Annotated in this window: 44 protein-coding genes (2 of these 44 running past the window's edge); 19 read left to right on the plus strand and 25 right to left on the minus strand. The window is 68.3% G+C overall.

Annotated elements, in window-relative coordinates:
• The 6 genes from L6Q21_RS13815 to L6Q21_RS13840 form a co-directional block, all read right to left on the minus strand.
• Positions 1 to 1,954 carry the 5' portion of a TonB-dependent siderophore receptor gene (locus tag L6Q21_RS13815; RefSeq protein ID WP_237831356.1) on the minus strand. Its footprint begins 155 nt before the window's first position, so the window shows 1,954 of its 2,109 coding nt (coding positions 1-1,954); the start codon lies at positions 1,952 to 1,954; its stop codon lies off the left edge, out of view.
• Between the two features lie 192 nt (positions 1,955 to 2,146).
• The gene (locus L6Q21_RS13820) at positions 2,147 to 3,478 is read right to left on the minus strand and encodes a sensor histidine kinase (RefSeq protein ID WP_237831357.1); all 1,332 of its coding nucleotides are present in this window, start codon (positions 3,476 to 3,478) and stop codon (positions 2,147 to 2,149) included.
• A 37-nt stretch (positions 3,479 to 3,515) separates the two neighbouring features.
• Entirely contained in the window at positions 3,516 to 4,199 is a 684-nt protein-coding gene (locus L6Q21_RS13825) for a response regulator transcription factor (protein ID WP_237831358.1), read from the minus strand.
• Positions 4,196 to 4,834 carry a hypothetical protein gene (locus L6Q21_RS13830; RefSeq protein WP_237831359.1) on the minus strand — a complete coding sequence of 213 codons (639 nt, stop codon included), beginning with the start codon at positions 4,832 to 4,834 and terminating at the stop codon, positions 4,196 to 4,198. The genes L6Q21_RS13825 and L6Q21_RS13830 overlap by 4 nt, the downstream gene beginning before the upstream one ends.
• Positions 4,767 to 7,034: a TonB-dependent receptor family protein gene (locus tag L6Q21_RS13835; RefSeq protein ID WP_237831360.1), complete on the minus strand. Its 2,268-nt coding sequence runs from the start codon at positions 7,032 to 7,034 to the stop codon at positions 4,767 to 4,769. Before L6Q21_RS13835 ends, L6Q21_RS13830 begins: the two co-directional genes overlap by 68 nt.
• A 304-nt stretch (positions 7,035 to 7,338) precedes the next feature.
• Complete coding sequence (locus L6Q21_RS13840; protein ID WP_237831361.1) at positions 7,339 to 7,809, minus strand: Lrp/AsnC family transcriptional regulator; 471 nt, start codon at positions 7,807 to 7,809, stop codon at positions 7,339 to 7,341.
• Between the two features lie 127 nt (positions 7,810 to 7,936).
• Here L6Q21_RS13840 and phhA point away from each other — a divergent pair, with 127 nt between their 5' ends.
• The 6 genes from phhA (at position 7,937) to L6Q21_RS13870 (ending at position 14,044) form a co-directional block, all read left to right on the plus strand.
• Positions 7,937 to 8,764 (plus strand): phenylalanine 4-monooxygenase, encoded by an 828-nt coding sequence (gene phhA, locus L6Q21_RS13845; RefSeq protein ID WP_237831473.1) that lies wholly within the window; start codon positions 7,937 to 7,939, stop codon positions 8,762 to 8,764.
• A 1-nt stretch (position 8,765) separates the two neighbouring features.
• Complete coding sequence (locus L6Q21_RS13850; RefSeq protein WP_237831362.1) at positions 8,766 to 9,959, plus strand: amino acid aminotransferase; 1,194 nt, start codon at positions 8,766 to 8,768, stop codon at positions 9,957 to 9,959.
• A 4-nt stretch (positions 9,960 to 9,963) separates the two neighbouring features.
• Entirely contained in the window at positions 9,964 to 11,004 is a 1,041-nt protein-coding gene (gene hppD / locus L6Q21_RS13855) for a 4-hydroxyphenylpyruvate dioxygenase (protein ID WP_237831363.1), read from the plus strand.
• A gap of 63 nt (positions 11,005 to 11,067) precedes the next feature.
• The gene (gene hmgA, locus L6Q21_RS13860; RefSeq protein ID WP_237831364.1) at positions 11,068 to 12,387 is read left to right on the plus strand and encodes a homogentisate 1,2-dioxygenase; all 1,320 of its coding nucleotides are present in this window, start codon (positions 11,068 to 11,070) and stop codon (positions 12,385 to 12,387) included.
• Positions 12,384 to 13,685, plus strand: coding sequence for a fumarylacetoacetase (gene fahA / locus L6Q21_RS13865; protein ID WP_237831365.1), 1,302 nt, complete (start codon positions 12,384 to 12,386; stop codon positions 13,683 to 13,685). Before hmgA ends, fahA begins: the two co-directional genes overlap by 4 nt.
• Complete coding sequence (locus L6Q21_RS13870) at positions 13,682 to 14,044, plus strand: Rieske (2Fe-2S) protein (RefSeq protein WP_237831366.1); 363 nt, start codon at positions 13,682 to 13,684, stop codon at positions 14,042 to 14,044. Before fahA ends, L6Q21_RS13870 begins: the two co-directional genes overlap by 4 nt.
• A gap of 61 nt (positions 14,045 to 14,105) precedes the next feature.
• On the opposite strand, the gene L6Q21_RS13875 is transcribed toward L6Q21_RS13870, so the two are convergent.
• Positions 14,106 to 14,585: an Lrp/AsnC family transcriptional regulator gene (locus L6Q21_RS13875; protein ID WP_237831367.1), complete on the minus strand. Its 480-nt coding sequence runs from the start codon at positions 14,583 to 14,585 to the stop codon at positions 14,106 to 14,108.
• A gap of 216 nt (positions 14,586 to 14,801) precedes the next feature.
• Between L6Q21_RS13875 and L6Q21_RS13880 the strand changes: the two genes are divergently transcribed.
• The 8 genes from L6Q21_RS13880 (at position 14,802) to L6Q21_RS13915 (ending at position 27,765) form a co-directional block, all read left to right on the plus strand.
• Positions 14,802 to 15,785, plus strand: coding sequence for an ornithine cyclodeaminase family protein (locus tag L6Q21_RS13880; RefSeq protein WP_237831368.1), 984 nt, complete (start codon positions 14,802 to 14,804; stop codon positions 15,783 to 15,785).
• 20 nt (positions 15,786 to 15,805) lie between these two features.
• Complete coding sequence (locus tag L6Q21_RS13885; RefSeq protein ID WP_237831369.1) at positions 15,806 to 17,863, plus strand: amidohydrolase family protein; 2,058 nt, start codon at positions 15,806 to 15,808, stop codon at positions 17,861 to 17,863.
• A complete protein-coding gene (locus L6Q21_RS13890) occupies positions 17,853 to 19,325 on the plus strand; it encodes a S10 family peptidase (RefSeq protein ID WP_237831370.1) in 1,473 nt (490 codons plus the stop codon). The genes L6Q21_RS13885 and L6Q21_RS13890 overlap by 11 nt, the downstream gene beginning before the upstream one ends.
• Positions 19,322 to 20,650, plus strand: coding sequence for an APC family permease (locus tag L6Q21_RS13895; protein WP_237831371.1), 1,329 nt, complete (start codon positions 19,322 to 19,324; stop codon positions 20,648 to 20,650). The genes L6Q21_RS13890 and L6Q21_RS13895 overlap by 4 nt, the downstream gene beginning before the upstream one ends.
• Before the next feature lie 115 nt (positions 20,651 to 20,765).
• Positions 20,766 to 21,953: a pyridoxal phosphate-dependent aminotransferase gene (locus L6Q21_RS13900; RefSeq protein WP_237831372.1), complete on the plus strand. Its 1,188-nt coding sequence runs from the start codon at positions 20,766 to 20,768 to the stop codon at positions 21,951 to 21,953.
• Positions 21,954 to 22,182: 229 nt separating this feature from the next.
• Complete coding sequence (locus L6Q21_RS13905; RefSeq protein WP_237831373.1) at positions 22,183 to 24,435, plus strand: TonB-dependent receptor; 2,253 nt, start codon at positions 22,183 to 22,185, stop codon at positions 24,433 to 24,435.
• 64 nt (positions 24,436 to 24,499) lie between these two features.
• A complete protein-coding gene (locus L6Q21_RS13910; RefSeq protein WP_237831374.1) occupies positions 24,500 to 26,242 on the plus strand; it encodes a peptidase M61 in 1,743 nt (580 codons plus the stop codon).
• 29 nt (positions 26,243 to 26,271) lie between these two features.
• Positions 26,272 to 27,765 carry a S10 family peptidase gene (locus L6Q21_RS13915; RefSeq protein ID WP_237831375.1) on the plus strand — a complete coding sequence of 498 codons (1,494 nt, stop codon included), beginning with the start codon at positions 26,272 to 26,274 and terminating at the stop codon, positions 27,763 to 27,765.
• Between the two features lie 29 nt (positions 27,766 to 27,794).
• On the opposite strand, the gene L6Q21_RS13920 is transcribed toward L6Q21_RS13915, so the two are convergent.
• The 8 genes from L6Q21_RS13920 to L6Q21_RS13955 form a co-directional block, all read right to left on the minus strand.
• The gene (locus L6Q21_RS13920; RefSeq protein WP_237831376.1) at positions 27,795 to 28,277 is read right to left on the minus strand and encodes a hypothetical protein; all 483 of its coding nucleotides are present in this window, start codon (positions 28,275 to 28,277) and stop codon (positions 27,795 to 27,797) included.
• 256 nt (positions 28,278 to 28,533) lie between these two features.
• Complete coding sequence (locus L6Q21_RS13925) at positions 28,534 to 29,265, minus strand: class I SAM-dependent methyltransferase (protein WP_237831377.1); 732 nt, start codon at positions 29,263 to 29,265, stop codon at positions 28,534 to 28,536.
• A 73-nt stretch (positions 29,266 to 29,338) separates the two neighbouring features.
• Positions 29,339 to 30,019 carry an energy transducer TonB gene (locus tag L6Q21_RS13930; RefSeq protein ID WP_237831378.1) on the minus strand — a complete coding sequence of 227 codons (681 nt, stop codon included), beginning with the start codon at positions 30,017 to 30,019 and terminating at the stop codon, positions 29,339 to 29,341.
• On the minus strand, positions 30,016 to 30,438 hold the full coding sequence (exbD, locus tag L6Q21_RS13935) for a TonB system transport protein ExbD (RefSeq protein ID WP_237831379.1): 423 nt from the start codon (positions 30,436 to 30,438) through the stop codon (positions 30,016 to 30,018). Before exbD ends, L6Q21_RS13930 begins: the two co-directional genes overlap by 4 nt.
• A gap of 3 nt (positions 30,439 to 30,441) precedes the next feature.
• Positions 30,442 to 31,125 (minus strand): tonB-system energizer ExbB, encoded by a 684-nt coding sequence (gene exbB / locus L6Q21_RS13940; RefSeq protein ID WP_237831380.1) that lies wholly within the window; start codon positions 31,123 to 31,125, stop codon positions 30,442 to 30,444.
• The gene (locus tag L6Q21_RS13945) at positions 31,122 to 33,671 is read right to left on the minus strand and encodes a TonB-dependent siderophore receptor (RefSeq protein WP_237831381.1); all 2,550 of its coding nucleotides are present in this window, start codon (positions 33,669 to 33,671) and stop codon (positions 31,122 to 31,124) included. Before L6Q21_RS13945 ends, exbB begins: the two co-directional genes overlap by 4 nt.
• 169 nt (positions 33,672 to 33,840) lie before the next feature.
• Positions 33,841 to 34,830 carry a FecR family protein gene (locus L6Q21_RS13950; RefSeq protein WP_237831382.1) on the minus strand — a complete coding sequence of 330 codons (990 nt, stop codon included), beginning with the start codon at positions 34,828 to 34,830 and terminating at the stop codon, positions 33,841 to 33,843.
• Positions 34,831 to 34,957: 127 nt separating this feature from the next.
• A complete protein-coding gene (locus tag L6Q21_RS13955) occupies positions 34,958 to 35,503 on the minus strand; it encodes a sigma-70 family RNA polymerase sigma factor (RefSeq protein ID WP_237831383.1) in 546 nt (181 codons plus the stop codon).
• Between the two features lie 205 nt (positions 35,504 to 35,708).
• Here L6Q21_RS13955 and L6Q21_RS13960 point away from each other — a divergent pair, with 205 nt between their 5' ends.
• From L6Q21_RS13960 to L6Q21_RS13970, 3 genes are read left to right on the plus strand one after another with little or no spacing between them, the layout of a single operon-like run.
• Positions 35,709 to 37,979 (plus strand): TonB-dependent receptor, encoded by a 2,271-nt coding sequence (locus tag L6Q21_RS13960; RefSeq protein WP_237831384.1) that lies wholly within the window; start codon positions 35,709 to 35,711, stop codon positions 37,977 to 37,979.
• A 23-nt stretch (positions 37,980 to 38,002) separates the two neighbouring features.
• Positions 38,003 to 39,178: a Ca2+-dependent phosphoinositide-specific phospholipase C gene (locus tag L6Q21_RS13965; protein WP_237831385.1), complete on the plus strand. Its 1,176-nt coding sequence runs from the start codon at positions 38,003 to 38,005 to the stop codon at positions 39,176 to 39,178.
• Positions 39,179 to 39,233: 55 nt separating this feature from the next.
• Positions 39,234 to 40,496, plus strand: coding sequence for an MFS transporter (locus tag L6Q21_RS13970; protein ID WP_237831386.1), 1,263 nt, complete (start codon positions 39,234 to 39,236; stop codon positions 40,494 to 40,496).
• Here L6Q21_RS13970 and L6Q21_RS13975 read toward each other — a convergent pair.
• The 3 genes from L6Q21_RS13975 to epsC all read right to left on the minus strand — a co-directional run bounded on the left by L6Q21_RS13975 (position 40,482) and on the right by epsC (position 43,481).
• Positions 40,482 to 41,669, minus strand: a complete 1,188-nt coding sequence (locus tag L6Q21_RS13975; RefSeq protein WP_237831387.1) for a TetR family transcriptional regulator — start codon at positions 41,667 to 41,669, stop codon at positions 40,482 to 40,484. The genes L6Q21_RS13970 and L6Q21_RS13975 overlap by 15 nt on opposite strands.
• Before the next feature lie 124 nt (positions 41,670 to 41,793).
• Positions 41,794 to 42,498, minus strand: a complete 705-nt coding sequence (locus tag L6Q21_RS13980) for a gamma-glutamyl-gamma-aminobutyrate hydrolase family protein (RefSeq protein WP_237831388.1) — start codon at positions 42,496 to 42,498, stop codon at positions 41,794 to 41,796.
• Positions 42,495 to 43,481 carry a serine O-acetyltransferase EpsC gene (gene epsC, locus L6Q21_RS13985; RefSeq protein ID WP_237831389.1) on the minus strand — a complete coding sequence of 329 codons (987 nt, stop codon included), beginning with the start codon at positions 43,479 to 43,481 and terminating at the stop codon, positions 42,495 to 42,497. The genes L6Q21_RS13980 and epsC overlap by 4 nt, the downstream gene beginning before the upstream one ends.
• Before the next feature lie 487 nt (positions 43,482 to 43,968).
• Between epsC and L6Q21_RS13990 the strand changes: the two genes are divergently transcribed.
• Positions 43,969 to 44,631 carry a peroxiredoxin gene (locus tag L6Q21_RS13990; protein ID WP_237831390.1) on the plus strand — a complete coding sequence of 221 codons (663 nt, stop codon included), beginning with the start codon at positions 43,969 to 43,971 and terminating at the stop codon, positions 44,629 to 44,631.
• Positions 44,632 to 44,705: 74 nt separating this feature from the next.
• Here L6Q21_RS13990 and L6Q21_RS13995 read toward each other — a convergent pair whose 3' ends face one another.
• From L6Q21_RS13995 to L6Q21_RS14025, 7 genes are all read right to left on the minus strand, one after another.
• Entirely contained in the window at positions 44,706 to 47,351 is a 2,646-nt protein-coding gene (locus L6Q21_RS13995) for a TonB-dependent receptor plug domain-containing protein (protein WP_237831391.1), read from the minus strand.
• 176 nt (positions 47,352 to 47,527) lie between these two features.
• Positions 47,528 to 49,099, minus strand: a complete 1,572-nt coding sequence (locus tag L6Q21_RS14000; RefSeq protein WP_237831392.1) for a thioredoxin family protein — start codon at positions 49,097 to 49,099, stop codon at positions 47,528 to 47,530.
• Positions 49,100 to 49,158: 59 nt separating this feature from the next.
• Positions 49,159 to 51,381, minus strand: a complete 2,223-nt coding sequence (locus L6Q21_RS14005; RefSeq protein WP_237831393.1) for a TonB-dependent siderophore receptor — start codon at positions 51,379 to 51,381, stop codon at positions 49,159 to 49,161.
• 136 nt (positions 51,382 to 51,517) lie between these two features.
• Positions 51,518 to 52,726, minus strand: a complete 1,209-nt coding sequence (locus tag L6Q21_RS14010) for an OsmC family protein (RefSeq protein ID WP_237831394.1) — start codon at positions 52,724 to 52,726, stop codon at positions 51,518 to 51,520.
• Between the two features lie 304 nt (positions 52,727 to 53,030).
• A complete protein-coding gene (gene nagA, locus L6Q21_RS14015) occupies positions 53,031 to 54,158 on the minus strand; it encodes an N-acetylglucosamine-6-phosphate deacetylase (protein WP_237831395.1) in 1,128 nt (375 codons plus the stop codon).
• Entirely contained in the window at positions 54,158 to 55,192 is a 1,035-nt protein-coding gene (locus L6Q21_RS14020) for an SIS domain-containing protein (RefSeq protein WP_237831396.1), read from the minus strand. Before L6Q21_RS14020 ends, nagA begins: the two co-directional genes overlap by 1 nt.
• Entirely contained in the window at positions 55,189 to 55,944 is a 756-nt protein-coding gene (locus L6Q21_RS14025) for a GntR family transcriptional regulator (protein WP_237831397.1), read from the minus strand. Before L6Q21_RS14025 ends, L6Q21_RS14020 begins: the two co-directional genes overlap by 4 nt.
• Positions 55,945 to 56,184: 240 nt before the next feature.
• On the opposite strand from L6Q21_RS14025, the gene L6Q21_RS14030 reads away from it, so the two are divergent.
• Positions 56,185 to 57,671, plus strand: the 5' portion of a protein-coding gene (locus tag L6Q21_RS14030) for a TonB-dependent receptor (protein WP_237831398.1). The gene runs 1,186 nt beyond the window's last position; the window shows 1,487 of its 2,673 coding nt (coding positions 1-1,487); it begins with the start codon at positions 56,185 to 56,187; the stop codon falls past the right edge of the window.

Consider the following 57,671-nt stretch of genomic DNA (forward strand, 5'->3'; position numbering starts at 1 on the left):
GGCCGCCGGCCACGGCGAACGGGCCTTGCTCCCGAAGGTTCGCCACGCCCGCGCCGATCACACTGCTTTGCCCGTTCAGGCTGACGGAGGCGAAGCCGCCGCCCAGCGCGGCCGGCTCGTAGCGGGCATAGAATTTATACTGGTGGCGCGGGGTGAAGATGTCGAACACCGCGCCGGTCTGCGCCGCCGTTCCCACTTCATATTCGGTTTTCGTGTTGGTGTAGCTGGCGGTGAGGTCGAGCCCATCCATCGGCGAGCCGCTGACTTCGGCCTCGAACCCCTCGATACGGACGACGCCGGCCGGCACGAAGAAGCCGGGGGCGGCGGTGTCGGCGAGCGCGCGGTTCTTGTCCTTGCTGCGGAAAACCGCGGCGCTGGCGTTCAGCTTGCCGTCGAGGAAGCGCCCCTTCAGCCCCACCTCATATTGCGCCCCCACGCGCGGCTCCAGCACGCTGCCGTCGCTGCGTTGCGCGGTCTGCGGATTGAAGATGTCCGAATAGCTTCCATAGAGCGTCGCATTGCCGGCGAGGTGCACAACCGCGCCGATGCTTGGCGTGAACACGCCGCGCTCCCGCGCGGTCACCCGGAAATCGCTTGGAACGGACGGGGGAATGCCCCGGCTCTTGTTGGTGTAGTCGCTGAAGCGGCCGCCGGCGACGATCGTCAGCCGCTCGATCGGCCGCAGCCGGAGCTGCGCGTGCACGCCGCTCTGCCGCAGGTCGGTCTCGCTGCCGGAGGTGTATTGCACCGGCGGCAGGGGAATCGCGTCCGGATTGAAGATGGAGAATCGGCCCACGGAGGTCTGCGTCCGGGCGAGGAAGGATGTCGTCCGCTTGTCGAAGCTGTAGCCGACGGTCAGCTGCTGCTCGCGCCCGAACAGGGTGAAGGGGCCGGTGGCATAGGCGTCCAACGCCGTCTTGCCATTCTCCCCCTTGCTGCGCCGGTTCACATATTCCGCCGTCAGCGTCAGCGGATCGACGCCGGTGCCGGGGCGGATGAAGGCATCCTCCCAGGCGCGCGGAATGTCCCGGTGCAGCGCGCGCACGGTGAGCGACCAGTCGCCGAGCCGCTGCTGCACCTCGGCGGCATATTCGATGGTGGTTTCGGTGAACAGGTTCCAGTTCGGCAGATGCTGGAAATCGCGGGGGAAGTTCAGGAACCGCTGGTCGGTGAAGGCCGGCTGCCCGCTCATCGGCGTCTGGGCTTCGGTGTCCTGATAGCTGAACGACCCGCCGATGCTGGTCGTGGGTGTGAGATCGAAGTCGACCGCCGCATAGGAGGTGAGCTTGCGCGTGTGGGACTTCGCCTGGAAGAAGTTCCGATCGTGCAGCGCCCCCACGACGCGGGCCCGCAGGCGCCCGTCCCGGTCGATGGGGCCGCCGATATCGAATTCGCCGCGGTAGTTGTTCCACGAACCGCCGGAAAGCGCGCCGGAGATGGCGAACCGCTCCTGCCCCCGCTTGCGGATGAGGTTGATCGTGCCGCCCGGAGAGCCCGATCCGCGGAACAGGCCGGTCGGCCCGCGCTGGACCTCGATCCGCTCGTAGATGACGAGGTCGAATTCCGGCACGCCGGAGGAGAAGGTGGACGGCACACCGTCATAGGCGAAATCGAGAACGAAGCCGCGCGAGCGGAAATCCGGGTTGGTGCCGTCGAACGGCATCACCGTGACGCCCGCGACCGTCTGCACCGCTTCTCCGATGGTGAAGAGGTTGCGATCCTCTATCTGCTCCCGGGTCACCACGCTGACGGATTGCGGAACCTCCAGCAGCGGAACCGGGCTTTTCCCCGCGACGGAAGCCCTTTCGGGGGCATATCCGTCGTCCGCCGCGACTCCTGTCACGACGATATCGGAAAGACGGCGCTTGTCTTCCTGATCGCCGGCAAAGGCCGGAGCGGTGAAGAAGGGCAGCCCAAGCGCCAATGCCGCGCGAAGCGGCGAACGGATATCCACGATTCCCCCGATGATAATGTAACGGTATAACATACCATTATCGAAGCAATGTTCCTGAAGCAAGTCCTGGATTTGCAAGTCTAGCGAGCTGGGGTGAATTGCCCGCTGCCTTGGTCGCGGGCGCGCCCGAGAATCCGGCGCGCCGGCTTTCGAAGCCGGCTTCGATCGCGGAGCTTCTCAGGCCGGTTCCGATCAGGCCGGGCTCACGCGGCTGAACCACACCTCCACGGCAAATCCGGGATGGCCGGATATCCGCAGGCTGGCCTCGTGCAGATCCACGATCGCGGAGACAAGGGTGAGGCCAAGACCCGTTCCCGGCCGCGTGCGGCTGTCGTCCGCGCGGTAGAAGCGTTTCGTGAGATTCGGCACTTCCGCTTCGCCCACGCCCGGCCCGTCGTCCTTCACCAGCAGCCGCACGCCGTCCGCCGCAGAGGAAAGGGCGATTTCGACGCTCGTCCCCGCGGGCGTGTGCTGAAGCCCATTGTCGATCAGATTGGCCAGCAACTGGTTCAGCATCGCGGCATCGCCCACGACGATATGCGGGCCAGCCGACCTGTGGAGCAGCAGATGCCCGCTCTGCTCCGCGGCAGGCTGATAGGCCTCGATCGCCCGTTCGACCAGAAGCGACAGATCCACCGGCACCATGTCCTGGTGCACGTCGCCGGCCTGCAGGCGGGCGATGCGCAGCATGGTGTTGAACAGCGACAGCAGTTCGTCCGCTTCTTCGATCGCGCTTTCGATCCGGGCCGCCTGCGCATCTGAGGCGGGATGCAGTTCCTCCAGCCGGTTCCGGAGGCGCGTGAGCGGCATGCGCAGGTCATGCGCGACATCGGTCGACACCTGCCGCATCGCCGCCATCGTCGCTTCCAGCCGGTCGAGCATGGCATTGAGGTTGCGGGTCAGATCGTCGAACTCCTGGCCGAAGCCGATGGCCGGAAGCCGCTCCGACAGATTGCCGTCGATGATGCGGCCGGTGGTGGCGTTCACGAGCTTTAGACGGCGCAGGAAAAGCAGCCCGGCGAGCAGGCCGGCGACGACCGCAAGCAGCATGAGGGCGAGGCTGCCCCAGATCGCGATCTTGTGGAGACCGGCGCGCAGGTCGTCGAGAGGGTAGCTCTCCCGCCCGACCGCCATGAAGGAGCCGTCGGCCATGCGCTCCGTCAGCACCAGCATCCTCACCTCGGCCTTGCGGCCGATGGAGGACACATCGGACGAAGGCGCCTCGACGATGCCGAAGCCGTCGAAGCGGGTCGCGTCCTCGGGCAGGCCACTGTTGAAGCGCGGCCCGACAGGGGGAATGACGAGATAGCGATAGCGGCTGACGCTGTCCGTGCGCACATGCTCGGTGAGGATGTTCACCAGCGCCGCGCTTCCCTCGAGCTGGGCATCGGCCCGCATGATCGCCATCTGGTGATACAAGGCGCTGTGCAGTTCCTCTTCGGCGAAGCGCGCGACTCCGAAATCGAGCATCACCAGCATGGTCGCCGCCCCGACTCCGAAGATGGAGGCGAAAACCGCCGCCATGCGGAAGGCGGCCGTCCGCCACAGGGCGGAAAAAGATCTAATCGGATGCATCGAGAACATAGCCCACCCCGCGCAGGGTGTGCAGCAGCGACGTCTCGAAACCCCGGTCGATCTTGGCGCGCAACCGGCTGATATGCGCGTCTATGATGTTGGTCCTCGTGTCGAAATCATAGCTCCACAGCCCTTCGAGCAGCATCGTGCGGGTGACGGTCTGGCCGGCGCGGCGCACCAGGAATTCCAGCAGCCGATACTCCTGAGGAGTGAGGTCAAGGCGCCTTCCGGCGCGGCTGACCTGCCTGTGGCGCAGGTCCACATGCAGGTCGCCGACGTTCACCTTATCGCGCTCGGCAGGCGCATCGTCCGTGTTGCGGCGGTGCAGGGCGCGCACGCGGGCCAGAAGCTCGCTGAAGGCGAAGGGCTTGCCGAGATAGTCGTCCGCGCCGGCTTCCAGCCCTTCCACCCGCTCTTCCACGGCCGACAGCGCGGTCAGAACGAGGGCCGGCGTCTTGTCTCCCTCGGATCGCAAGGTCTGGATGATTCCGAGGCCGGACTGGCCGGGCAGCATCCGGTCGACGATCAGGATATCGTAGCTGGAGCTGCGCGCCATGCGCAGGCCGTCGACCCCATCCTGCGTCCAGTCCACCCGGTGGCCGATTTCCGCAAGCCCCCGGGCAATGAACGACCCGGTCTTCTGATCGTCTTCAAGAAGAAGGATGTTCATCTACGGCCAAATCCCCGCTGTGTCGCAGTCCATTCTTCGAACGGCGCCCGGCGAATGCCATGCCCGGCCGCCCTCTGCCGCCTGGAGTTAACCGCTTTCAGCTTCGCATCCAAATCCGTGTGGATGTGCAGCGTGTTCGCCGGCAGGCATGTGCCCAGCATCTTCAGCAGGATGGCACAGCGGCCAAGCGAAGTCTTGAGGTCGATGTCTTCCAGATGGCAGGTGCGCAGCCCGTTCTGCCGCTGCGCTTCCGCCAGCCAGCGCAGCATCAAAAGCTCGCTCGATGTGAGATAGGGGGAGTCGAGCGGGAGGATCATCAGCCCGTTGCGCACCGCGGATGCGCGCAGATGGCCGAAATGGGCCTGACAGAATTCGTCGCCTTCCCCGTTCCCGAAGAACGGCAGCGCCGCATCTCCTTCCCATTCGGCGCTCCGCACCAGCCGAAGCGCCTTGCGCTCGAAGACATTGCGTTTGCAGAGCTTCATGGTGTTGATGGACATCTGGGAACCTCCCGCCGGCAGGCGAACCCCGCGCGCTTCGGCAAGCGCGCGGGGCATGGATCCAGGCTCAGAACGACAGGCGCAGGCCACCGCCCAGGTAGCGGGCCGGATTGCCGCGGGCGCCGTCCGCTCCACGGTGGGTGATCCGGCGCTCGTCGAGCAGATTCTCCGCCCGGACATAGGCGTCGATCGCCGAAGTCAGGGCGTAGGAGGCCGACAGGTCGAGGGTGAACAGGTTCTGCGTGCGCAGGAAGCGGCTGTTCACCCCCTCCCGGCCGCAGGTGGTGTTGATGCAGGTGCCTTCGGAATAGTTGAACCCGGCGTTGAACTTGAAGCCGAGGTCATGGTCGAGGCCGACCTGAAGCCGGCCGATGTGCTTGGGCGTATAGTCGAGAACGTCGCCCTTGCGCACGCCGGAGGTGGGGGTGCCGTCGGCGGCCCGCGCCTCGCGCGTATACTCCCCGTCGGTGTAGGTATAGGCCAGGCGGACCGGCACCCGGAAATCCCGGCCCTCATAGAGATTGCCGGACACCCCGACTTCCAGGCCGTAGACCTTCTTGGCGCCATCCTGCTGATTGCCTTCGGTGATGGGAACGCCCCCCGCCCCCTGGCAGGGGTTGGCGATCAGGCAGGTTCTGAGCGCATTGTCGTAATCGGTGTAGAAGCCGATCAAGTCGATGCCGATACGGCTCCCGCGGTAGCGGACGCCGCCCTCGATATTCGTGCTTTCCTCGCCGCGGCTGCCTTCGACCGCCCCGGAGCCGGGCGGCGCGAAGCCCTGGTGCACGCCGCCGAGCACCGTCCATTCCGGATTGATTTCATAGTTGAGGCCGAGGCCGAAGGTCGTCTTCTTGAGGGAATTGCGGGCGCTCGCCGGATTGGCGATGTTCGCGCGGGTCTTGATGCTCTCATGGCGCACCAGGGGCAGCAGGATCAGGTCGCCGAAGCGGATGCGGTCGGCGACCCAGAAGGAGATCGCGTCCGCATAGCCCTGGCTCGGCGTGGCTGCCGTGCCGCCCTGATAGACGAGGCTGCCGTTCACCTGCTGATAGATGACGTTCGAAACGGTGGCGGTGTTCTTCGCCTTGTCCTTGTGCCAGCGGAAGCCGCCCATCAGCTCGTGGCCGATGGCGCCGGTCGAGAAGGCGGCGCGCCCCTCGAACTGCAGCCCGGTGCTTTCGAAGGTCTGGAAATTGTTGCCGTAGCGCACGCCATTGGCATGGGTGGTGTTCTGCGTGCCGTCGAGGATGCCCTGCAGGAAGGCGGCGTTCGCCGCGCCATTGTTGATCTGCGAGGTGATGCCCGTGCCCGACACGCCGATGCCGTTGATCTGGTTCAGGCGCTTATAGTTGCGCACGGTCTTGGTGTAATAGCCGGTCGACACGATCGAGATATCCGGCGTGATGTGCAGCTGGTGCTGCAGGCTGGCGGTATCCCGCCCCTGGGACATGCGCTCGAGCTCGCTGAGGCCGTAGCGCCGGTTGGGATCGCGGCGGAAGTCGGCATCGGTCAGGCCGAGATAGGAGACGTCCGCGTCGTTGTCGCCCTTGAACAGCTTCAGGTCGAGCTGCTGCTGAACGGAGGCGCTGTCCGGGCTTTTCCAGCGCAGCTTCAGCATATATTCGCGGACATTGTCCCCCGCCGTCAGGTTCGAGCGGTCGATCTTCTGGAAGCCATCGGTGCGGTGCTGGTAGGTTTCCACCAGCACGCCGAACTGGCCGAAGGTGCCGCCCGCCCAGCTGTGCAGCTTCAGCGTGTTCCAGCCGCCGGCTTCGGCATTGACGAACCCGGACGGCGTGTCGGGAATCTGCGTCGAGATGAGGTTGATCGCGCCTGAGGTTGTCTGCGGGCCGTAGCGAAGGATTTCCGGGCCCTTCAGCACCTCCACTCCGCTCATGCGGCCGATGGAGGGGAAGTAATAGGCCGAGGTGTTGGCATAGGGCGCCATCGCCGCGGGTATGCCGTCCTCCATGATCGAGATGCGGTCGCTGCGCCCGGACGACGAGGCGCGGATGCCGATGCGCGGGAAGGTGCCAATGCCGTCCTCCTCGCGGACATAGACGCCGGGCGCGCTTCGCAGCACGCTGTGCACATTGGTGAACTCGAACGTCTGCAATTCCTCGCTGTCGATCACCACAGCGGAGCCGGTGGAAAGCCGCGCATCCTCGCGCGTGCCGATGACGACGATCGGCTCCAGCTGCGCAAGCTGCACCGCCTGGCTGTTCCCGCCGCTCGCCTGGGCGATGGCGGCAGCCGGCAGGACAAAGGCCGCCAGCGCTGCGCCGCCGAGCAGCCTCGACACAGGCAAGAATTTGACGGGATTGGAAAACTTCATTGCGATACTCCCCAGCCTGAACAGCAAACGCGCAAATGCGAGTGACTTGCAGAGCCGGGCTGCTACTGCGCATCGATAATGCGTCGCAATGAATGAAAACAATTCTGCCACAATCGTAATGCGGCCGTCAGGTTGTCGTCAGATATGGCTTGCGCGGACTTGCGCCCGCCTTGCGAAAGCGCGGCCGTTTCGCCCGTTATCGGGGTTTTCCTCGCCGGTATCGAACCGGGCTCCCAAGGCGTCACCGTCCGCGATCGATCCGGGCGAGGTTCGGAGGCGCGTGGGGCGAAGGGTGCGGCCCGTCTCAGCAGGGCACGGACGTCGTGTGTTTCACCACGGACAATGCGAAATGCGAGGAGGCGCCGCCGACCGATGAATGGGTCAGGAGCGTCCGCATCAGGAAGCTCTCGTAATCGGAAACGTCCGCGGCGATCACCTGCAGCAGATAATCCCAGTCCCCGGATATGGTGAAGCAGGCCATCACCCGGCGCTGCTCCTGCACGAAACCCTCGAACGCCTGCACCGTGTCCCGGTCGTAGTTGCGCAGCCGGACGCTGCACAGGATGGTGACGGGATAGCCCAGCTTCTCCGGATCGGCGAGGCGCACCGTCCGCGTCAGCACGCCGGCCTGCTCCATCGCCTTGATCCGCCGCCAGCAGGAAGGCGCGGTGCTGCCCACGCGCTCGGCCAGTTCGGCGTGGCTGATCGAGGCGTCGGCCTGCAACTGCTCGAGGATGCGGCGGTCGAGAGGATTTAGCTCGAAATCAGATTTCATTATTTTGCCATTTTCGATGACATCGTTTCATCATGGCCGAAATCCTCACCGATTTTGAACGGATTTTTCAAGCGAAATGAATCAGAATGGCGCCGAGGAGGAGGGAGAGTTGGAAACAGCGGCCGAAATGGCCGGCGACTGGACGATCCCCCAGCAATGGGAGCGCTATTCAGCCGCCGAGCACGCCATGTGGGACAAGCTCTTCGCGCGGCAGGCGGCCATGCTGCCCGAGCGCGTGGTGCCGGAATTCATGTCCGGCCTCGACATGCTGCGCATGACCAGGCCCGGCATTCCCGATTTCGACGAATTGTCCGAACGGCTGACGAAGGCGACCGGCTGGCAGGTCGTCGCCGTTCCCGGCCTCGTGCCCGACCGGACCTTTTTCGAGCATCTGGCCAACCGCCGCTTCGTCGCCGGCCGCTTCATCCGCACGCCCGAGCAGATGGACTATCTGCAGGAGCCGGACATCTTCCACGATGTCTTCGGCCATGTGCCGCTGCTGGCGCACCCGGTGTTCGCCGACTATATGCAGGCCTATGGCGAAGGCGGGCTGCGGGCCGACGGGCTGGGCGCGATCGAGCGGCTTTCGCGCCTCTACTGGTACACCGTCGAGTTCGGGCTGATCCGCAACGAAGGCGGGCTTCGGCTTTATGGGGCCGGCATCGTCTCCTCCCATGCGGAATCGGTGTTCGCGCTGGACGCCCCCTCCCCCAACCGCCTCGGCTTCGACCTGAAACGGGTGATGCGCACCCCCTATCGCATCGACGATTATCAGCAGAGCTACTTCGTGGTGGAGAGTTTCGAGGACCTGCTGCGGCAGACCATCGAAACGGACTTCGCCCCGCTCTACGCCGAGATGGCGGCGGAGGCGGATATCCCCATCGAGGCAGTCCTCGACACCGACCTTGTTTTCACGCGCGGCACGCAGGCGCATGCGCGATCGGGGGAAAGCTGAAATGGCCGCTTTTTTCCAATCTCTTGCGCCGCAGGCCCCCGATGCGCTGCTCGGGCTGATCGCGCTGTTCGCGGCGGACGGGCGCGCGGGCAAGATCGATCTGGGAGTCGGCATCTACCGCGACGACATGGGCGCGACCCCGGTGCTGCGCAGCGTGAAGGCGGCCGAGACCATCCTGCTGCGGGAACAGCCGAGCAAATCCTATCTGGGCGCGGAAGGCGATGCGCGCTTCACGGCGCTGCTGTCCGACCTGCTGTTCGGGTCGGAGCCGGCCTTCGCCGACCGGCTGACGGGGGTGCAGACGCCCGGCGGCACCGGCGCGCTTTGCCTGGGCGCCCGGCTGATCGCCCGCGCCGCGCCGGGGGCCACCGTCTGGATCGGCAGCCCCACCTGGCCCAACCATGAGCCGATCTTCCGCGAGGCCGGGCTGGCGGTTCGCTTCCACCGTTTCCTCGATCCCGCCACCGGGCTGGTCGATCTGGAGGGGATGCTGGCCGACCTGGGCGAAGCGCGGCCGGGCGACGTGCTGCTGCTGCACGGCTGCTGCCACAACCCGAGCGGGGCGCAGCTTTCGCCCGCGCAGTGGCAGGCAATCGCCGGGCATTGCCTTCGGCTTGGCCTCACCCCCTTTGTCGACATCGCCTATCAGGGGCTGGGCGATGGGCTGGACGCGGATGCGGAGGCGACGCGGCGCCTCGTCGGGCAGGTGCCGGAGGCGCTGGTCGCCTATAGCTGCGACAAGAATTTCGGCGTCTACCGCGACCGGGTCGGGGCCTTGTGGGTGTCGGCGGAATCTTCGGCAGCCGCCGCCACCTGCCGGGGCAATCTGCTTTCGCTGGCGCGCGTGCTCTGGTCAATGCCGCCCGACCATGGCGCCGCCGTGGTGCGGATCGTGCTGGACGACCCCGCCTTGCGCGCGGACTGGGAAGCCGAGCTGGCCGCCATGCGCGCGCGGATCAACGGCCTGCGCGCCAGCCTGGCGGCGGGGCATCCGGCGCTGGCGCCGGTCGCGGCGGGGCGCGGCATGTTCGCCTTGCTGCCGGTCGGCCCGGACGAGGTGGGGAGCCTGCGGGAAGAACAGGCGATCTACATGGCCGGCAATGGCCGCATCAACATCTGCGGGCTGACGCAAGCGTCCGTCCCCGCCCTCGTCGCGGCGCTTCAGCCCCACCTCCGTCCTGCAGAAGGGAAATAGCCTCATGTCCGTCTCGCCCGAAAATCCGCTTGGCCTCAACGGCTTCGAATTCGTCGAATTCACCTCGCCCGATCCGGAAGCGATGGTCGCGCAGTTCGAGCAGTTGGGCTTCGTCGCCAGCCATCGCCACCCGACGAAGAACATCACCCGCTACCGGCAGGGGCGGATCAACCTTATGCTGAACCGCGACGCCGACGGGCGCGTGGCCGCCTTTCGCGGCGCGCATGGCGCTTCCGCCAGCGCCATGGCCTTCCGCGTGGCCGATCCGCAAGCGGCGCTGGACTGGGCGCTGCGGCATGGCGGCAAGGCGACGGACGAGGACGACACGGTGATCGAGGGGATCGGCGGCTCCTACCTCTATTTCATCCGCGACGGCGAAGACCCCTATGCCGGCTGGGCGGAGCTGCCCGGCTGGCGCGAGGCGGCCGCCGCGAACAACGTCGGCCTCGACCTGCTGGACCATCTGACCCACAATGTCCGGCGCGGGCAGATGCGGGTCTGGTCGGAATTCTACCGCACGCTGTTCAATTTCCAGGAACAGAAATATTTCGACATCAAGGGGCAGGCGACCGGCCTTTTCAGCCAGGCGATGATCGCCCCCGACAAGGCGATCCGCATTCCGCTGAACGAAAGCCAGGACGACAAGAGCCAGATCGAGGAGTTCATCCGCGAATATCAGGGCGAGGGCATCCAGCATCTGGCGCTTACCACGGAGGATATCTACGGCACGGTGGAAAAGCTGCGCGCGCGCGGCGTTCGCCTGCAGGACACGATCGAGACCTATTATGAACTGGTCGACAAGCGCGTGCCCGGCCATGGCGAGGATCTGGAGCGGCTGCGCCGCAACCGCATCCTGATCGACGGCAATGTCGGCGAGGAAGGCATTCTGCTGCAGATCTTCACCGAGAATATGTTCGGGCCGATCTTCTTCGAGATCATCCAGCGCAAGGGCAACGAAGGCTTCGGCAACGGCAATTTCCAGGCGCTGTTCGAAAGCATCGAGCTGGACCAGATCCGGCGCGGCGTGATTTCCGTCGACGGCTGAACTGCGCGAACGACAGGGTTAGCTGAAAGACTGAGCCGCCGGAAGGACGGGAGGATGAGAGACATGAAGCAGGACGCCGCTCTGCCGCTGGTCGGCTTCGGCAACCACCATGCGACGGAGGCGGTGGAGGGCGCCCTGCCCGTCGGCCGCAATTCGCCGCAGCGGGTGCCGTTCGGCCTTTACGCCGAGCAATTCTCGGGCACCGCCTTCACGGCGCCCCGGGCGGAGAACCGGCGGAGCTGGCTCTACCGCATGCGGCCGACCGCCTCGCATCCGCCCTTCGCGCCGTTCGCCGGCGGGCGGATGATCGGCACCGCCCCCTTCGGCGAGGCCCGCGTCTCTCCGAACCGGCTGCGCTGGGATCCGCTGCCGATGCCTGAGGCGACGCAAGCGACGGATTTCGTGGACGGGCTCGTCACCATCGCCGGGAATGGCGATGCCGGCGCCGGCGTGGGCTGCGGCATCCACCTCTACGCCGCCAACCGCTCGATGGTCGACCGGGCCTTCTTCTCGTCGGACGGGGAACTGCTGTTCCTGCCGCAATCGGGCGCGATCCGGCTGGTGACGGAAATGGGCGTCCTCGATGTCTCGCCGCTGCAGATCGCCATCGTTCCGCGCGGCTTGCGCTTCCGGGTGGAGCTGCCGGAGGGCGCGGCGCGCGGCTATGTCTGCGAGAATTACGGCGCGCTTCTGCGGCTGCCCGAGCTGGGGCCGATCGGCTCCAACGGGCTGGCGAACCCGCGCGACTTCGAATATCCCGCCGCCGCCTACGAGGATGTGGAGCGCCCCTTCGAGATCGTGCAGAAGTTCCTCGGCGGGCTTTTCACCACCACTATGGACCACAGCCCGTTCGACGTGGTGGCCTGGCACGGCAATCTGGCGCCGGTGCGCTACGATCTGCGCCGCTTCAACACCATCAACACCGTCAGCTTCGACCACCCCGATCCTTCCATCTTCACCGTGCTGACCTCGCCCAGCGACACGGCGGGCACGGCGAACCTGGACTTCGTGATCTTCCCGCCGCGCTGGATGGTGGCGGACGACACGTTCCGCCCGCCCTGGTTCCACCGCAATGTGATGAGCGAGTTCATGGGGCTGCTCCATGGCGAATATGACGCCAAGGCCGGTGGGTTCGCGCCCGGCGGCGCTTCCCTGCACAACAGCATGTCGGGCCATGGGCCGGACGTCTCCAGCTATGAGAAGGCGGTGGAGGCCGAACTGCAGCCGCAGCGCATCGCCGACACCATGGCCTTCATGCTGGAAAGCCGGCTGGTGATCCGCCCGACCCGCTGGGCGATGGAAACGCCGCTGTTGCAGACGGACTATGACTCCTGCTGGAGCGGCTTCCGCAAGGCGCAGCTTCCGGCCGGAGCGCCGGCATGAACTGGTGGCGGACCGACGCGACGCACGATCCGGCGCTGACCTGCTGGGTGGAAGGCGCGCAGGGGCATGCCGATTTTCCTATCCAGAACCTGCCCTTCGGGCTGTTCTCGCCCGCGGATGGCGGGCCGCGCGCCGGGGTAGCGATCGGCGAGCATATCCTCGATCTGACGGCCCTTGCCGAAGGCGGACTGTTGCCAGCGGCGGTGGCGGTCGCCTGCCGCGAAGTGCCGCTGAACGCCTTGCTGGCGCTGGCGCCGGCCGACAGGCGGGCGCTGCGCGCGGCGCTGAGCGGCTTTCTGTCCGACGAAAGCCGGCGGGCTACGGTGGAGCCGGCGCTGCACGCCGCCGGCGATTGCGCGCTGCACCTGCCGGTGCGGGTGGGCGACTACACCGATTTCTATGTCGGCATTCACCACGCCACCAACATCGGCCGGCTGTTCCGCCCGGAAAACCCGTTGCTGCCCAACTACAAGCATGTGCCGATCGGCTACCATGGCCGGGCCTCGTCCATCCGGCCTTCGGGAACGCCGCTCGTCCGCCCGAAGGGGCAGGTGAAAGGCCCGGCCGACGAAGCGCCGGCCTATCGGCCGACCGCGCGGCTGGATTATGAGCTGGAGCTGGGCGTGTGGATCGGCGCCGGCAACGCGCTTGGCACCCCGGTGCCGATCGCCGAGGCCGCGCGGCACATCGGCGGCTTCTGCCTGCTGAACGACTGGTCCGCCCGCGATTTCCAGGCCTGGGAGTATCAGCCGTTGGGGCCGTTCCTCGCCAAGAATTTCCACAGCAGCGTGTCGCCCTGGATAGTCACCCCGGAAGCGCTGGCGCCGTTCCGCATCGCCCAGCCGCCGCGCCCGGATGGCGACCCGAAGCCGCTTTCCTATCTGTGGGACGAGGCCGACCAGAGCCATGGCGCGCTGGCGCTGGAACTGGTGGTGCTGCTGGAAACCGGGCGGATGCGGCAGGCCGGCCTGCCGCCGGTCCGCCTCAGCCACGGCCCGGCCAGCAACATGTACTGGACGGTGCAGCAGCTCGTCGCCCACCACAGCGCCAATGGCTGCAACCTCGCCGCCGGCGACCTGTTGGGCACCGGCACCATCTCCGCCCCGAGCCGCGACGGCTTCGGCAGCCTGATGGAGCTGACGGTCGGCGGCAAGGAACCGCTGGAGCTGGGCAATGGCGAGACGCGCGGCTTTCTGGAGGATGGCGACACGATCATCCTGCGGGCGACGGCATCCGCCCCCGGGCGGGTTTCGATCGGCTTTGGCGAGTGCCGCGCCACGGTTTTGCCGGCGCGATGAGCGAGGCGGCGCGGCTGCTGGAAACGCCGGCCGACGTCAGGCTGTGCCCGCTGGAGCAGGTGGCGAAAGGCGCGGCGCGCAATTTCGTGCTGCAGACGCGGGCCGGGCGTTTCCACGGCTTCGTCGTCCGCGCCGGGGCCGGGGTCTTCGGCTATGTGGACCGCTGCCCGCACGCCGGCCTGCCGCTCGCGCAGGTGCTGGACGCCTATCTCGCCCCGGACGGGCGGCACATCGCCTGCTCCTGGCACGGGGCGCTGTTCCGGATCGCCGACGGCGCCTGCGTCGGCGGCCCCTGCGCGGGCGCGGCGCTGACCCCATGGCCGGTCGCCGTTCGCGACGGCTGGATCGTCACCGCCTGAACTTCTGGGCAACGGCGGAGGCAGGGAAAGGCTCGGCGCGCTGCCGCAAAGGGCGTTCCGCTCAGAAGGTGCGGGGCTGCACCGGAATCGCCGTCGTGTGCTTGATTTCCAGAATCGTCACCATCGAGTGGATGTCCTGCACGCCGGGCAGCTTCAGGATCACCTTGAAGATGAAATTCTGATACCAGTCGAGCGAGCGGGCGATGATCTTCAGCATGATGTCCCGCTCCCCGAATAGGGTGTGGCACTCCTGGATTTCGGGGATCAGGCCCACCTTGCGCACGAACTCCTCGCGCTCGTTTTCCGACAGCGAGGTCATCTTCAGCGTGGCGAACACGCACAGGCTTTCGCCGAACTTCTTGCGGTCGAGCACGGCGACCTGGCCCTTGATATAGCCCTCCTCCCGCAGCTTCTGCAGCCGCCGCCAGCAGGGCGACTGGGACAGGCCGACCTTTTCCGCCAGCTCGGTGGTGGAAAGCGTCGCGTCCTTCTGGATCTGCTCCAGAATCTTGTAGTCCAGCGCGTTCAGGGCTTCGGTCATCTTGTCTCCATGGCGGGCAAAGCGGGCGACTGACCCGGCATAATGCACCGGCTTTGCGTTTGGCGCATAGTTTATTCACCATCATCGCCGATCCGCGCAAATCCGCATATTCATTCTGGAGCACGGCCAATAGCCTGTCTTGCAAGGAGGAGGCGCCTGAATGGCCCGAAAGCAATTGCCCATGCCGATCCAGCCCGCCTCGCGGACGCGCCGCTGATGCCGGCCGCCCCCGCTTTCTACGACGCGGCAGCCGTCGATGCGTGGCTCGACTATCCCGGCTGCATCGCCGCCATGCGGCAGGCGATGGCGGCCTTGTCCGCCTCCGGCGATCCGCAGCCGTTGCGGCAGATCCTGCCGTTGGGCGACGGGCGGCTTTTCGGGGTGATGCCGGGCAGCCTGCTGGCGGACTGCGTGTTTGGCGCGAAGCTGGTCAGCGTGTTCGGCGACAGGGCGCGGCCCGGAAAATCGCGCCACCGCGGCGTGGTCGTGCTGTTCGAGAACGACGGCGACGATGTCGTCGCCATCGCCGACGCGGAGGCCGTAACCCGCATCCGCACCGCTTGCGCCACGGCCGCCGCCACCGATGCGCTGGCCCGCCCGGAGGCGACGCGGCTGGCGATCTTCGGAACCGGGCTGCAGGCGCAATCGCATGTCGAGGCGCTTCGCCATGTGCGGCCGCTTTCCGAAGTGCTGCTGTGGGGACGCCGCTTCGAGGAGGCCGAGCGGCTGGCCGGGCAACTGGCCGCCGGGACCGGCCTTGCCGTCCGCGCGGTCGCCGACCCGCGCGAGGCGGCGCAGGCGGCCGATATCCTCTGCACCGTGACCGGCGCTTCGAAACCGGTGTTGCTTGGCGACTGGGTGCGGCCCGGAACGCATGTGAACCTCGTCGGCTCCAGCTACCTTGGCCCGGTCGAGGCGGATTCCGCGCTTGTAGTGGCCGCGCGCTACATCGCCGACTATCGGCCTTCCGCGCTGGCGCAGGCCTCCGAACTGGCGGTGGCGCGCGAGGCCGGCCTGCTGACGGACGCGCATGTGGCGGGCGAGATCGGCGAGGTTTTCCTCGGCCGGCTGCAAGGCCGGCAGTCCGCCGGCGAGATCACCCTTTACAAATCGCTCGGGCATGTCGCGCAGGATCTGGCGGCGGTGGCCTGGCTGCACCGGCGGGCGACGGGCGCCGCACAGAACAGGACACAGCCATGATCGGAATCTGCAAGGCAGCAATGACAGCGGCGCTCCTGCTGGGGGCTACCGGCGTCTGGGCGGAGACGACGGAGAGCTTCACGATCATCGCCAATGGCGAGCCGGTCGGCCGGCTGGAGGCCGTCACCGACGGGGCGAAGGTCTCGGTCGATTACCATGTCGACAACAATGGCCGTGGCCCGAAGCACCGCGAGGCGCTGGTGATGGGCGCCGGCGGCGTTCCGCTTTCCTGGACGATCTCGGGCACCTCGCTGATGGGCGGGCGGGTCGAGGAAAGCTACCGCTGGGCGAACGGCCGCGCGCAATGGGTGAGCCAGGCCGACAAGGGCTCGGTGAAGGCCGCCACGCCGCCGCTCTATGTGGTGAACGACGGCAGCCCATGGGCTTCCTTCGTCTACGCCGGCGCCGCCGGGGCGGGGGGCACGCTGCCGGTGCTGCCGGGCGGCCAGCTGAAGGTGGAGAAGCTGCGCTCGCTGCAACTGGGCGGCACGGCGGTGACGGCCTATCGCCTGTCTGGCGTGCAACTGGCGCCGGGCTATGTGCTGCTGGACGCGGACGGGCGCCTGTTCGCGGCCGAGGGCGCCTCGCAGACGGGGCTCGCCATCCGCAAGGGGCATGAGGCGGTGGCGCCCGAGATCAACCGGCTGACGGACGATCTGGAGCTGGAGCACGCCATCGCGCTGCAAAAGCGGCTGGCGCACCGCCACGACGGGCCGATCCGAATCCGCAACGTGCATGTGCTGGACCCGGCGAGCGGCGAACGCTCCGCCCTTTCCGACGTGACCGTCATGCGCGGGCTGGTGGTGGGCGTGCAGCCGCACGATCCGGCGCCGCCGCCCGCCGACCAGCTTGTGGTGGAGGGCGACGGCGGCACGCTTTACCCCGGCCTTCACGACATGCACGCGCATGCGAGCCTCGGCTCCGGGCTGTTCTATCTGGCCGCCGGGGTGACTTCGACGCGTGACATGGGGAACGACAACGGCTTCCTGCAACGGCTGCTGACGCAGATCGACAAGGGGGAAGTCGCCTGGCCCCGCATCGTGCCGGCCGGCTTCATCGAAGGGCGAAGCCCCTTTTCCGCCCGCCACGGGTTCATTCCCGCCACCGTCGACGATGGCCTCAACGCCGTGCGCTGGTATGCCGACCATGGCTATGCCGAGATCAAGATCTACAACAGCATGAACCCGGACTGGGTAAAGCCGCTGGCCAGCGAGGCGCATCGGCTGGGGCTGCGGGTGAGCGGCCATGTGCCCGCCTTCACCACCCCCGACCGGATGATCGCGGACGGCTATGACGCCATCGCCCATTCGAACCAGCTGCTGCTGGGCTGGATCCTGAAGCCGGGCGAGGATTCCCGCACGCCGCTTCGGCTGACCGCCATGGCGCGGGCCGGATCGCTGGACCTTACGTCCCCGCCCGTCCGCCGCACGGTGGAGCTGATGAAGAGCCATGAAGTGGCGCTGGACACCACGGCGGTGATCCTGGAGCAGCTGATGCTGAGCCGCGCCGGGCAGGTGCCGCCGGGGCAGGACTGGTATCTTTCCAGCATGCCGATCGGCTTCCAGCGCTACCGCAAGCGCAGCTTCGTGACGATCGACAGCCCGCAGACGGACGCCGCCTACCGGAGCGGCTTCGCGAAGGTTCTGGAAACCATCGCGCTTCTCCACCGCGAAGGCGTGCGGCTGCTGCCGGGCACCGACGACCCGACCGGATTCACCGTGCTCAGGGAAGTGGAACTGTATGTGAAGGCCGGGCTGACGCCGGCGGAAGCGCTGCGCGCCGCGACGCTGGGCGCCGAGGAGTTTCTGGGCGAGGCGGATCGGCGCGGGCGCATCGCGCGCGGGCAGGTGGCGGATATGGTGCTGGTGGCGGGCAACCCGCTGGCCGACATAGAGGCGATCCGCAAGCCAAGGATGGTGATGCGCGCCGGCACGCTCTATTTCCCGACCGAGATCTATGAGGCGCTCGGCGTCCGGCCCTTCACCACCGCGCCCGTCGTTCGCGCGGCGACCGCCGCGCAGGCGGCCGGCGCCCCGGCGGGCAGCGGCTTCGGCCATGAGCACAGCCATGCGCACTGAGTTCGGCACGCCGTTCCGGGCGCTGGCGGCGGCGCTGCTCGCCCTTGCCGCCCCGGCCATCGCCGCCGAGCCGCGTTATGAATCGGCCGGCACGGGGGTGTTCGGAGGCCGGAAGCTGGACTGGAAGTCCAGCGTCGAGACCTTCGTGCTGGACGATGCCGCCCGCATCTTCACCACCAGCTATCGGAAGGCCGGCAAGGCCGATCCGGCGCGGCCGGTGATCTTCGCCTTCAACGGCGGGCCGGGCTCTTCTTCCATCTGGCTGCATCTGGGGCTGCTGGCGCCCGAGCGCGTGGACATGGACGACGCCACCGCGCCGCGAACGGTGGCGCCGTTCCACATGCAGCCCAACCCGGACAGCGTGCTGGACGTGGCCGACATCGTGCTGATCGACCCGGTCGGCACCGGCTACAGCCGCCTGCTGCCCGGCGGCAAGCCGGAGCAGTTCCTGGGTGTCCAGCAGGACGCGCGCGCGACGGCGCGGGTGATCCGGCAATGGCTGCTGCGCCATGGGCGGACGAACGCGCCCAAATATCTGCTTTCGGAAAGCTATGGCACCATCCGCGCGGCGGCGGTCGCGAAGCTGCTGGCCGGCGGCCCCACCGAGACGGGGCAGATGGACGGGGTGACGCTGAACGGCATCATCCTGCTGGGGCAGGCGATGGACATGGCGCGCGGCGCCGAGGGCGACGACCGGGGCTATCTGGCGCTGCTGCCTTCGCTGGCGGCGACCGCCTGCCACTTCGGCAAGGGGCCCGAGGGCTGCACGCCCGAGGGCCAGGGGGATGCCGCGCGCGCCTATGCGGCCGACGCCTATCTGAAGGCGCTTTACGCCGGTTCCGCCCTGCCCGCGGCGGAACGGCGGGCGGTGGCCGAGAGCCTCTCCACGCTGACGGGGCTGCCGGTGGCCGAGGTGCTGGAGCATGACCTGCGCATTTCCGCACCCGTTTTCGCGCGGCGGCTTCTGGCCGCCGACGGGCTGGCGCTCGGCCTTTACGACGCGCGCTTCACCCTGGCAGCGCAGGGGCTGGCGGGCGATCCCGTCGCCGACGACGCCGCCATGGGGCAATATGTGCCCGCCTTCGTCGCCGGCTGGGAGGATTATGCCCGGCGACGGCTGAAGGTCGCGTCGGACGAGGAGTATATCGCCATCGCCTTTCGCGACGTGAACGGCCGGTGGGACTGGGGGCGCGGCCCGGGCATCCCGCCGGCGCGCAACTATGCGACCGACCTTGCGGCGGCGATGGCGCGGAACCCCGGGCTCAAGCTCATGGTGGGGACCGGCTGGTACGATCTCGTGACGCCCGTGGGCTCGGCCGAATACACCATCGCCCACGCCGGCATCCCGCTGGGCGCGGTGCGCTTCCACACCTATCGATCGGGGCACATGCCCTATCTGGGCGCGGCCGAGCGGCGGGCGCTGGCCCGCGACATCCGGGATTTCCTGAGGGAGGGCGAATGAGCGGCGGTCTTCAGGAAGGACAGGCCGGCCTGCGCAAGAATGTGGGCCTGCTGGGGGTGGTGACGTTCGGCGCCGGGACCGCGATCGGCGTCTCCATCTTCTCCATCCTGCAGCCGACGGCGGAAATCGCCGGGGCGGGGCTGCTGCTGGCGGTGGGGCTCGCGGCGGTGCCGATGCTGCTGTTCGCCATCACCTACGCCTATCTCGGCTCCGCCCTGCCGGTGTCGGGCGCTTCCTATGAATGGCCGCGGCGCTTCATCCATCCGATGGCAGGTTTCCTGATCGCCTGGCTGCGCATCGTCGCCAATGTGGGGGCGCTGACGATATTGGGGCAGGTCTTCACCGGCTATCTCGGTATGGTTGTGCCGCTTCCGGTGAAGCCGACGATGGCGCTGCTCATCACCCTCGTGTTTTTCCTGAACTATCTGGGCGTGTCGCTGGCGGCCAAGGTGCAGTCCTGGTTGATGGGGCTGCTGCTGCTGGTGCTGGCGATCTTCGTCGCCACCGGCCTGCCGCATTACGATGCGGCGGTGGCGGGCAATCCCTTCGGCGAGGACAGCCTCACCGTGCTGGCGGCGGTGCCGCTGATGATCAGCCTGTTCCTGGGGATCGAGGCGGCGGTGGAAATCGGCGAGGAGGTGCGCAACCCCGGCCGCAACATTCCGCTGGGCATCGCGCTCGCCATCCTGCTGTCGGCGCTGGTCTACGCGCTGGTGGCGGCGACGGCGCTGGGGCTTGCCGGCCCCGACACGCTCGCCGCCAGCGAGGCGCCGCTTCTGGACGCCGCGAAGATCTCGCTCGGGGATGTGGCCGTGCCGCTGATCGTCGGCGCCGCCTGCGTTTCCATCCTGAAATCGATGAACGCGGCGGCGCTGGTGTTTTCGCGCAGCCTGTTCGCCATGGGCCGCAACGGCGCCCTGCCGCACGCGCTGGGGGTTATCCACCCGCGCTTCGGCACGCCGCACCGGGCCATCCTGCTGGGCTATGTCTGCGCCATGTCCGGGCTGCTGCTGCCGCCCAGCCTGATCTTCCTGCTGCTGGCGGTGAACGTGCCGACCATGCTGAAATATATGGCCTGCGCCTGGTCGGCGACGGTGGTCGCCCGCCGCCATCCGGAAATCCACGCCCGCTCGCGGGTTCGGATTTCCCCGCCCGTGGTCACCGCCGTGGGGCTGGTGGCGATGGCGGCGGCGCTGCTGATCATCCTGTTCGGGCTGGAAGCCGACGCCCGCCCCTATCTGCTGGTGGGCGGCTGGCTGCTGCTGGGCATCGCCTATTGGGTGGTGCGGCAGAAATGGCTGGCCCGCGCCTGGGACCGCACTTGAGGCCCCGCTTTCGGGCAAATTATGCGCGCGGCGGGCTTTCGGCCGCAAGTTCGCATAATCTCTTCGCGCTGGCGGGGATAATCAGGACGCAACCAAGCCAAGCGAGCGCCAGATCATGTTGACTGCGGGGACAGGAGTTCAGGACAGCTACGCCCAGTGGGTGCGCCGCGCGCTGGCGATGGCGCGCGCCCGGCCGGGGGACACGGTGTCGCTGTTCGAAAGCTCGGTGCCGGAACCGCGCGAGCTGCTGCGGCAGACGGTGGTGCGGGCGATGGAGCCCCGGCTTTCCCCCTTCTACGCCAGCGCCTTCGGCGGCGGGAACCCCTTCGTGCTGGAGAAGCTCGCCGAGCGCCATGGCGTCTCGCCGGAGCAGGTGCTGGGCACCACCGGGGCGACCGGCGCGCTTTCGCTCCTCTACCGCACCTTCGCCCGGCGCGGCGACCATATATTGGTGGAAACCCCCGGCTTCGACCTGTTCGAGACCATCGGCGCCGGCCTCGGGCTGGAGTTCGGCCATTTCGAGCGCGGCGGGCCGGATTACACGATCGACGTGGCCGCCGTCGAAGCGAAGCTCCGGGCGGAAACGCGGCTGATCGTGCTGTCGGACCTGCACAACCCGACCGGGATGCTGCTCGATCGCGGCGTGCTGGCCGAGCTTGCGCGGATGGCCGAACGGCGCGGCGTGCTGCTGGTGGTGGACGAGGTCTATGGCGATTACGCGCCCGCCGCCCTGCGCCCGGCGCCGGCCTCGACGCTTTCCCCGGCGGTGGTCAGCGTGTCCAGCCTCACCAAAATCTTCGGGCTGGCGGCGCTGCGCTGCGGCTGGATCGTCGGCGCGCGCGAGGTGGTGGCCGCCGCGCGGGACTTCGCCGCGCGGATCGAATTCGGCATGTCCACCCTGTCGCACAGCATAGCGGCGCATGTGCTGGAAGACCCGGTGCCGTTCCGTTCCTATGCCGAAGCCTATATCGGCCAGTGCCGCCCGATCTTCGATTCCTGGTTCGAGGCGATGGCGGCCGAGGGGCTCGTCGGCGGCCTCCTCCCCGCCTCCGGCTGCATCTGCTTCCCGCGCCTGCCCGGAATCGCCGATACGCTGGCCTTTTCCAACTGGCTGGTGGAAAGGCATGGCGTGATCGTCGCCCCCGGCGAGTATTTCGGCGCGCCGGGCCATGTCCGCATCGGCTTCTGCCTGGACGAGAAGCCGCTGGTCGCCGGCCTCTCGGCGCTTGCCGAGGGCCTGCGCCAGTTCGGGGCGGGCGAGAACCGAATTCCCATGGGCGCGGCAGGCTCGATTGCGCGATAGTTTATGCGCGACCATGCCCAACACAGCGAAAATCGCATAAATATGGCGGTTCTCCAGAGCTAATCTTCGCAACGGTCCTAAGGGGGGCTGACCGCATCCTTCAACCATCGCCCCGAAGAGGGTGGACGAGACGGATCGCTGGCTCAGGCAAGGCAACGGACGGATCGACGCGGCCGCCCCGAAGGGCGGGCGCGGCGAGAGAAGAACGATCAGTGGAGGTTCAGAGCAGATGACAAAGGTGAAGCTGGCATTTTCCGTTTCCGCATGGGCGCTGGCTCTTGCGCCGCTGGCGCCGGCGATGGCCCAGGGCGCGCCGTCGATCGACGAGGGCGACATCGTCGTGACGGCGCAGAAGCGCGAGCAGCGGCTGCTGGACGTTCCGGTTTCGATCACCGCCGTCACCTCCGAGGCGCTCACCACCCAGGCGATGAACCGCATGTCGGACTTCTACGACCGGGTGCCGGGCCTGCAATATGCCGGGCAGCGGGTGTCCTTCCTGTCGCTGCGCGGCATCACCTCGGGCGGCGCCACCAGCCCGACGGTCGCTCTTCTCATCGACGATGTGCAGTTCGGCGGCTCCACCACTGTGGGCAATCCGCCGCTCCCTGATTTCGACGCCAGCGCCATCAGCCGGGTGGAAGTGCTGCGCGGCCCGCAGGGCACGCTCTACGGCGCTTCCAGCCTGGGCGGGCTCATCAAATATGTGCTGCGGGAGCCGAGCACAGACGAATTCTCCGGCCGGCTGGAAGCGGGCGGGACCACGGTTTCCGGCGGCGGGCAGGGCTATTCGCTGCGCGGTTCGATGAACGTGCCGCTGACGGACTGGCTGGCTGTCGCCGGGAGCGCCTTCTACCGCGAGGACGCGCCCTATCTCGACAACGCGCACCCGAACGCGCTGAAGGAAACCAACGTCAACACCCGCAAGGTGTGGGGCTTCCGCGCCGCAGCGCTTGCGAGGCCGACGGAGGCGCTGACGATCAACCTCTCGGCCCTGCGGCAGAAGATGGATGCGGTGAACAGCGACCTCGCCATCACTTCGGCCGGAGTGCCCGTCTGCAACGCCTGCACGCCCGCCACCAGGCCCGGCGCCGCGACCGCGCCGACGACCTTCGAGCCCGTCTACGGCGATCTCACCATCTACGCGCTGGATTCCTACAACGAGGCCACGTTCGCGCAATATTCCGGCCGGGTGGAATATGATTTCGGCGCCGCCGCCCTTACCTCCATCACCGCCTGGAGCAAGGTCGACAATGTTATCAGCAACGATGTGACGACGACCTTCCCCTTCCTGCCTCCGGCCTTTTCCGGGCCGGCCGGCTCGGCCGTGCAGATCGCCGACGCCGGCAATACCCGCAAATTCTCGCAGGAATTGCGGCTGGCGGGCGACACCCCATGGTTCAGCTGGCTTCTGGGCGGCTTCTACACGGTGGAGCATTCCTCCACCGACCAGACGCTGTTCCTGCTGGACGCGGGCGGTTCGCTCATCAACACGCCCTACGCCGCCACCGGTCCGGGCAGCTACCGCGAGCATGCGGCCTTCGCCGACATCACATGGCATGTCACCGAGAAGCTCGACGTGCAGCTCGGCGGCCGGCTTTCCGGCAACAAGCAGGAGCGCGCCTCCGTCTACGTGGTCGATCCGATCGCCGCGCGCTTCTTCGGCCCTTCGCGCAGCGTCAGCGCCACCTCCAGCGACAGCGCCTTCACCTGGCTCGTCTCGCCCAGCTACAAGTTCAGCGACGACATCATGGCCTATATCCGGATCGCCAGCGGCTATCGCCCAGGCGGCGCGAACATCGGTTCGGTTTCCGCCAACGCCACCTTCGGCCCCGACCGGGTGGTGAACTATGAACTGGGCTTCAAGGGGCGGGTGCTTCCGGCCCTCACCCTGACGGCGGCGGCCTTCCAGATCGACTGGGAGGACATCCAGCTCCAGGGCACCGACAGCTCCAACCTTACCTATATCGGCAATGGCGGCAAGGCGCGCAGCCGGGGCCTGGAGGTGCAGGGCACGATCACGCCCTGGACCGGGATGTCGATCGACGGCAATTTCACCGTGACGGAGGCGGTGCTGACCGAGGACCTGCCGGCGCTGGGCGCCTCCAGCCTGGTGGGCAAGAAGGGGGACAGGCTGCCCTTCTCCGCCAAGTTCACCACCAGCGTCTCGGCGCAGCAGGGCTTCGACCTTTCCGACCGGCTCACCGCGACACTGGGCGGGACCTTCACGCATCTGGGCGAGCGGGCGGCCGCCTTCAACGTCGCCACCGGAACCCGCCCGCGGATCCTGATCCCCTCCTATTCCACCGTCAGCCTGCAGGGCGGTCTGACGCTGGACGCGGCGTGGAGCGCGACCCTGTTCGTGCGCAACCTGTTCGACGAGCGGGGCATTTCCGTTGCGCAGAACCGCAACGGCGTGAACGTGCCGACGGCGCTGTTCATCCAGCCGCGCACCTTCGGGCTTACGCTCGCCCGCAACTTCTGAGCAGGATCATGGGCCGGCCGCCGCGCCGGCCCATAGCCCCGCGACGCCCGCGAAAGAGCCGCCGATGAACCGCACCCTGAAAGCCTTCACCCTGCTGGCGCTGGTTCCGCTGCAACCGGCGCTCGCCGCCGAGCGGACGCTGGCGCTGACGCTCGCCCCGGAAGGCCGGGCGCAGGTGGAAACGCTGATCGTCTCCATGGCCTTCGGCGGCGTCGGCGCCAAGGCGGGGGAACCCTTGCTGCAACTGCCGCTCGTCGCCAGCAATGTCGATACGGTTGCGACGACGCTCACCGGGCTGGAGGCAAGGGACGATCTCGGCCCGCTGCCGCTGTCGGCGCGAAACATCGACCTGCCCGAGGAGAATGCGCGCGACGCGGTTGCCGGCGGGCCGTCGCGGCAATGGCTGGCGGGGCGGGGCACGCAAGGCGCGATCCATGTGCGCTATGCGGTTCCGGCGCACGCGACGCTGCCGCCGCGCGGGCCGGCGCCGCCCTTTGCCTTTTCGAACGACGGGGGCGCCACCTCGGCCGCCGGGCATGTGTTCCTGCTGCTGCCGCCCGGGGCCGGGCGCTACCGCGCCACGATCGACTGGGACTTGTCCGCCGCGCCGGCCGGAAGCCGGGGGATCAGTTCTCTCGGCGAAGGGCGCGTGCAGTCGTCCGAGCCGCTCAGCCCCTCCGAACTGCGCATGGGTTTCTACATGGGCGGCCCGATCGGCGCCTGGCCGGCCACGCCGCCGCGAAGCGGCTTCTTTTCCGCCTGGCAGGGATCGCCCCCCTTCGACGCCGAAGAGCTGATGCAATGGACGGGCCGCCTGCACGCGCATTACGCCCGCTTCTTCCGCCAGGCCGAGCCGCCGCCCTATGGCGTTTTCCTGCGCTACAATCCGGTGAACGCCGGCGGCGGAGTCGGGCTGCACCACAGCTTCGTCACCACCTTCGGCAAGCCCGGCGGACAGGGCAGCGACCCGCAGGAGCTGAAATTCACCCTGGCGCATGAGATGTTCCACACCTTCCAGCCGTTTCTGGACGAGCCGGGAGGGCTGGCCTCCTCCTGGTTCGGGGAAGGGCTTGCCACCTTCTACCAGTCGCGGCTGCCGCTGAAGTTCGGGATGGTGACGCCGGACGATTTCCTCGCCGACATCAACAGCACGGCGGGCCGCTATTACACCAGCGTGATGGCAAGGGTGCCGAACAGCGAGATCGCCAGCCGCTTCTGGGCGGATACCCGAATCCGCACCCTGCCCTACGACCGGGGCATGCTCTACTTCGCCACGGTGGAGGAGGCCGTGCGCGCGGCTTCGGGCGGCAAGCGCTCGCTCGACGATCTGACGCTGGAAATGCTGGCGCAGCACCATTCCGGCGCGAAGCTGACGCCGGACAGTTGGGAAGCGCTGCTGCGGCGCGAGGTGGGCGAGGCGGAGGCCCTGCGCTTCCGCGCCTTTCTGCAGGGCGAAATGCCGATTCCCGGCCATGCGGCCTTCGGCCCCTGTTTCCGGCGGACGACGAAGCCGCTCCGACGCTATGAACTGGGCTTCGATTCCGCTGTTCTCGCCGAGCCGAGCCGCATCGTGCGCGGGCTCGTTCCCGGATCGGCGGCGGCGCGCGCCGGGCTTCGCGACGGCGACGAGATCGTCGCCCCCGTTCCGCAGGACGCGATTCAGGGCGACCAGCAGGCGCGGCTGCACTTGCAGATCCGGCGTGCGGAGCGAAGCTTTCCGCTTAGCTACCTGCCGCGCGGCGAAACCGTGGAGGCGATCCAGTGGGAGCGCGTGCCGGGATTTTCGGGCACGGACTGCGCGCTTTGAGGGCAAGGCTGTCGTCAAGTGGAGGCTGTATGAACCGGACTGCGATTTTCCTGCCGATGGCGCTTGCCCTGCTGGCCGCCACCGCCCTTCCGGCCATGGCGCAGAACGCGCCGGGCAAGGCTTTCGAGCAGCCGGTGAACATGGCGCCGGCCGTCACCCGGCACAAAGGCGAATTCGGCGGGCAGAAGCTTCGCTACACCGCGACGGTCGAAAGCCTTCCGGTCCGGCTCGCGTCCGGCGAGAGCGCCAATGTCGGCAGCTTCACCTACACCCGCGACGGAGTGGATGCGGCGAAGCGGCCGGTGATGTTCCTGTTCAACGGCGGCCCCATCACCCCTTCGCTCTATGTGCATGTGGGCGGGATCGGCCCGAAGCGCGTGGCCTTTCCCGACGATGTGAAAGCGCCGCCCTCCACTTTCCGGCTGGTCGACAACCTGCATTCGCCGCTCGATGTCGTGGATCTGGTCTTCGTCGATCCGGCTTCCACCGGCTTCAGCCGCGTGGACCATGGCACGAAGCCGGCGGACTTCTTCTCGAACAGGCAGGACGCGGCGCAGTTCGTCGCCTTCATCCGCGCCTGGCAGAAGCGCCATGGCCGCGAAAAGTCTCCGGTGCATCTGTTCGGGGAAAGCTATGGCACGCACCGGGTGGCGGAAATCGCCGCGCAGGTCGCGGCCGATCCGGACCCGATCCCGCTGGCCGGCATCTTCGCTTATGGGCAGGCGATCAATGTCGTCGAATGGTCGCAGCGCCCGGCGAACATCATCAGCTATGTCGCCTCCCTGCCGACGATCGCCGCGACGGGCTGGTTCCATGGCAAGGTGGACCGCAAAGGGCGTTCGGTCGAGCAGTTCATCGCCGAGGCCTCGGCCTGGGGCGAAGGCCCTTATCTGACGGCGCTCTACCAGGGGGCCGCCCTCCCCGAAGCCGCCCGGCGGGAGATCGCCGGAAAGCTGGAGGGCTACAGCGGCATTCCGGCCGACTGGTATCTCGCCCATGACCTCAGGATCACCAAGGAGCAGTATCGCGTCGAACTGCTGAAAGCCGACCGGCGGATTCTGGGGCAGCTCGATGCCCGCTACACGGCGCCGATCGCCGATGCGGGCGGAGCGCAGGACCCGTCCGGCGTGATCGTGGAGGCGGTGCAAAGCCATTTCCGCACCTATCTGCAGCGCGACCTCGGCGTGCAAAATGTGGACGCCTATCTGACCGGCTCGCCCGTCGGCGGCATGCGGGCCTGGGATTGGGGCGGGACCGGCGCCGGCCCCTTTGCGGACTGGCCCTATCACCGCGGGCTGGTGGAGTGGATGGGCAAAAACCCAAAGGCCCGCCTCGTGGTCGGCAACGGCTATTTCGACACGCTGACGACCCTTGGCGGGGCGGAACTGCTGGTCAATCAGGCCGGGTTCGATCGCGACCGCGTTTCGCTGCGCTACTACGATGGCGGTCACATGGGCTATTCGGTGGACGCCGTGGCGAAGCAGATCGGAGACGATATCCGCGCGCTGGTGCGCGCGGACTGACGCCGGCCCTGGCTTAGACCGGCCCCGGGCTAGAAGCGCCGGGAGGAGGAGGGGTCGTAGGGGTTGCAGGTCCCCGAGAAATGCCCGGTCTTACCGTGGATCTTCATGAAGCCGGTCACCCGATCGATGCGCAGCTTCGGACTGTTCATCGGGCCGGTGCTGACGGAGCCGCTGATCTCGGCCTCGGTCACGTTCAGGTTCCTGATCTCCAGCCAGCCGCCGTCGCTGCGGTTGCGGATGGGCGGCATCAGCGCCGACGGCATCTGGATTCGGCCGCTGGTGGGGGAGGCGATTTCCACCCGGGTCTGGTCGGAGAAGTCCACCAGCTTGTCGGTTATGACGGTGCCGGTCGTGGTCTTGCCGTCCTTCGTCACCGTCGCGGTGGTCACTTCGTCCGACTCGGTCGTGCCCCCGCCCGCACACACCAGCGACAGCGGCTGGAAATCGTCGGCAGCAGCCGGAGAAGCCGCGACCAGCGCGGCGGCGAACAGCAGAAGCGAAGAGCGTTCCATGAGCCGGCCCCTGCCCCGCGCCCGGACCGCCCGTCAATCCGAAGCTGACGGGCGGCAGCGGCCGGACTGGCGGCCGGGCGCCAATTCCACTGCCCGCGCGTCGCTCCATGCCCCCGGAATGCGACCATTCAGGCTGAAATATCAGCGGGTTATTTTTCGAGTTTCATATTCCCGCCGCCGTTTCGGCAATCGGCCAAATAATGCGCCCCGGCGTCAGGCCCGCCCGACCGGCCGCGCGCCATCTACCGCTTTCCCCTCAGGCATGGGCTATCCAGCCGCGCCAGGTGAAAGCGGCGAAGAAGAGGCCGACATCGCGGAAACCCGCCTCGCGCAGCACCGCCTCATCCTCCGCCGGGTCCATCAGCGGCAGCATCGCCTCCACGGACTTGCGGGCGTCTTCCGCCTGCGCCGGTTCCGCGCCGGAGGCGACGGCATAGGCCGCGTAGCGCGAAAGCCAGACCGGCCGCTCAGCCGGCGTCTGCGGGAAGCTGCCGTGCGCCGCCACGAACGGCGCGCCCGGCCGCAGGCGGCGGTGGATTTCGCGCAGGGTGCGCAGGCGTTCCGCCCGGTCGAGGAAATGCAGCGTCAACAGGCAGGTGGCCGCGTCGAACGGCCCTTCCGGGGCGTCGTCGATCAGCCCTTCCACCAGTTCCACCTGCGCCGCGAGCGGACCGAGCGTCCGCTCCGCCAGATCCAGCATCGGGCGCGCCGGATCGACTCCGACGAACCGCCAGCCGGGGTGGGTGGAGGCGAGCGCCTTCAATTCCATTCCCCCGCCGGCGCCCAGCACGAGAACCCGCGCCTCCACCGGCGCCGCTTCGGACAGCAGCACGTCCGTCATGCGGTGCAGCGCTTCCAGCCCCGGAACGAAACGGGTCGGGCCCTCGGCATATCGGGCCACGACCTGCGCATCCTCGAAGGCCTTCAGGAAGGAGGCGGTGCCGGCATCCTGCGCCTCCCCCGACGATGGAGCCGATGTGTTTGCCATATACGCCTTTCCATGCTGGTATCGGGATATTGGAATGTTATCCCATATCGTCAATCCGAACAGGATCGGTGGCTTATCTGCGCAGGAAGAATTCCACCGGCACCACCAGTTCCAGCGTGTGGCCGGGGACGCTTTCCGGCGGTCCGGGCAGCGGCTGCGCCCGCCCGGGCAGGGCCACCGCCTCGTCGTCCAGCGCGCGGAAGCCGGAACTGCGCTCCAGCCGGGACGACAGCACCCGGCCCTCCCGGTCCATGACGAAGCGCACATAAGGCACGCCCTGCTGCCGCCGCGCCTGCGCCGTTGAGGGATAGCGCTTCACGCGGTTGAGCTGGCCCAGCACCTGCGCCTGCCAGCTCGGCGCGTGGCTGGAGGGCGTGGCGGCGGCCGGCCTCGAAGCCGGCGCGCTGGTTTCGGCAACCGGCTCGTCCGCCTCCTCCCGCGTCGGCTCGGCCGGCGGCGTGGGCAGGGCGACGGCCGCGTTCGCGACCGGCGGAGTCCGCACCGGCTCTTCCACCGCCTTCGGGCGCGGCGGATCGGCCTTCACCTGCCTTGGCCCCTGCGGCCGTTCCGTCGGCGGCTCCGGCGGAGCGGCGGGCGGCGCCATGTCGATGAGGATCGCCGCTTCCGGCGCCGGCACAGCCGGAGAAGCGCCGGCCCAGCCGACCGCAAGCAGGATCGGCACCAGATGCGCCCCGATCGCGGCGGCAAGCGCCAGCCCCCAGCGGCGGCCGGCTCGGGAATCCGCCGGGATCACGCCGCCGTTCCGGCTTCCAGCCCGACCAGCGCCACCTTCAGATAGCCCGCCGCGCGCAGGGCGTTCATCGCCTGCATGACGATTTCGTAATCGACCGTCCGGTCGGCGCGCAGGAAAATGCGCTGCTCGCGGTCGCCGCCGCTGGCGGCGTCCAGGGCCTGCCCCAGATCGTCCGGGGTGACCGGCCGCTCGCCCAGCGCCATGCCGCCGTCCGAGCGGATCGACAGGAACAGCGGCCGGTCGGTCGCCGGCTGCGGCCGCGCGGTGGAAGCCGGCAGGTCGACCGGCACGCTCACCGTCGCCAGCGGCGCCGCCACCATGAAGATGATCAGCAGCACCAGCATCACGTCGATGAAAGGCGTGACGTTGATTTCATGCGCTTCCTCGGGCTCCTCGTCCCGTCGCAACCGAAGGCCCATGGTTCAGCCGACCCGGATGCCGCGCGACAGATCCCGCGAGACTAGGCGGAGCACGGCCGCCGAACAGTCGGCCAGAAGCGCCTTCCAGGCGGCGATGCGGCGGGTGAAATGGTTGTAGAAGACGACCGCGGGGATCGCCGCTACAAGGCCGATGGCGGTTGCCAGCAGCGCCTCGGCAATGCCGGGGGCGACGACGGCGAGATTGGTGGTCTGGGCGGCGGAAATGCCGATGAAGGCGTTCATGATCCCCCAGACGGTGCCGAACAGGCCGATGAAGGGGGCGGTGGCGCCGATCGTCGCCAGCAGGCCGATGCCGCGCGCCATGCGGCGGCCGAGCGCCGCCTCGATCCGCTCGAAACGCGACACCACCCGTTCCTTCACCCCCTCGCGGTCGTCGAGCGCGTCGGTGGAAAGCCGGAGTTCGGCGAGCGCCGCCGCCACCAGCGGCGAGGCCGCCAGCTGCGGGTGCCCGGCGATGTCGGCCAGCGACAACGCGCCGTCGATGAGGGCATGCTCGCGGCGCTCGGCGGCGATCGCGGCGCGCAGTTCCAGCGATTTCGCCACCAGCACGGTCCAGGTGACAATCGAGGCGAGGGCGAGGCCGATGATGACCGCCTTCACCACCCAGTCCGCCGCCCAGAACATGCCCCAGGCGGTCAGCTCCTGCGGCAGGGAAGCGGCGATCACAGCTGATACCTGAGCTGCACCTGGGCGTTGCGCGGCTGCTGCCAGAAGAGCTGCATGCCATCGTCGGTGGGCGCGAAATATTTCCTGTCGAAGAGATTGCCCACGTTCAGCTGCACGGACAGTTTCTCGCTGATGCGGTAGCGCGCCATCAGGTCGGCCACCAGATAGGCTTTCTGCTCCAGCTTCGGCACGCCCGCCACCTCGGCCGCCACCGGGTGGGAATAGGTGGAACTCTGCCAGCGCGCGCCGCCGCCGATGGTCGCGCCGCTGAGGGCGCCCGGCAGGTCGTAGCTGGTGAAGAGGTTGAACTGCCGGCGCGGGATCAGGCTGTTGAACGACTGGTCGGTCGGGAGGAGGCTGCCCTCGCGTTCCGGCTCGGTGACCTTGAACTGGCTGTAGCCGGCGGTGACATGCCATTTGGGCAGTATCTCGCCCGCGACCTCCGCCTCGAAGCCCTCGCTCACCACGCCGTCGACGGTGATGTAGGAAAGCCGGACCGGCCCTCCGGGGTTCGACGGGTCTTCCGGCACCAGCTTGTCATACTGGCCGACATTGCGCTGCTCCATCCGGTAGAAGGAGATGGCGGCGTTCAGCCGGCCGTCGAGGAACTCGCCCTTCACGCCCGCCTCATAGGTGTTGCCCTCCACCGGCGGCAGCAGCTTGTTGGCGTCGTCGCGGTAGTTCTGCGGCTGGAAGATGCTGGTGTAGCTGGCGTAGAGGGACAGGCTCTCGATCGGGGTGACGACGATCCCGGCATAGGGCACGAACTTGTCTTCGGAACTGAAGCTGTTCCCCTTCGTCTTGATGTCGTCCACGCGGTAATCGATCATCCGCACGCCGAGGATCAGCTTGATCGGGTCCACCACCGTGATCCGGCTGGCGGCGTAGAAGGCGTCCTGCTTGATCATATGGTCCTTGTAGTTGTTCGGCCGGATCAGGAACTGCGGCATCGGCGCCGAGCCGTCGAACTCGAACACGCTGGGCGTGTTGGCGATGGTGACGGAACCGGGTGCGCCGTCCGCCACGAAATGCTCGCGCGAACGGTCGTAGCCGAACACAAGGTCGTGCTCGCGGCCCAGCAGCGTGTACTTGCCGTCCACCTGCAGGTTCACGTCGTTCTTCACATTCTCGACCTGGTAGACGCCGGCATAGCCCGGAACCGGAAAGACGAAGCCGAAGAAGGACATGAAGGACTTGCCCGTGGCCGGGTCGATCGGCCGGGGGTAGAAGAGCGCGATCCGCGATTCCGAATCGCGCTCGCCGCGGGTGTAGCTGGCCCGCGCCGTCCAGCCGTTGCCGAAGTCGTGCTCGGCGCGAACGAAGGCGTTGGTGTATTCGCTGCGCCAGTAGGACCAGTCGGGCGCGGTGTTGGTGCGGCGGTCGAGGTCGAGGCGGATCACCTCCATGTCGTCGTCGATCGTCCAGGCTGGGATCCCGCCCCAGGTGGGGCTGTTGCTGTAATTGTTCTGGAAGCTGACGCCGGCCGACAGCAGCGTGTTCTCGCCGATATCCTGCTCCAGCGTTCCGAACAGCAGGTAGTCCTGCTGCTTCATGCGGTCCATGTAGCTCTTCTGCCGGTCGTAATCGATGACGAAGCGCACCCGCGTGGAGCCGCTGTCGCTGACGGGCGTGTTGACGTCCAGCGTCGCCCCGAAGTGCGACCAGCTTCCGGCCTCGACGGAGAAGCTGGCCGCCAGTACGTCGCTGTCGGCGCGCTTGCGCACCATGTTGATCATGGCGGACGGGCTGCCGGTGCCCACCAGCAGCCCGCCCGAGCCGCGCAGCACCTCGATCCGGTCGTAGAGCACCGTGTTGCCGAGGACTTCGCCGGCGCTCCACTGCTCGTCGATGCTGGTGCGGACTCCGTCGATCAGATAGCTGTCGATCTTGAACCCGCGCGAGAAGAGGCTGCCGCGGTTGCTTTCGTAGCGGTTGATCGAAAGCCCGGCGGTGTGCTCGATCACATCGACGAAATTCTCGATCCGCCGGTCGTCCATCACCTGCCGGGTGATGACGGTGACGGACTGCGGCGTCTCGCGGATCGTCAGCGGCAGTCGGGTCGCCACACCGACCGAGCGCGCGGTGTAGGAGCCGGTGCCCTCGGTGACGGCGACATGGCGGGCGGCAAGCCCGCCGCTGGCGGCGCCCTCCCCTTCCACCCGCACCGGCCCCAGCAGGATGGCGTCGGCCGATTGCGGCGCGCGCTCCAGCGTGACGAGATTGCCGTTGATGCGGAAGGTGAAGCCGGTGCCGGTCAGCAACTGGCTAAGCGCCTGCGCCGGCGCCAGCGAGCCGACGGCGCCCGGCGAGGAGAGACCGCGGATCTGGGCGGCGTCGACGCTGACCTGCAGGCCCGACTGCTGGCCGAAATCGGTGAGCGCGTCGTTCAGCGATTGCGCCGGGATGTTGAAGCCGCGCGCCGCCGACTGGTCGGCCGACGCCTGTGCCATGGCCGCGCCCGGCGCCGCCACGACGCCGATCAGCGCCGTCGCCAGCAGCAAGCCCGCAAACCCCGTCCGCCCGCGAACCCCGTCGACGGAACCCATAACCCCTTGCCGCACCATGCCTGCTCCCATTCCATTCGATTTCCGGGCGGGACGCAGATATTGCAAATGACTTGCAAGAGCGTGCGCGCCTCAAATGTTCAACGAATGAGGGCGGGCGCTTTTCGGCGGAAAATGCCGAAAGCCCGAAAAAATCGCACAAGACGCTGTTTCAGTTGAAGGAAATAATCACCAGCCAGGGCGAGATGCGCTGCACACGCGCCGCATGCGCCTGCCCCAGCGCCTCCACAGCGGCGACCGGGTCGGCAAGGTCATAGACGCCGGTGACCCGCGCCTCGCGCAGGCCCGGCCCGGTGGCCAGGAGAACGCCGCCATACCAGGGCCGCAGCTCGTCTATCACCTCGCCGACCGGCCGGTCGCTGGCGATCAGCTTGCGATCGGTCCAGGCGGCGATCCGGTCGGCACGGACCTGCTGGCGCCGGGCGTCGCCGCTCCAGCGGATGTCGATCCGCTGGCCGCCCCCCAGCCGTTCCGAAAGCGGCGGCTCGCCGTCCGGATAGTCCACCTGCACCAGCCCGTGCCGCACCGCGACGCTGGCGCCGTCTTCTTCGAGGCCCATTTCGAAGCCGGTGCCGAGCACGGTCGTCCGCAGCCCCCCCGCCTCCACCCGGAACGGCCGGGCCGGATCGCGCCGGACTTCGAAATAGGCCCGCCCGCGCAGCAGGCGAACGCGGCGCTCCCCGCTCTCATAGGCGACGGCAATGGCGCTGCCGGGGCCAAGATCGACCCGGCTTCCGTCTTCCAGCCGCACGTCGCGAAGCTCGGCGGTGCCGGTCAGATGGTCGGCCTGCAGGCGCAGCAGCGCCCCGGGCGCCGCGACGATGGCGAGGCAGGCGGCCGCCAGCGCCGCCGCCATCCACCGCGCCGGGCGATGCCGAGAACGGGCGGAAGGCTGCGCGGCGGAGAAACCAGCCCCCCAATGGCGCGAATGCGCGGGCGGCGTTGCGGCGATGAGGGCGGAGATGCGCTGCGTCTCGGCCCAGGCGGCGGCATTCGCCTGGCCCGCCGCCAGCCAGGCCTCGAAATCCGCGCGCCGGCCCGGGTCGTCCGGATCGTCCTGCAACAGGATCAGCCAGTCGGTCGCCTCGCGGCCGGCGCGGGCGCGATCCTCCTCGCTGTCATCCTGCCGTGCCGCCGCCATGCTTCCCCTTCCGTCCGCCCCGTACGGCGAATGCGCAATCGCGCCCGACCCGCCGAACGCTTCGCCCCTTTCCTTCCATAGACGTATGAAGGCGAGGCTTTTTCGCGGAAATGCGCTTTCCCCCATGTCAGCCGGCCCGGCGCAGACGCGCGCGGCAGCGTTCGACGCCGTCCGCGACCAGTTCATGGGCAACGGTGACCGACACGCCCAGCCGGGCGGCGATCTCCTTCAGCTTCGCGCCCCCCAGCCGGTGCATCTCGACCGCGATCCGGGTCCGCTCGGGCAGGCCTTCCAGCACTTCCAGCACCAGGCGCAGCTCGTCCTTCGAAAAGGCCGTGGCTTCCGGCGTGGGGCTGTCGCCGGGCATCCGCACCGCTTCCGCGTCCAGCCCCTCGACGAAATGCCGCTGCTCGAAGCGGCTGCGGCGGCGCCCGTCCAGCGCCAGGTTGCGGACGATGCGGTAGAGATAGCCGGCCGGCTCCTCCAGCGGGCGCAGGCGCGCGGCGGCGCCGATCCGCGTCCAGGCCTCCTGCACCACATCCTCGGCGGCGGCGCGGTCGCCGGTGATGCTGGCGGCGTAGTTCACCAGCTCGCCGCGATGCGTCCGGTAGAGACTGAGAATCCTGTCCGTCTGCGACACGCCCGCGCCAATCCCATCCAGCGGGCCGCACATCCGTTTCGAGCCCCGCGACCATCCGCAAGCTAATGAGAATAGGTCGCAGAAAATTCCATAGCCAGAGCTCCTCCACGCCGCAACAGCCTCGTGCCGATGCGGCAGCGGCCTCAAGCGAAAATGCAGTACATTCGTACTAAAACTGTAACGGTACAGATGTACTGGCCCTCCTCGAATCGCCCCTGTTTTCGAATCGAGAGAGATCATGACCAGCCCAAGCCGCAAAGCCGTACATCTGACTTTCCTCGCCTCGGCCAGCGGCCTCGGCCTGCTGGCCGCGACGCCGGTGCTGGCGCAGGCCGACATGTCAGTCGACTCCGGCTCGCACCTGGACGAGATCGTCGTCACCGCGCAGCGGCGCTCGGAAAACAGCCAGCGAATCCCGCTTTCGGTGCTTGCCGTCAGCGGCGACACCATCGAGGCCTCGGGCTATCGCGACGTCACCGATCTCCAGTATCTGGCGCCGGGCGTGCAATATGACCCGACGCAGGGCGCCGCCTTCCAGATCCGGGGCGTCGGCACCACTTCGTTCGACTTCTCCAACGCCAAGTCGGTCAGCGTCGTCGTCGACGATGTGGTGATGGACGGGCAGCGGGCGAACGGCCTCATCGGCCTTGTCGACATCGCCGGCGTCGAAGTGCTGATGGGGCCGCAGGGCACGCTGTTCGGCAAGAACTCCACCTCCGGCGTGATTTCCGTGCGCACCAACCGGCCGCAACTGGGAGTCACCTCGGTTCGCGCCTCCGCCAGCTATGGCGAGCACAACGACCGGGCGCTGAACGCCACCGTAAACGTGCCGCTGGGCGACGAGGCGGCGCTGCGCATTTCCGCCTTCGACCAGGGGCAGGACGGCTTCGGCCGCAACGTGACGCTGAACAGGCAGATCGGCCAGGTCCACCAATATGGCGGCCGCCTGCGGCTGCTGGTGGAGCCGATGGAAAGCTTCAACATCACCCTCTCGGCCGACTATGCCCACCACTGGGACAGCAGCGTGCGCACCCCGGTTTCCGGGCAGACGGCGGCGGTGACGAAGATGCTGAACGACCTCGGCGTCTTCCCGGGCGAGCGCAACGCCGACACCGCGGACTCCCAGTTCGGCGAGATCGAGACCGAGGAATGGGGCATTTCCGCCCGCATCGAGACCCGCCTGGCCGGGCACGACCTCACCTCGATCAGCGCCTTCCGCTCGACGCTCTACAACAACGCCACCCCGGCGAACCTGCTGCCGATCGACCAGTTCGCTTTCATCCCCTTCAACTTCGGCCATCTGACGACCGAGAAGGTCAGCCAGGAGCTGCATTTCGCCTCGCCGTCCGACCAGCCGATCACCTATCTCGTCGGCCTCTTCTACAACCGGCTGCAGGCCACGCAGACGCAATATCAGTGGGCGACGCTCGGCGCCCCGATGCCGCGCCCGGTCCTCTACGCGCTGACCGGTGCGATCGGGGTGGACGGCAACACCTCGCTGTTCCGCGCCGTCAACGAGACGATGGCCGCCTTCGGCCAGGCGCAATTCGAAATCACCGAACAGTTCCGGGTGACGCTGGGCGCGCGCTACACGCACGACAACAACTCCCAGTCGCTCGACTATATCCACACCGATCCCGTCCGCGTGACCGGCTACAACCCCGTCTTCGTCGGCACCAGCGCGCCGCCGGTCTATCGTTCCGGCCGGGTGAAGGGCGACAATTTCTCGTTCCGGGTGGCGCCCGAATACCGCATCACCGACAATGCGATGGTCTATGCCTCCTTCTCCACCGGCTACAAGCCGGCGGGCATCGCCTTCGTCGGCAACCGCTACGCCCCCTATGATGCGGAAACGGTGAAGGCGTGGGAAATCGGCCTGAAGTCCGAATGGTTCGACCGCCGCCTGCGCTTCAACATCAACGCCTTCCGCTCCGACTTCAAGGACTTCCAGGCGACCATCCTGACGGAAGTGCCGGACGGCGCCGGCGGCACGCTGCTGGCGACCGCCATCGGCAACGCCGGCGGCTTGCGCAGCCAGGGCCTGGAGACGACCATCGCCGTCCGCCCGGCGTCGTTCCTGTCGATCAGCGCGTCCGGCACCTACACCGACGCCGTCTTCACCGACTATCGCTACAACGACACCACCGACTACACCGACACGCAGCTTCCCAACGCCCCCAAATGGTCGGCGACGATCGCCGCCGACATCGACCAGCCGGTGTCGGACGGCTGGCGGCTGAAGGCCCATGCCGACTACGCCTGGCGCGACAAATACTGGACGGTGGTGGGCCAGCCGGAATGGTCGTTCGTGCCCTCCTACGGGCTGGCCAACGCCCGGCTGAGCGTGGTTTCCGCCAACGACCGCTTCGAGGTGGGCGCCTATGCCCGCAACCTCTTCGACACCTGGTTCTCGACCGGCTACCAGATCTACGGGAACCTCGGCCTGCTGCACTACACCTCGCCCAATGCCCGGCGGACGGTGGGCGCCTTCGTGAACGTGAACTTCTGATCGCCCGGAACGGAGAGACCGCCATGCGCGCCCATCTGCTTGCCGCCGCCTTCGCCCTGTTCGCCGCCCTGCCGGCGGACGCGAAGGAGGCCCCCGCCCTGCCCGACAGCCTGCCCATCAACCGCCTGCAGGTGCTGGGCACCCACAACAGCTATTCGCTCGGCACCGACCCCAGGGTGCTGGCGATGCTGGACAAGGGCCTGCCCTCCATGCACGCCTTCATGGCGCAGATGCCCGAGGAGGCGCGCAAGACCTTCCTTCTGGCCCACCCCAACGACGTGAAGATGAGCGAGGCGCTGAACTACCGTTTCCCGCCGCTCGCCACCCAGCTCGACATGGGGGTGCGCGGGCTGGAGATCGACCTCAACGCCGATCCGGAAGGCGGCGCCTATGCCGATCCGGCCGCCTACCGGCTGCTGCGCCAGCAGGGCGTGACCGACCTGCTGCCATTCGACCAGGCGCCGATGGCCGCGCCGGGGCTGAAGGTGCTGCACATGCCCGACATCGACTTCCGCAGCAGCTGCCCCTCCTTGCGCGCCTGCCTGACGCAGGTGAAGGCCTGGTCCGACGCAAACCCCGGCCATGTGCCCCTGTTCATCATGCTGGAGGCGAAGGTGCAGGCGGCCGCGCTGCTGCCCGGCGCCACCACCCCGCCCCCCTTCACCCCGGCCGTCTACGACGAGATCGACGAGACCATCCTCGACATCGTCGGCCGCGAGCGGCTGATCACGCCGGACGATGTGCGCGGGGCCCACGCCCGGCTGGAGGATGCGGTGCTGGCCGGCAACTGGCCGAAGCTGGGGCAGTCGCGGGGGAAGATGCTGTTCATGCTGATCACCGCGACCGGCGACGATGGCGCTTCCGAATATCTGGACGGGCATCCCGGCCTGAAGGGCCGCGTCGCCTTCCTGCATTCCCGCCCCGGGCAGGACCATGCCGCCTTCATCCTGGACGACAATGCGCTGGTGCGCGGCAAGGAGATCCGCGAGCAGGTAGAGAAGGGCTATCTCGTCCGCACCCGCGCCGATATCGAGACCTGGGAAGCGAAGATGAACGACATGCGCCGCGCGGAAGCCGCCTTCGCCAGCGGCGCGCAGATCGTCTCCACCGACTTCATCGCCCCGGGCAACGGCTATGGCACGCCCTATGTGGTGAGGCTGCCGGGCGGCGGGCCGGCGCGCGCCACGCCGGACCGCTGAGGCTGCCCGGCCGGCTGTCGCCGGCCTGTCATCCGCCGGCGCTAGAAGCCGGCGGGTGGCTACCCCGCATCCGACCGGGCCGGGCCTGGTCGGCTACGGCAGCGTGCATTTCGGCAAGAGCCTGCTGTGGGCGGGCGAGGACGCGCTTGCCCTCTATATTCTGGTGCGGATCGTCGAACTGCCGCCGGCGCTGGCCGGAGTGATGTTTCTGGCCAGCTCTTTGTGGAACGCCTTGTGCGACGGGTTGTTCGGCGCGGCGCTGCAGCGCTGGCCGGCGACCGGGCGCTTCGTGCCCTTGCTGTCGGCGCTGGCGCTTCTGGCCTGCGGCGGCGCCTTCGCCGCCTTGCCGCTGGTGGAAAAGGGCGATGCGGCCATCGCCATCGCCCTGCTGTTCCTGTTCCGCACCGGCTTCAGCCTGGCGGACCTGCCGCACAACGCGCTGACGCGGCAACTGGCGCAGAGCCGCGGCGACCTGGGCATCGCCCGGTTGCGCGCCGCCGGCGCCAGCGCCGCGGCCATCGTCGTCGGGCTGGCGGCCTATCTGCTGCTGGACTCGCAGGGGAGCGGATCCAGCCCCGCCTTCGCGCTGATCGGCGGGATCGGGCTGGTCGCCATCCTGTTCATGGCGCCGCTGCCGCTACTTCTGGCGCGCGACGGACGGGCCGCAGCGCCCGCCCCTGCCCCGGAAACGAAGCCGGCCGCCGATCGCTTCCTGTCGCTCTATTGCCTGGCGACGGCGATCGGCCTCGCGGGGATCGCCGCCATCGCCAAGGCCTTGCTGCACCTGGATTTCGGCGCCGCCGAACTGGGCGCCGCCGTGGTGCTGGTGATGACCGTCGGCCGGCTGGCGGCGGTCTGGCTCTGGTCGCCGGTCGCCCGGCGGCTCGGCAACCGCCCGGCGCTGGCGCTGGCCTATGCGACGAGCGGCATCGCCGCGCCGCTGCTGGCGCTGCTGGCGCCGCTCGGCCCCGCCGTCGCCTGGCCGGCCACCATCCTCTTCGCCTTGCTCGGCGGCGGCATCGCCATGCTGTGCTGGGCCGTGCTTTCCGAAGCGCTGGGGCGCGGCGGGCGCCAGGAGTCGCCCGGCCGCTACGCCGCCGCCTTCGGCCTCTTCACCATGAGCATGAAGGTGGGCCTCGGCCTTTCCGCCGCCCTCACCGGCGCCTGGCTTTCGGCGAGCGGCGCGGCCGCCGGGCTGGCGCCCGCCACATTGCTGCCGCTGGCGCTGATGGCGACGCTGGCGTCCTTCGCCGCCGCGCTGATGATCCTGGGCGCGGATTGGCGCGCCCGGCCGGAACCGGCTTCAGCCGGGGGCTGAGCCGGCCCGCAGCCCGGCCAGATCCTGCGACCGCACCAGCGGTTCGGAACCATCCGCGCCGCGCGCCAGCGCCGCCAGCCCCGAACCGATCATGGCGATCGTCGCCGCCTGCACCGCCGCCCGGTCGAGACCGCCGGCGCCGCCGATCGCCTTCCCCACCGCATCGACCACATTCTCCGCCCGACGGCGGCGCATATCCAGCGCGAAGGGCTGGAAAAGCGGATCGCGCGCGGCGGACAGCGCGATCATGTGCGTGGCGCGGATCAGTTCCATGCCATGCCGGCCCTGCGCTTCCTTCAGGCCGGCGGAGCGCAACTCCCAGCGCGTCTGCAATATCTGCGCCCCGAGCCCGCCATACATCAGCTCGTCGCGGGTGCGGAAATGGTGGGCGACGCTGGAATTGGCGACACCCGCCCGCGCCGCGACCGCCCGGTGGGAGATGGCCGCCAGCCCGCGCTCGGCCATCAGCGCGGCGATATGCCCGGCCAGTTCCGCCTTGCGCGAGCCGTGGACCAGATCGAGCGGCAGCGGAACGGCGGCATTGCCGTCGCCGCAGGCGGCGACCAGCGCCTCGAAGCCGGCGGCGAGGCCGGTGGCGGGGCCCGCCAGCCCCTCGGCCAGCCGCTGGAGGATGGCGGCGCGCAACAGGCGGTAGCCGGCATGGCCGGGAAGGGCGATGGTGAACGGCAGCTCGTCGCGGCAATAGCCGGCGATGGCGAGGCCCAGCACATCTGCCTGCGCCCCCCTGCCCGGCTTCAGCAGCTCGCGCCAGAATTGCGCCTCGTCGTCGAACAGGCCGGCCACCCCGGCATAGCCCTTGGGGTCGATCGTCGCTTCCAGCAGCAGCTCGCAGCCGGCCAGCGCCGACTCCCGCCGCAGCGTGGCGGCTTCGTCGAGGAAAGCGGCGACCACCGTGGCGAGCGCCTGCGGCCCCTTGAGATCGAGCGGACGGGCGCGCGCCAGCCAGCCCTCGTGGAAGCGTTGGCGTTCCCGCCGCTCCTCGTCGATCAGCCGCGCGACCAGCGCCGCCTTGTCGCCGATCCGGTAGTTCAGCGAGCCGACGGAGCCGCCCGCTTCCTGCGCCACCGTGCGCAGGCTGAGACCGCGGATGCCCTCGGCGGCGATGCGGCTGCGCGCCGCGCGGGTGAAGGTCAGATCGTCTAGCTCGGCCATCCCCCGGCTCTGCCCTGCCGCGTGGGCGTCGGCAACCAAAAGCCGCCCATATCCGAAAGGGTAAGGTGATTGGGCGGTTTGCAAACCAACCGCAATTATGTGTGGTCGCCGACCTGAAAGCCGATCAGGCCATCAGCTCCTCGCCCAGCAGGCGGAAGAAGGCTTGCCGGTCCGGGCGGTTGGCGATCTCCCACTCGGGGTGCCATTGCACGCCCAGCACGGCGCCGCCGCAGGGGCGGGCGGAAAAGGCCTCGACCACGCCGTCGGCGGGCGAAAGCGCCTCCACCTGCAGGCCATAGCCCAGCCGGTCGATCCCCTGATGGTGGACGGAATTGACGACGGCCCGCCCGACGCCCATCGCCGCCGCCAGCCGGCCGCCGCTCGCCAGCTCCACCGGATGCTGGTGGGCGAACTGATGCTCGAAGGGATGCCCCTCGCCCGGGTGATGGTCGCAAAGGTCGCGCAGCGTGCCGCCGAACAGCACGTTCAGCTCCTGCAGGCCCCGGCAGATGCCGAACACCGGCCGGCCGGCCTCGATCATATGCCCGGCGAGCTTCAGCGCCACCTGGTCCCGCTGCGGATCCAGACGCGCATCCCGGGATTCGCCGCCATAGCAGTCGGTCCCGACATTGGAGCGCGAGCCGGTCAGCAGCAGCCCGTCCAGCCGGCGGCTGAGGCAAACCGCGTCCAGCACGTCGATCAGCGCCGGCACCAGCAGCACCGTCGCCTGCGAGATTCGCGACAGCGGCTCGATGAAGCGGCTGGCGACCGCCTGCACCGGCCGCTCGGCGAATTCGTTGCAGCACAGCACCCCGATGACCGGCTTCATGCCCTGCCCTTCAACTGCGCGGTGAATTCCGCCCGGGCGCGGTTTTCCAGCGTCTCGGCCTTGGGCTGCACCAGCGTGCTTCCGGGCGGCACATCCTCCAGCAGCCAGACATTGCCGCCGATGATGCTGCCGCGGCCGATGGTGATGCGCCCCAGGATGGTGGCGCCGGCGTAGATCACCACATCGTCCTCGACGATCGGGTGGCGGGCGTGGCGCTGGCGCGGGCCGACGCGCGCCAGGCCCAGCGGGCTCGACGCGCCGAGGGTGACATGCTGGTAGAGGCGGACGTTGCGGCCGACGATCGCCGTCTCGCCGATCACCACGCCGGCGCCATGGTCGATGAAGAAGCTGGGGCCGATGGTGGCGCCCGGGTGGATGTCGATGCCGGTGCGGGCGTTCGCCAGTTCCGAGATCATCCGCGCGACGATGGGCACGCCGAGCTTCTGCAGCTGGTGGGCGATGCGGTGGTGCAGGATGGCGATGGCGCCGGGGTAGGAAATCAGGATTTCGTCCACGGTGCGCGCCGCCGGGTCGCCGACGAAGGCGGCCTCCATGTCCTGATCCAGCGTTTCCCGGATCCGCCCCAGCGTCGTCGAGAACAGCCGGACGATGAGGTCGGGCTGATCCGCGTCGAACGCTTCCGCCGCATAGCCCTGCCAATAGGCGAACTCGCTGGCGATCTCCGCGCGCAGGATGGCGAAGGCCGCTTCCAGCGCCTCCGCCACGAATCGGTCCTCGCCTTCGGGAGCCCCGCGATATTCGCCGAGGCGGACCGGGTAGAGCGCGTGCGACAGATGCCCGACCGCCAGCGCCAGTTGCGTGGGAGACGGGAAGCTGGCGACGTGCAGCCCCTTGGCCTGCGCCTTGCGCCAGCCCAGCCGGGCCGCCCGCAGCGACAGGACCGCATCCTCTATCTCGCCGCCGAAATCCGCCACGCGCTGCTCCTGATCGCCATCGGCCTCGACACCATGTCCTGAATTCATATTCGGCGGAATTTGCCGGCCCTTGGCCGGAACCGGAAGAAAGCGCTCATTTCCCGGCCGATAGTTTGCGTATCGCAAGGGCGCGCCCCAAGAGGGAGTTGCCCAAGGCATAGATAGGGTTTCTTCGCATGCCCGCCTTTCCGGCTTAGCCTCCGGGACGGAAGGTCCCTTGTGACTGAAAGATTTTGCGGCCAATTCGCCGAGACGACAACGTCAGGCGTTCCCCAGCCACGAGCAGCGGAGATGCGCATGACGATCGGCTTCCGGGCGATCGAACCCGGACCTGCCAGCCGCGGCCTGCGCCGCCTCTGCTCCCTTCTGCCGCAGCCGTTCCGTCGCGCCCTGTCGAGGGGTCAGGGCGCGACAGTCGCCACCGGGGCCCGGCGCCGTTCCGAAGCCGAGGCCGGGCCCCCGGTGGCGACAGACTTTCCCCGCACGCCGGCGCAAGCGGCGCGCACCCTGTTCCATCAACCTTGAGGAAACCGAAATGAGCCTTCGCATCAACAGCATAGCCCCTGATTTCGACGCCCGGACGACGGAAGGGCCGATCAACTTCCACGACTGGATCGGGGAAAGCTGGGCCGTGCTCTTTTCCCACCCGAAGGATTTCACCCCCGTCTGCACCACCGAGCTCGGCTATCTCGCCCGGCTGCTGCCCGAATTCGAGAAGCGCGGCGTGAAGGTGATCGGCCTTTCCGTCGATCCCGTCGACCGCCACGCCGAATGGGCGAAGGACATCGAGGAGACGCAGGGCGCCGCCGTCACCTATCCGCTGATCGGCGACACCGACCTCAACGTCGCCAAGCTCTACGACATGCTGCCCGAGGATGTGGAAGGCACGTCGGAAGGGCGCACGCCGGCCGACAACGCCACCGTGCGCACCGTCTTCATCATCGGCCCGGACAAGCGGGTGAAGGCGTCCTTCGTCTATCCCATGTCCTCGGGGCGCAATTTCGACGAGATCCTGCGCCTCGTCGATTCGCTGCAGCTGACCGCCCGCCACCAGGTGGCGACGCCGGCGCAGTGGCAGCCGGGCGGGGACGTGATCATCCCGCCTTCCGTCAGCGACGAGGAGGCGCGGGCGAAATTCCCCGAAGGCTGGAAGACGCTGCGCCCCTATCTGCGGGTCGTCTCGCAACCGGCCGACTGAAGCGCGGGGGCAGCAGGAAAAGGGGGGAGCGGGACATGTCCCGCTCCCCCCCTTTCTTGCATCCGCTCGCCCGGTCAGAAGCGATAGGAGACCCGGCCGTAGATGTAGCGGCCGTTGAAACCGAACGGCGAGAAGCTGCTGTAGGGCAGGAAGTAGTTGCTGACCGCATAATTGCGGGTGGCGTCGGTGACGGGATCCTGGCCCTGGCCGGTGGGCACGCGCGTGGGGTATTTGTCGAACAGGTTGTTCGCCCCCACCGCCAGCTCCACGCCGTTCAGGAAGCCCGAGGGCCGGGCGCGGATTTCCGCGTCGGCGACGAAGGCCGGGCGGATTTCCACATCGTTGAAGGCCTCGGAGCCGGGCGACAGCACCTTGCCATAGCGGTTGCCACGGAAGGTGACGCCCAGCCATTCGCGATCATAGTCGATGCCGATGTTGAGCTTGTTGCGCGGCGTGCCTTCGGTGATTCGCAGCGATTCCTGACGGCCGAACAGAGTGATGCCCGGCACCTGGTTGAAGGCGCCCGGCGCCGCCTTGTAGTCGGTGATCTCGGTCTTGTTCCAGTTGTAGCCCAGCGTGAACAGGGCGTTCCCCAGATTGCCGAAATCGTGGCGGTAGGTGAGGATGGCGTCGAAGCCGCGCGTCTTGGTGTCGATACCGTTGATGAAGAAGCGGGCGGCGGAAATCGTGTTGTAGCCCGCGGCGTTCAGGATTTCGGCGATGCCCCGGCCCGGATTGCTGCCGGTGGGATTTCCGGCGACATCGCGCGTGGCCGCCATATTCTCCGTCAGCACGATCCGGTCGTCGATGCGGATCTCATAATAGTCGAAGGTGAAGTTCAGCCCGGAAAGCGGCGCCGCCGTCACCCCGGCCGACCAGTTGACCGCCGTTTCCGCCTTCAGCGGCGAAGCGCCGAGCGCCTGCGCCACCGGGTTGCCGACCGGCAGCGTCACCGTGTCCAGCAGATTGCCGTTGGTGATGATGGTGGAGGCCGCCGCATAATATTGCTGCGCGACGCCCGGCGCCCGGAAGCCGGTGGAGGCGGAGCCGCGCACCGCCAGCCAGTCGAGGATCTCGAAGCGGGTCGCCGCCTTCCAGTTCCAGTCGCTGCCGAAGTCGGAATAATCCTCGAAGCGGCCGGCCAGTTGCAGGTTCCAGATGGGCAGCAGGTCGAGGTCGAGTTCGGCATAGGCCGAGACATTCTCCCGCGCGTTGGTGCCCGTCACCGAAACCCCGCCGATCACCGGCTGGAAGCCGGGGAACACCTGGCTGCCCGGCGCCGCGCCGGCGTTGCCGGCGGCGCTGCCGCAATAGATGGGGTTCGCCTCGCAGACGCTGCCGCCGGCCCAGCGGTAGCTGTCCGGCTCGCCGGCGGTCACCTTGAAGGTTTCCCGACGGTATTCCAGGCCGAACGACAAGGTGGTGCGCTCGAAGAAGTCGAGGTCGCGGCTGATGTCGAGGTTGTTCACCCATTGCGTGTAAGTGAGGCCGCCGGCGTCGAACTCGGTCGGGCTGTTAGCGCCCAGCGAGACGTTGACCGTGTCCTTGATGGTATAGTCCAGCTTGTTGCGGCCGAACTGCATCGACAGGTCCCACGACCAGCCGCCGAAATCGCCCTTCAGGCCGCCGGTCAGCGCCAGATCGTCGGTTTCGGAGGTGATGAGCGGCAGATAGCCGTCCGGATAGATGGCGGCGACATTGTTGTTCTGCTGCGCGCGGCGATAGAAGCCGGCGGATTCGCCGTGGCGCTTGCCCCAGGTGCCGAAGGCGTAAGCGTCCACCCGGTCGTCGAGCGGGATGCCGATGTTGACGGAGATCAGCCCGTCTTCCGTCTTCGGGTCGCCGAAGCGGTGGGAGCGGCGGTCGAACGCGCCTTCTTTCGCGGTGTCGAAGGCGGCGATGTTCAGCCCATATTGCTGGCGCGGGTCGTAGCCGGCGCGGTTCGTCGCCTGGCGCGAGCGATATTCGCCCGAGATGTTGACGAAGCCCTCGGCGCCCAGCGGCAGGCCGATGTTGCCGGTAACGGTGACGGTCTCGCCGTCCGTCTGGTGCAGCTTGCGGCCGCTGTCTTCCAGCGTCAGCACGCCGTCCGGAGTCAGCACCGGCGCGCCGTTCTGCAGCACCGGGCCGCCTTGCCGGTTCACCCCGGCGATATCGGTGACATTGGCGCCATAGGTGACCGAGAAGCGGCCGCCTTCGCGCGCGTCGTTGAGCTGGAAGTTGATGACGCCGGCGATCGCGTCGGAACCATATTGCGCCGCCGCGCCGTCGCGCAGCACTTCCACCCGCGAAAGCGCCGACGCCGGGATGAAGTTGATGTCCACCGCCTGGCTGCCGCGGCCGACCGAGCCATTGAGGTTCAGCAGCGCCGAAAGGTGCCGGCGCTTGCCGTTCAGCAGCACCAGCGTCTGGTCCGGGCCGAGGCCACGCAGCGAGGCCGGGCGGATGACGTCGGTGCCGTCCGTCAGCGACGGCTGCGGGAAACTGAAGCTGGGCACCAGGTCGCGCAGCGCGCGGGCGGTTTCGGTGGTGCCGCTGTTCTGGATCGAGGAAAGGGTCACCACGTCCACGGGCACCGGCGAGTCCGCCAGCGTCCGGTCGAGGCGGCGGGTGCCGGTGACGATGATGGTCTCGGCCTCGGCCGCGCCGGCCGTTTCCTGCGCGAAGGCAGGCGTGGTGGAAACCGCGAGAGAGGCAAGAAACAGCGCCCGAAGCCGCATGGCAATCCTTTCACTTAACAAATCTGCCATAAAAATGCGGCTCGGCGCTTCCGGCGCAACAAGCGTTCGCTTGGCGGCCGGAAAGTTTTTCAATCGCATCGAAAGACATTTCTCGCCGGGACTGTGGCCTGGCGGCTACAGCCCCGGCGAGCCGGAGGCAGCGATTTTTGGCCGGCTCAGGCGCTTCCCAGCCAGCTCCGGCAGGCCGCGAGCGCATCGCCCGCCTGCCCGGTGCAGACCTCGGCGGTGCGCAGGCGCAGCTTCTCCAGCGTCTGCGCGCCATCGTGGCTGGCGCTCCAGGCATTCAGCGACTTGCCCAGCCCTTCCAGCCGCTGCCGGGTGCGCTGGTGATAGCTGTCGGGCTGGCCCGCCAGCTCGCCCAGCACCTGCGCGGCGGCGGTCTCGATCCCGGCCTTGTCGTCGGGCGTCAGCCGCAGCAGCCCTTCCACATAGGTCACGCCCCATTGCACCCGGCTCGCCGGCCCTTCGGAGGTTTCATAGCCGCGCTTCAGCCAGTCGACCGCGGCCCCGGTGTCGCCGCGCTCCTCAGCCAGCTTCGCCAGCGACGGCATGTAGTAATAGGGCGCCTGCGACTTCTCGAGCTCGGCCTTCAGCAGCCGTTCCGCGCCGGGCTTGTCCCCGGCGTCGCCCAGCAGCCGGGCGGCGGTGCTGATGAGGGACTGGCGCTCATAGGGGTTCTTCGCCGCCCCGTCCGCCCAGGCGACGCGCTGGTGCACCTTCTCCACCAGTTCCGGCGGCAGCGCGATATCCTTGCTGGCGCCATTGGGATGGCTGGCGCGGTAAAGCGCGATTTCCGCCCCGAGGGAGGAAAGGCGGTCGCCGGTGCCGAGGCTTTCGTCGGCGTGGAAACCGTCGAGCCCCGTCACCAGCGCCTTCGCCAGCGCCTCGCGCTCCGGCCCGGCGGGGGCGGCGGCCTGCACCAGCCGCACCGCGCCATAGGTGAGCGTGCTGCGGTTGCCGCGCAGCTCCTCGGGGGAGGCGAGGACGGCTTCCAGCGTCTTTCGCGCTTCCGCCTGCGCGGCCGGCGTCAGCGCCGGCGCGTCCTTCGGCCGCTGCGCCAGCGCCTGCAGCGCGAACTGCCGCTTCAGCGGCTCGGTCGGCGCCACCGCCGCCAGCTTCGCCAGAGTGGCGGCCGCGCCGCCCTCTGCCTCCTCGTCCTGCCAGCCGCCGAAGCCGGCGATCACCGTCCAGTCGTCGGCGGACAGCGCCTTGGGGTCGGACTGCGCCCGCTTCAGCAGTTCCGCCACATTGGCGCTGCCCTTCTGCACGGCGGCCAGCGTCGCCGTCACCTGCCCGGGGTCGCCGCTGCCCGACAGGCGGGTCACTTCGGTGCGGTCCGGGCGCAGGATGATGAGGGTGGGATAGCCCTTGATCTTGAAGCGCTCGCCCCAGGCCTGGGCGCCGGCGGAATCCCCGTCCAGATAGACGGGGATGAAATCGCGGGTGCGCGCCACGAAATCCGGATCCTTGAAAAGCCCGGCCTTCAGCCGGTTGCAGGGCGGGCACCAGACCGCGCCCCAGTAGAGCAGAACCGGCTTGCCCTGCTCGGCCGCCTCCTGGAAGGCGTCCGCCACGTCGCCGTCGCGCCAGGCGATTTCGGCGACGCCCGCCTTTTCCGCCGCCTTTTCGGCGGCGGGCGGGGAGCAGGCCGGCAGCAGCGCCAGCGCCGACAGGAGGGCCAGCGGCGCGGCCAGCGTGCCGAGGCGGAGCTTCGCGGATATCGTCATGATTCCATTCTCCATCGAGAAGCCTTCGCCCTTCGGGCGGGGCGGAACGGGCCGGGAACTCAAAGGCTCACCTTCAGGTCGAGGCTGATGATGCGGGGGATGCCCGGCGACAGCGAGTAGCAGCAGGTGCTGGTGCCGCTGTTCCAGAACTTCCGGTCGAACAGATTCTGCACCTGGCCGCGCAACGTCACCTCGCGGCCGCCGAACTCGAAGGCATAGTCGGCGCCCAGATTGGTCAGCAGCACGTCCGGGGTGTAGACGGTCCAGTCCTTCGCCTGGTTGTTGTAGATCGCCGCCTTGCCCTGATAGCGCAGCAGGCCGCGCAGGCCGAAGCCCGGCAGGAAGGCGGGGTTGTAATCGAGGTTCAGCACCCCGTTCCACCGCGCCGTGCCATGCAGCGGCCGGCCGATCAGCCAGCTGTTGGTGGCCTCCTTGTGCTTGCCGTCGACGAAGGTGCCCGACACGCCGACCGCCCATTCCGGGCTGAAGCGGATGCGGCCGGCCGCCTCCACGCCCTGGTAACGCTCGATCCCGTCCTGCACCAGGCGGTTCTCGTCGGTGATGAGGTTGGCGCCGCGGTCCAGCCGGAACACCGCCAGCTCGCCCGAAAGATTGGCGCGCTCGAACTTGGCGCCGGCTTCATACTGCTTGCTTTTGAGCGCCGGAAGAATGTCTCCGGCGTTGGTGTAGATGTCGCCGACGATGGTGCCCGCGCCCAGCGCCTCGATGTAGCTGGCGTAGAAGGTGGTGCCTTCGTCGGGCCGGAAAAGCACCGCCAGCGTCGGCGAGGTTCCGCTGGTTTCATAGTCGTTGGTGAGCGCCAGTGTGGCCCAGGCCCAGGATTTCGAGTGGAACTTCGTGTAGCGCACGCCCACCAGCAGCGAGAGCTTGTCGAAGAAGGTGATGGTGTCGCTGATGAAGGCGGACTTCTCCTCGTCCCACCCGGTCTTCTTCTTGTCCACGTTGCGGCTGTTGTCAAAATTCCAGCGCACCAGCACCGGGTCGAAGATGTTGCCGCCGGCCTGGATGGTGGCGGCGTTCTGGCCGTGCCGGCCGGTGCTGTCCCGCCAGTCGAGCCCGGCGACGATCTGGTGCCGGATCGCCCCGGTTTCGAACTTCCCTTCCAGATAGAAGGAGGCGAGCGTGTTCGAATAGACGTTGAAGCCGTCGAACAGCCGCAGCGCATAGTCGCCCTGCTGGTTGATCAGCATGATCCGCTCATAGGGCAGCCGGTGGTTGCTGCCGACCTTGCCGAAGCTGATGCGGGCCGACCAGTCCGGGTCGAACTGCCAGTTCAGGCTGGTGGTGGCGTTGTAGAGATGCCCGTCGGTGTAGGTGTCGTCGGAGGCGAAGCGGGTGCGGCCGCTGACGGGATCGGGCACCTCCTTGTCCTGATAGGTGGGCACGAAGGGATTGGCGTTGCCGCCCACCACCCAGCTCGGCTCGGCCCGGTCCAGCCGGTTGTGGTGGTAGAAGGCGTCGGCGTTCCAGACGAGGGTATCGGTCAGCTTCAGTTGCAGGCCGACCGAGGCGCCGCGCCGCAGATGCTTGCCCTGATTGTAGGTCTCGCCGAACTCCTGCACCAGGTTCACCCGATAGCCCAACGCGCCGTGCGTGTTGCCCGCGTCGACATGCTGCTTGAACAGCGTGGAGGACTGGTAGCCGAGGGTCACGTCCAGCAGCGGCTCGGCGGTCGGCCGCTTGGTGATGAAGTTGATGATGCCGCCCGGCGCCGCGAAGCCGTAGATGAAGCCGCCCGCGCCCTTCAGGAGCTGCACCTGGTCGAGGAACTCGGCCGGCGTGTCGGCGCCCTGCGCGTCGCGCAGCGGGATGCCGTTGAAGAGGAAGCTGCGCACCGCCGCGCCGCGCACGGTGATCCACTGGGCGTGGATGTTGTAGCTGCTGCCGCCGTCGCGGCCGACGCTCGAGTCGGCGATGAAATAGTCGGCGGTGGTGTGGGCGCGCAGCTTCTCGATTTCCTCCGCCCCGGTGGTGGCGATGGAGAAAGGCGTTTCCAGCGAGGTCCGCGCCCCCAGCGCGCCAGAGCTGATCTGCGAGGTGGCGCGCTCCGCCTGGCCGGTGACGATGATGGTTTCGCTGCTGTCCGTCGCCTCCGCGTCCGCAGCGGCGTCGGCCGCCAGCGCCGGGGCGGCGAGCGTCTGCGCGGCCGCGAGCGCCAGAAGCGAAATGCGGTTGGGCCGGAGACTGGGCCGGAGACCGGGCCGGCGACTGGACAGGCGGTGGAGCGGGTGGCGGAAACTGGCGCCGTCTGTTCTGATCATGATGCGACTTCCCTGAATTCTGAGATTTCCATTTGGCGGAGAAGGCAGGCCCGCATATTGCCTATCGTTTCGATAGAAATTTCGGCCGTCGGAAAACCGTCCGCGCCGAACTGCGGGCCCTGCTCTCATTGGCCCTTCATTGGCCGGCGTAGCGGCCGCGGACGATGCGGCCGTCGATCGGCTGTGAATCCTTCAGCAGATTGTAGATCGGGCAGGAGCCCTCCACCGCGTTGCGCAGCTTCTCGATCACCGGCGCCGGCGCCGGAGACTGCACATGCACGCTGTAGGAAATGTCCTGGAAGCGCGGCGGAGTTGCGCCGCCGCGCGGGGTCAGCGTCGCTTTCGTGCGCACTTCCAGCGCGTCCAGCGGCACTTGCGCCTTGGCGGCCTCGATCTCGAAGATGTGCGTCAGGCAGGTGCCGAGCACGCCGATCTGATGGTCTTCCGCCGAAGGGGCGAGCCCATGGCCCAGCGGGCCGGCGCGGCCGTCGTGCACGATCTGGAAATTCCGGCCGCCGGTGCGGGTGTTGCGGACGCCGGTGGCCGGCTCGACCACGGCGTGCGCGCGCAGGCCGGTCGGCTGCGGCCGGTTCGCCTGCGGCTGCGCCGCCAGCTCCTTCTGCCGCTGCTGCCGGCGCAGGATCGCCTGCCGCTTTTCCACCAGAAAGTCCCTGAGGCCCGGCGGCAGGTTCGGATCGAGCTGCGCCGGGCTGGCCGTCAGGTGGATAGCGCCATGGTCGAGCGGCTTCCCCTCGCGGATGATGTCGAGCACCGGGGAGTTCCTCTCCACCGCCTGCCGCAGCGCTTCCAGCTGCGCGTCGGTCGCCGGGCTGTCGAGATAGGCGACATAGGCGAGGTTGCGCGGATAGGAGACGGTGCGGGTCTTCGCGACTTCGGGGCTGTCCGGGCGGCTGGTGAAGATCACGTCGACGGAATCGAGCGGGATGTTCTGCGCCGCGGCCTGCAGCACATATTCGTTCGCCACGGCGCTGGCCGCGACCGCCGCGAAGGTGTCCCACGAACCGGCGCCCAGATCATAGCCGGCATAGCCGCGATCGCTGTCGCTCAGATACTGATAGTCGCCGATCTGCAGCCGCCGGACTCCGGAGCGGCTTTCGGCCGTCGTCCGCGTCTCGATGGTGACCGGCTGCCTCGCCTCGGGCTGCTCCAAGGCGACCTTCTTCTTCGCCACCACCTCGCGCAGCGGCGTCTCGCCGGCGGCCGACGCACCTCCGCCCAGGAGCAGCGCCAGCCCCATGGAGGTCGCTATCAGCGCCATGCGACGGCGGCGGCGGGCCCGCGCGGCGAAACTGGAACGGAAATCGAAAACGGTCAGATCGGGCAAGCCTCTATCTCCCTTGGAACAGGATGGACGGATTCCATGGGCAGGCAGCGGCGCGGCGCATCGAAGCGGCGCGAAATGGCCTTTGCAGGCGCCGACGGGGCCGGCGACCTTGTTCCATGGAAGGAATCCGGGGTGCCCGACGATGCCGTCTCAGCAACGATGCGGCCTTCGACGCCGGCCGCTCCCCGCAAGCTACCCAAGCGCGGGAAGGCAGGTAAACAAACCTAATCTATTCGGTTGACAATCCACTCTTGCACGGAGTGGCAATATTGTCGGCCAGTCGGATCGTCAGGCGGCCGGATCGTCAGACGGTCCGGCCGTCGATCCACAGCGCCTTCAATTCCAGTCCGGGGGAAAGGCGGAGCATGGTCGCCGGGCGGCCGGGGGCAAGCTCCAGCGGCGGCAGGCCGAGGAAGGCGGCGGGGCTTGCGGTCGCCATGCCGACCGCCGTCTCCAGCGGCAGGCCTCCCTGCGCCATGGCGTTGCGCACGGCGGAAAGCATGTCGAGCGTGGAGCCGGCCAGCACCCCGTCGTCGGAGGTGAGGACATCGCCCTTGCGGCGGATCAGCCGGCCCTGCAGCAGGAATTCCGCCGCGTCGGACCCGACGCTCGGCATCGCGTCCGTCACCAGCATCAGCCGCGCCGCGCCCTTGGCGCGCAGCGCCACGCGGAAGCTCGCCGGATGGATATGGTGGCCGTCCAGGATGATCCCGGCGTAGGAATCCGCATCCTCCAGCGCCGCGCCCACCATCCCCGGCGCCCGGTTCACCAGTTGCGACATGGCGTTGAAGAGATGCGTGAAGCCGGTGGCCCCGGCGGCGAGCGCGGCCCGCACCGTTTCCCAGTCCGCATCGCTGTGGCCCAGCGCCACCACGACGCCGGCTTCCACCAGCCGGGCGATGCTGGCCGGCGGCACCACTTCCGGCGCCACCGTCAGCAGGCGCACGCCGCGCCGCGGGCGGGCGAGCAGGCCGAGCATAGCCTCGTCCATGGCCGTCAGCCGGTCCTCGCGGTGGATGCCGTGACGGGCGGGGCTGATGAAAGGCCCTTCCACATGGATGCCGAGGATTCCCGGCACGCCGGCCGCGATCGCCGCGTCCACGGCGTCGAGCGCGCGCGCCACCCGGTCGGCCGTGTCGCTGATGAGGGTGGGTAGAATGCCGGTCGAGCCGAAGCGGCGGTGCGCGGCGGCGATGCGGGCGATTCCCTCCACATGCGTCTCGTCGTTGAACAGCACGCCGCCGCCGCCGTTCACCTGCAGGTCGATGAAGCCCGGAAGCAGCAGGTCTCCGCCCAGATCGACTTCCGCGTCGGCCGCCGCCGTTTGCGCGGCTTCGCCGACGGCGGACACCAGCCCGTCTTCCACCAGCAGCGCCTGCGCCCGCAGGCCATCGGGCGACAGCACCGAACCGTTCAGATATCTCGTTCGCATCAAAGCGTTTCCGTCACCTTGCGCAGGCCCGGCGGTGTGTCGGGGTCGCGCCCGCGCGCCAGCGACAGGCTGTTCGCCAGCCGGTAGAAGCTCTGCGCCAGCAGGATCGGCTGGATGGCGGCGGGCGCATCCTCCAGCACCGGCAGGGCGATTCCCGGCGCGCCCTTGGGCAGGCCGGCCGTCATCAGCGTGGCGCGGTTGGCCTCGAACAGCCCGGCCAGTTCGCGCACGCTTTCCAGCGCTTCGTCCTGCTGCCCCAGCAGCAGCACGGGGAAGCCGTCGCGCACGAGCGCCATCGGCCCATGCTTCACTTCGGCGGCGCTGAAGGCCTCGGCGTGGAAGCCGCAGGTTTCCTTCACCTTCAGCGCCATTTCCTGCGCCACGCCCAGCGCCGGACCGCGCGCCACCACATAGAGATGCTCCGCCCCCACCAGCCGCGGCAGCGCCGCCGACCAGTCCAGCTCGAAGGCGCGGTCGAGGGCCGAAGGCAGCGCCACCAGCGCCCGCGCCAGCTCCGCGTCGCCATGCCAGGCGGAAAGCAGGTGCAGCATGGCCGAAAGCGAGGCGATGAAGCTCTTGGTCGCGGCGACGCTGCGCTCCGGCCCGGCGTGGAGGGGCAGCAGCAGGTCGGCCGATGCCGCCAGCGGCGAAGTCTCGTCGTTCACCAGCGCCAGCAGCAGCGCTCCGCCGGCGCGCAGCCGCTCGGCCGCCGCCAGCAGGTCGGGGCTGCGGCCGGATTGCGAAACCGCCACCGCCGCCGCACGCGCAAGCGCCGGGGTGACACCATAGACGGAGGCGGTCGACGGCGAGAAGGAGCCGGTCGGCAGACCGGCGCGCTGCTCCACCCAATAGCGCAGGAAGGTCGCCGCATTGTCGCTGCTGCCGCGCGCCAGCGTCAGCAGCAGGTCCGTCTCCCGCGCTTTCATGAGCCCGGCGGCGCGCGAGACCGCGCCGGCGTTGGCGGCCAGTTGCCGCGCCACGACCGCGCCGGCTTCCGCCGCTTCCAGGAACATGCGGGTGCGCGGGCCGTTCATGGCGCGTCCGGCGCCACCAGTTCGGCGACGAAATCGTAGGAGTCGCCCCGGTAGTAGGAGCGGGTGAATTCCACCGTCCGCCCGTCGCGGGCGAAGCCGCGCCGCTCGATCTCCAGCCCGGCGGAGCCGCGCTCTATGCCCAGCAGGTCGGACTGGTCGTCGCGGAACAGCACGGCGCGCAGGCGTTGCAGCACCCGCACCGGGCGATTGTCGGCGAGCGCCGCGTAAAGCGATTCGCGGACCGCCTCCACCCCCGGCAGCGCGAAAGCGGGGATGGTGGAATGCTCGATCGCCATCGAAACCTCGTCTGCGTGGCGGATGCGGGCGAAGCGGTAGACGGCGGTGCCGGGCGAAAGCCCCAGCGCCATCGCCTCTTCCGGCGTGACCAGCCCTTCCGAGCGCGACAGCCACACCGAATGCGGCGTGCGCCCGCGCGCCTGCATGTCCTCGCTGAAGGAGGAGATGGCGGCGAAATTCTTCTCCACCCGCTCGGCCACGAAGGTGCCGGCGCCCTGCCGGCGGACCAGCAGGCCGGCTTCCACCAGCCCCTCGAACGCCTTGCGCACGGTCACGCGGGAAACCGAGAGACTGTCGGCCAGATCGCGCTCGGGCGGCAGGGCTTCTCCGGCGCGCAGCCGGTTGCTGGAAATAGCGTCGTGGATCTGGCGCTTCAGCTGCACATAGAGCGGCGCGGAATCCCCTTCCAGAGGACCGATTCGCTCCACGAAGCGCTGCGCCACCTGCTCCTGCATGCAAAGCCTTTCCTGCCCCAACCGCGCCAGCTAAGCGCAATGAGAATACCATTTCAAGACCATAAATGGGCAGGAACGAAATATCGGCGCGAAATCGGCAGATTCCCTCTTGCCAAGCCACACCAATATGGCATCAATTAAGAAAATGCCTGCTGCCTATGTGCGATATGGTAGCATATTGGTGTTTAAACAATATGACTGCCGGGGATAGCCCGGCGATCGGCCAGGGAGATTGAGGCTATGGGTAAGCAGGGATTTGCAGCAAGGCTCGTCCGCATGTCGGGCGCCAGCCTCGTGGCGCTCGCCATCGCGGCGCCGGCCGTCGCGCAGGACGCCGGGACGCCGGCTGAAGAGGACATCGTCGTCACCGGCATCCGCGCCTCGATCGCGGCCTCGCTCGAAGCCAAGCGGGCGTCGGTGCTGGTCTCCGAAGTGGTGACCGCGCAGGACATCGGCAAATTCCCCGACAAGAATGTCGCCGACTCGCTCGGCCGGCTGACCGGCGTCAACACCGTCACCGGCTCCTCGGCCTCGGGCGGCTTCGGCGAGAACCAGTCGGTCACCATCCGCGGCACCGATCCCAGCCTCAACCTCACCCTGTTCGACGGCCACTCGGTCGCCACCGGGGACTGGTTCGTCCTCGACCAGATGTCGGGCGGGCGCAGCTTCAACTTCAGCCTGCTGCCCTCCGAGATCGTCGGCAGCCTGAAGGTCTACAAGAGCCAGCAGGCCGACCTGCAGGAAGGCGGCGTCGGCGGCACCATCGATATCCTCACCCGCCGCCCGCTCGACCTGAAGTCCGGCACGGTGAACGCCTCGGCGCAGCTCGTCCACAACTCGATGACGACCGATTTCAGCCCCAACCTCTCGGCCGTCGCCAGCTGGAAGAACGCCGACGAGACCTTCGGCATCCTCGTCTCCGGCTTCTATCAGGAACGCCGCTTCCGCCGCGACGGGCAGGAGTTCCTGGGCTATGGCGTGGCCGAGAATTTCGCCGGCACCGGCGAGGACGTCGCCTTCCCGACGCTGATCGGCGAAGCCTATTTCACCCAGAAGCGTGTGCGCAAGGGCGGCAGCGCCACCTTCCAGTGGCAGCCCAGCGACCGGATCGAGCTGGTCGCCAACGGCGTCTACACCCGCATGGACGCCGACAACACCAATGTGAACTCCATGCTGTGGACGAGCCGGCTGATCGCCAACAACTCGACGCCCGGCACCGACGGCTATGCGCTGGCCGGCTACACGGTGAAGAACGGCTATCTGACCTCGGCGAGCTGGAACAACAATTCCGCCGACGGCAAGCCGGTGCAGGGCCGCGTGCAGGACGACATCTTCCGCAAGGCCTACAGCTCCACCTGGGTGGCCAATCTGGAAGGCCGCTTCGAAGCCACCGACCGCCTCACCTTCAGCGGCCATGTCGGCTACACCAAGGGCATGGGGGCGACGACCGACACCTTCGCCTGGGAAACCTATTGGGACACAGGCGCTTCCTACGCCTTCGCCGGCAAGCACGCCGACCTCGCCTATCCGGGCCTGTCGACCGACCTCACCTCGCCGGCCTATCTTAACAATTACTACAGCTGGTCGTGGGGTGGTGAAATCCGCTCGCCCGACGAGGAATTCTACGCCCGCCTCGACGCCGAATACGCCTTCGACGGCTTCCTGTCGGCGATCAAGGTCGGCGGCCGCTACGCCGACCACAAGCGCTCCGTCGACTACAAGGCCTA

The sequence above is a fragment of the Sandaracinobacteroides sayramensis genome, assembly GCF_022014495.1.
In the GTDB taxonomy this organism is placed as follows: Bacteria; Pseudomonadota; Alphaproteobacteria; order Sphingomonadales; family Sphingomonadaceae; genus Sandaracinobacteroides; species Sandaracinobacteroides sayramense.

Excerpts from the sequence above, each read along its gene's own strand:
- L6Q21_RS13820 (WP_237831357.1), bottom strand. The coding sequence starts at position 3,478 with ATGGCGGCGGTTTTCGCCTCCATCTTCGGAGTCGGGGCGGCGACCATG.
- L6Q21_RS13825 (WP_237831358.1), bottom strand. The coding sequence starts at position 4,199 with ATGAACATCCTTCTTCTTGAAGACGATCAGAAGACCGGGTCGTTCATT.
- L6Q21_RS13835 (WP_237831360.1), bottom strand. The coding sequence starts at position 7,034 with ATGAAGTTTTCCAATCCCGTCAAATTCTTGCCTGTGTCGAGGCTGCTC.
- L6Q21_RS13840 (WP_237831361.1), bottom strand. The coding sequence starts at position 7,809 with ATGAAATCTGATTTCGAGCTAAATCCTCTCGACCGCCGCATCCTCGAG.
- phhA (WP_237831473.1), top strand. The coding sequence starts at position 7,937 with ATGGCCGGCGACTGGACGATCCCCCAGCAATGGGAGCGCTATTCAGCC.
- L6Q21_RS13850 (WP_237831362.1), top strand. The coding sequence starts at position 8,766 with ATGGCCGCTTTTTTCCAATCTCTTGCGCCGCAGGCCCCCGATGCGCTG.
- hppD (WP_237831363.1), top strand. The coding sequence starts at position 9,964 with ATGTCCGTCTCGCCCGAAAATCCGCTTGGCCTCAACGGCTTCGAATTC.
- hmgA (WP_237831364.1), top strand. The coding sequence starts at position 11,068 with ATGAAGCAGGACGCCGCTCTGCCGCTGGTCGGCTTCGGCAACCACCAT.
- fahA (WP_237831365.1), top strand. The coding sequence starts at position 12,384 with ATGAACTGGTGGCGGACCGACGCGACGCACGATCCGGCGCTGACCTGC.
- L6Q21_RS13870 (WP_237831366.1), top strand. The coding sequence starts at position 13,682 with ATGAGCGAGGCGGCGCGGCTGCTGGAAACGCCGGCCGACGTCAGGCTG.
- L6Q21_RS13875 (WP_237831367.1), bottom strand. The coding sequence starts at position 14,585 with ATGACCGAAGCCCTGAACGCGCTGGACTACAAGATTCTGGAGCAGATC.
- L6Q21_RS13880 (WP_237831368.1), top strand. The coding sequence starts at position 14,802 with ATGCCGGCCGCCCCCGCTTTCTACGACGCGGCAGCCGTCGATGCGTGG.
- L6Q21_RS13885 (WP_237831369.1), top strand. The coding sequence starts at position 15,806 with ATGACAGCGGCGCTCCTGCTGGGGGCTACCGGCGTCTGGGCGGAGACG.
- L6Q21_RS13890 (WP_237831370.1), top strand. The coding sequence starts at position 17,853 with ATGCGCACTGAGTTCGGCACGCCGTTCCGGGCGCTGGCGGCGGCGCTG.
- L6Q21_RS13895 (WP_237831371.1), top strand. The coding sequence starts at position 19,322 with ATGAGCGGCGGTCTTCAGGAAGGACAGGCCGGCCTGCGCAAGAATGTG.
- L6Q21_RS13900 (WP_237831372.1), top strand. The coding sequence starts at position 20,766 with ATGTTGACTGCGGGGACAGGAGTTCAGGACAGCTACGCCCAGTGGGTG.
- L6Q21_RS13905 (WP_237831373.1), top strand. The coding sequence starts at position 22,183 with ATGACAAAGGTGAAGCTGGCATTTTCCGTTTCCGCATGGGCGCTGGCT.
- L6Q21_RS13910 (WP_237831374.1), top strand. The coding sequence starts at position 24,500 with ATGAACCGCACCCTGAAAGCCTTCACCCTGCTGGCGCTGGTTCCGCTG.
- L6Q21_RS13915 (WP_237831375.1), top strand. The coding sequence starts at position 26,272 with ATGAACCGGACTGCGATTTTCCTGCCGATGGCGCTTGCCCTGCTGGCC.
- L6Q21_RS13920 (WP_237831376.1), bottom strand. The coding sequence starts at position 28,277 with ATGGAACGCTCTTCGCTTCTGCTGTTCGCCGCCGCGCTGGTCGCGGCT.
- L6Q21_RS13925 (WP_237831377.1), bottom strand. The coding sequence starts at position 29,265 with ATGGCAAACACATCGGCTCCATCGTCGGGGGAGGCGCAGGATGCCGGC.
- exbD (WP_237831379.1), bottom strand. The coding sequence starts at position 30,438 with ATGGGCCTTCGGTTGCGACGGGACGAGGAGCCCGAGGAAGCGCATGAA.
- L6Q21_RS13945 (WP_237831381.1), bottom strand. The coding sequence starts at position 33,671 with ATGGGTTCCGTCGACGGGGTTCGCGGGCGGACGGGGTTTGCGGGCTTG.
- L6Q21_RS13950 (WP_237831382.1), bottom strand. The coding sequence starts at position 34,830 with ATGGCGGCGGCACGGCAGGATGACAGCGAGGAGGATCGCGCCCGCGCC.
- L6Q21_RS13955 (WP_237831383.1), bottom strand. The coding sequence starts at position 35,503 with ATGTGCGGCCCGCTGGATGGGATTGGCGCGGGCGTGTCGCAGACGGAC.
- L6Q21_RS13960 (WP_237831384.1), top strand. The coding sequence starts at position 35,709 with ATGACCAGCCCAAGCCGCAAAGCCGTACATCTGACTTTCCTCGCCTCG.
- L6Q21_RS13965 (WP_237831385.1), top strand. The coding sequence starts at position 38,003 with ATGCGCGCCCATCTGCTTGCCGCCGCCTTCGCCCTGTTCGCCGCCCTG.
- L6Q21_RS13975 (WP_237831387.1), bottom strand. The coding sequence starts at position 41,669 with ATGGCCGAGCTAGACGATCTGACCTTCACCCGCGCGGCGCGCAGCCGC.
- L6Q21_RS13980 (WP_237831388.1), bottom strand. The coding sequence starts at position 42,498 with ATGAAGCCGGTCATCGGGGTGCTGTGCTGCAACGAATTCGCCGAGCGG.
- epsC (WP_237831389.1), bottom strand. The coding sequence starts at position 43,481 with ATGAATTCAGGACATGGTGTCGAGGCCGATGGCGATCAGGAGCAGCGC.
- L6Q21_RS13990 (WP_237831390.1), top strand. The coding sequence starts at position 43,969 with ATGAGCCTTCGCATCAACAGCATAGCCCCTGATTTCGACGCCCGGACG.
- L6Q21_RS13995 (WP_237831391.1), bottom strand. The coding sequence starts at position 47,351 with ATGCGGCTTCGGGCGCTGTTTCTTGCCTCTCTCGCGGTTTCCACCACG.
- L6Q21_RS14000 (WP_237831392.1), bottom strand. The coding sequence starts at position 49,099 with ATGACGATATCCGCGAAGCTCCGCCTCGGCACGCTGGCCGCGCCGCTG.
- L6Q21_RS14005 (WP_237831393.1), bottom strand. The coding sequence starts at position 51,381 with ATGATCAGAACAGACGGCGCCAGTTTCCGCCACCCGCTCCACCGCCTG.
- nagA (WP_237831395.1), bottom strand. The coding sequence starts at position 54,158 with ATGCGAACGAGATATCTGAACGGTTCGGTGCTGTCGCCCGATGGCCTG.
- L6Q21_RS14020 (WP_237831396.1), bottom strand. The coding sequence starts at position 55,192 with ATGAACGGCCCGCGCACCCGCATGTTCCTGGAAGCGGCGGAAGCCGGC.
- L6Q21_RS14025 (WP_237831397.1), bottom strand. The coding sequence starts at position 55,944 with ATGCAGGAGCAGGTGGCGCAGCGCTTCGTGGAGCGAATCGGTCCTCTG.